Origin of the sequence: Arthrobacter sp. Soil761 (genome assembly GCF_001428325.1) — a bacterium.
In the GTDB taxonomy this organism is placed as follows: Bacteria; Actinomycetota; Actinomycetes; order Actinomycetales; family Micrococcaceae; genus Arthrobacter.
Genome location: NZ_LMSF01000012.1, coordinates 57,069 through 113,975 on the forward strand (window position 1 = coordinate 57,069; position 56,907 = coordinate 113,975).

Genomic DNA, 56,907 nt, shown 5'->3' on the forward strand with positions numbered 1-56,907 from the left:
GGTGCCGGTGGGAAGCGCGGGCGTGTTCGTTTCGGGAATGGCTTGGGTGGTCATGGCGTGCTCCGCATGATTTGGAGGGACGGGGCTGGAGTAAGGGAAACGGGTGGTCTTGCTTCAGCGATGGCGGCCAGCGGTCCCGATGAGCGAATGATGTCGATGAACTCGCCGGTGCGCAGGATGAACCCGTCGCGTCCGGCCAGTTCCTCGCCGAGGAGGTGGTGGTCCCCGATGACCTTGCGGGCGAGGTCGCGGCCCGAGCGGGACCCTGCTGCGAGTCCGGCCAGCATTCCGCGCGCCGGGTCCTCCATGGCGTGGGCCTGTGGTCCGGGATCGAAGCCGGGCAACGGGGCGATGCATGCAAGATACGCGGCGGTGGTGAGGGCCAGGAGGTGGGGCATCCCGCCGTCGTCGAGCATCTGCAGCGCCGGCAGCGGGATTCGTTGGCGGAGTTTGACGGATCCGTCGGATCCCACCTGGCTGGTGCGGTGGCCAAGGGCCGTGTTGCGCCAGCGGGTGAAGAGCTCTTCCTCGTAGGCGTCCACGTCGACGTCGCGTGGCACCGCGACGGTGGGCAGGTACTCGTTGCGCAGCACGGAGCGGGCAGCTTGTTCGATGGACGGGTGCGAGACGGATTCGGGGATGGTGACGGCGCCGGTCAGGGCACCGAGGTAGGCGATCAGTGAGTGCGTGCCGTTGAGCAGGCGGACTTTCAGCTGCTCATAGCCGCCTACCTCGTGGGAGAACACCGCCCCGCCGGCCTCCCAAGTGGGCCGCCCGGCAATGAAGTTGTCTTCCACGATCCACATGCTGAACGGCTCAGCCGGGACCGGGATCCTGTCGGTGTAGCCGCGCTGGGATGCGACCAGCCTCCGGTAGTGGTCCGTGGTGGCGGGCACGATGCGGTCAACCATGGAGGAAGGGAAGCTGGTGCGGCTGTCAATGAAGGCCAGGGTCTCGGAGGCTTCCTCCGGCGGGAGCAGGGCGGCGAATTCGCGGACCAGCCGCTGGGTGTGGTGGCCGTTGTCGGCCAGGTTGTCGCAGCTGAGGATGGTCACCGTCTCGCCATGCGTCCTGGCTCGGTGCTGCAAGCCGCGGACGATCTGCCCGACGGGAGTCTGGGGTGAGCCGGGAACGGCCAGATCGTGCTGGATTGCCGGATCCTGAAGGTTGAGGGCGCCGGTGGCAGGGGTGTAGTTGTAGCCGTTCTCCGTGACCGTGAGGGACACGATCCGGGTACCGGCGTCGCCGATCGCCTTTACTACCCGGTCCGGGTTGGCGGCTGCCGTGAAGGCATCCGTGTGCACCCGGGGCACCGAATAGGTGGCACCCGCCGGGGAGGTTTCCACCACGGTGTAGAGCATGTCCTGGGCGTGCATGGCATTCGGGATGGTGGAGGAACGGCTGGCAACCCCGATGATGCCCCAGTCACCGCCGTGGGCGGCGACGGCGGCGTCGGTGTAGACGGCCTGATGTGCGCGGTGGAAGTTGCCGAGGCCCAGGTGGACAATCCCGGGAGCCGGTGCTGCCGGCCGTCGCAGGATTCCCGGGGTGGCCGCGGACAGCGGGGGAACGGAGGTCATGGCTACCAGTCCTTCATGGAGCCGTCGAGTTCCCGGGCGATGGGCAGGTAGGCCAGTTTGTAGGGGAACCGGGCTGCCGCCGCCTCGTCCACCTGCACACCGAGGCCGGGTTCTTCTCCGGGATGGAGGTAACCGTCCTCGAATCTGAAGCTGGACTTGAAAACTTCCGACACCAGCGGGTCGTAGCCCATGTATTCCTGGATCGCGAAGTTGCTGGTGGCAAGGCCCAGGTGCAGCGAGGCGGACAGGTTGATGGGCGAGACGTCGGAGGGGCCGTGGGGGGCTCCCTTGATCTGGTACACCTCGGCCAGCGCCAGGATCTTGCGGACGTGGGAGATGCCTCCGGCATGGACGACGGCGGTGCGGATGAAGTCGATGAGCCGCTCCGTAATGAGGTGCTCACAGTCCCAGATGGTGTTGAAGACTTCACCGATGGCCAAGGGGATGGTGGTCTGCTGGCGCAGGGTGCGCAGGAGGCGCTGGTTTTCGGCCGGGGTGACGTCTTCGAGCCAGAACAGGTCCACGTCTTCCAGGGAACGGGCCAGCCGGGCGGCTTCGGTAGGGTTGAGCCGGTGGTGGACGTCGTGGAGCAGCTTCAGCTCGGGACCGACGTGCTCCCGGACGGCCGACAGCACTTTCGGGGCGTGACGGAGGTAGGCGGAGGTGTCCCAGTCCTCTTCGACCGGTCCGGCTCCGCGCCCGGCCGGTTCATAGCCGGCGGCACCCTTGGTGACGCCGTAAACCTTGTCCAGGCCGGGGACGCCGGACTGGGCGCGGACAGCCCGGAAGCCTTGTTCGCGGCGCTGGTCGATCGAGTCGAGGAGCTCCGGGAGGTCCCAGCCCGTGGCGTGGGTGTAGGTGAGGATCTTCTCGCGGGCGGCGCCACCGAGGAGTTGGTAGACGGGGACGCCGAGGGCTTTGCCTTTGATGTCCCAGAGGGCGAGGTCGATCGCGCCGATGGCTGCCATGGTGACCGGTCCCCGGCGCCAGTATGCGCCACGATAGAAGTACTGCCAGGTGTCCTCGATACGGTCGGCGTCGCGTCCGAGCAGTGCGGGGGCGAGGTGGTCCCGGAGGTAGCTGGCGACGGACAGTTCGCGGCCGTTGAGGGTGGCGTCCCCCCAGCCGATCAGCCCGTCGTCGGTGGTGATCTTGAGGGTGACGAAGTTGCGGCTGGGGCTGGTAACGAGGACGTCGACGTCGACGATTTTTCGGGTCATTTGGTGATCACGACATTCTTCAGTGGCTGGTTCGCGGACAGGCGGCTGATGTTTTCGGCTATCTCGAGGGCGCGGCCGCGGAAGGTTTCGGCGGTGACGCCGGATGAGTGCGGGGTCATGATGATGTTGTCTAGCCGGTCGAAGGGCAGGGCGGAGGCATGCCGCGGCCGTCCGGACCGGGGTACTGGTACCAGACGTCGACGGCAGCCCCGGATATTCTGCGGTCCATCAGGGCTTCGTAGAGCGCGGCTTGGTCAACGACAGGGCCGCGGGCAACGTTGACCACCTGCCCCTTGGGGCCCAGGGTGTTCAGTTCCTCGGCGCCGACAAGGGCTGTTGTTTCTGCGCTGAGTGGGATGCTGATGAGCAGAATGTCGGACTCGCTGAGTGCTTCAGCGAGGCGGCCGGTGATCCCGGCCCAGCGCAGGCCGTTTTCCTCCGGGTCGACGCTGCCGCTGCGGGTGATCGCGATGCCTTCCGCCCCGAAGGCCTGGAGCAATTTCCAGGCGGCGCTGCCGATATGGCCAAAGCCAAGGAACGTGACAACGGCTCCGCGGAGTGTTTCCGGCTGCGGGATGTCCTGTGAATATACGGAGGAGGCCCAGACGCCGCTGCGGAGGGCAGCGTCCTGGCCCAGCAGGTTGCGCCGGAGGGCGACCAATGCGGCGGCGATGTACTCGGCGATGGAGCCTTCGTGGTGGAAGGTGTTTGCGCACACCGCGCCGGCTGGCAGGGCGTCGGCTTCAATACCGTCGTAGCCCGCCCCGGCAACATGGACCAGTCGGAGGTTAGGGGCTTGGGCGCCCATGGCCGCGGTGAACTTGGGTCCGACATAGACGTCAGCGTCTTTAAGGTCTGTCAGGACCGAGTGCTCATTCCAGCTGTCGTGCCAGGACGTGAGTGCACCGGCCGGGAGTGCCGCCTCCAAAGTCGCCCTTTGGGGCATCAGATTGGGGTCTGCGATGACAATTCTCATGGTTACTTTCCTTGGAGGGCGTGATCTGCGTTGCGTGCGGCGAAGGTGGAGCCGCGGACGATGAGTTGTGAGCTGAGGTGGACAGCCTCAGTGGTGGAGGGCTTGCCGGCGATCTGTTCGAGGAGGAGCTCGAGGGCCAAGGAGCCGCTTCTGCCGATCGGAACGCGCACGGACGTGAGGCCGGGCTCCGCGGCTGCGGCGATGTCGAGGTCATCAATGCCCACGACACTGATGTCTTCGGGGCAGTGGTACCCGAGGGTCCGGGCTCCGGCGAGCATGCCGATCGCCACCAGGTCGTTGTATGCGATTACCGCGGTTGCACCGCTGGCGACGACTGACGCTGCGGCGGCGAGGCCGCCGTCGACTGTGGCATTCTGGTTGCCGACCGTCACCAGTTCGATTCCCCAGTCATTGCAGAAACGGCTGATGGCTGTGTGGCGTTGCCCGTTCGCCCATGACGAGGCGGGACCGGGAATGTAGGCGATTTTACGGTGGCCGAGCGCGTGAAGGTGTTCCACGGCCTGGCGGAGGCCTTCGCCCGCTTCCATCAACACACGGGCCGCATGGTCGGCTTCACCGTTGATCACCACAAGGGCCGTGTTGCCCGCGAGCTGGTGGATCTGGTCCGAAGGCAGGCGGGGGGAGCAGAGGATGATGCCGTCGACGCCGGCAGCGAATGACTCCAGGTGTTCCCGTTCCCGGGTGGACGACTCGGAAGTGTCTGCCAGCACCATCCTGTGCCGTCCGTGCCAAGCCTGATCCTGGATTGATTTGATCAAAGCCGCGAAAACGGCGTTGGAGATGTCGGGAACAACGACCCCGAAAGTCCGGCTGCCCGACAGGCCAGGCACGTCGTAGCCGAGCTGCAATGCAGCGTCTACCACTTTCTGACGGGTTTCGGCCGCCAGTCGACCCGGATCGCTGAAGGCCCTGGACGCTGTCGCCAGCGATACACCCGCAAGCTTTGCGACATCCGTGAGTTTGGCCGGCATTGGTCCTCCAGTTGCTTCGTTGAAACCCTTCCTCATTAGTATGGAAAGACTTGTACAAGTTTGTCAAGGATTTTCCATGACGTGCATCATTCGGCAGCGCCGTCGACAGCCGCGCCCGATCCTCTGGGTTCTCTACAGAACCAGGTGTAGCCGTTTCTGAACCAGGGCGCCGTTGCCGCGGTCGTGCAGATCCGTTGGCCCGAGGGGGAGTGGTCCAAGGCTTACGGCGTGCGTGACCTTGAGTCCAGGACAACGGCGCAGCCCGCGGACCGGGTGGAGGTGGCGAGCGTCACCAAAACTATGACCGCCGTGGCGGTGCTGAAGCTCGTCGACGATCACCTCATTGGTCTCGACGGTCCCGTCAACGACGTCACTCCCGAGTTCACGTCCTCACTCAAGCCCCCGGGGCCCATCACATTAAGGCAGCTGATGAACCACGCGTCCGGAATGCCCGAGGTAAACGATGCTCTGCCAAAGGACGTTGACTTCCGCCCTGTGCCTTCCAGCACGCTCAGCCTGGAGGAGGGACTCCAGTTAGCCGGGACCCTTCCCTGGACCTCGGCCAGTGTTGGGTCCTTCAAGTATTCGAATACGAACTACCTGGCACTCGGTCTCCTGATCCAAACACTGCGGCACAAGCCTTACATCCAGATCATGCAGGAGGAGGTATTCGACCCCCTCGGTTTGAAGAACACCAGCCTGGACCGCCTCGACCCGCACGAAACCGGACTTCTGCACGGCTACGTAACCCTCCGCGGCGAACGAATCGACACCACAGACAACACCTTCACGGTCGGCAACCCGGCAGCCGGCGCGGTCTCGAGGATGGAAGACCTGAACCTCCTCATGGCCGGCATTTTCCAAGGACGGGAGCTACCAGGCGGCGATGACAGTCACAACGCCATCACTGCCCACCGAACTCGAAGACCCGTCCACCGGGAACAGGCGTGACCTCCTGGACAGCCAGGTCGAGTCCTCCCTGAACGAGACCCTTGACCGGCTCTGCATGTCAGCCAGATGAGAAAGTGCCTGCTGTTCAAGGCTTGGTTTGAACACAGCACAGATGGACGATCCGGCGGAATGCGCCGTCGCGACGGGCGGGACGCCAGGGAATCCCGTGGCTTCGGGAAGGCCCGAAACCAGGTGACTAATGGCTCTGTTCGCCCGTCGGTGACCGCGCAAAGCTGGAATGAACGGCAGGGATTGAAGGGGCGGGTCCGGGGATGATGTACGGATGGTATGGCGACTGGGGTGTGGGCGGTTGGATTGTCATGGCCCTGATGATGCTGCTGTTCTGGGGTGGTGTGGTGACGGTCGTGATTCTTCTGGTCCGCGGCGGACGCCAGGGGCACGGGGGATACTACGGGTCTGCTCATGATGAGGCTGAGCGGATCCTGAATGAACGTTTCGCGCGGGGGGAAATCGACGCTACCGAGCTGAATGAACGCCGGGCTGCTCTCCGACGCAGGCCGTGAAGACACTCTCCCGCAGCACGCAGATCCTGATCGGGGCTATCGCGACAGTACTGCTGACCGCGTTGTCCATGACGGGGATCGCGCTGCTGGGCGGTGGCCCGAATCCGGGCGGAGCATGGAATCCCGGCACCACCCGCTGTGCGGCGCCGAGTTTCGCGGGCACCGTCGTGAACGTCACTACCATCGACAGGGGCGGGACCATGATGGCCGGTCCCAGGATGATGCGCGGCAGCATGCGCCTGACCGCGGACCGGGCCACCGTGGTCCACGGCAAAGTGTCCTTCCTGGTCGTCAACGCCGGCACCATTCCCCATGAAATGCTGGTCGTCCCCGTGGCGGGCACCCAGAGCGCAGGAACGCGCCCCGTGGGCCGGGACGGAAGAGCCGACGAGGCCGGCAGCCTGGGCGAGGCCTCCGCTGCCTGCGCCGAAGGTGAAGGAGAGGGGATCCTGCCGTCCACGAGCGGCTGGGTCACGCTTGACCTGCCGCCCGGGCGGTATGAACTGTTCTGTAATCTCCCGGGCCACTACTGGGCAGGGATGTACACGGAGCTCACCGTCACTTGAACCGGCCGGAGAACCGCAGGCGGCGGGGGAGCGATACCGGACAGGGGGAGCGGGTCCGCCGGTGACGAACCGGCGGACCTCACACGAGGTAGCCTGCCCAGGCAGCCCGCTTCCTGCCCGGATCTAGTTGCTGAGGTAGCCGTTCGGGTCCAGTACGTACTTTGTGGCCGCTCCGGCATCGAATTCCGCGTACCCCCGCGGTGCATCATCGAGCGCTATGGCTGTGGCGTTGACCGCCTTGGCGATCTGGATCTTGTCATGCAGAATCGCCATCATCAGTTGCCGGTTGTACTTCATCACCGGGCACTGGCCGGTCGCGAAGGAGAGGGACTTTGCCCAGCCAGTGCCCAGGGACAGGGACAGTGAACCCTTCTGGGCCGCCTCGTCCGCGGCGCCCGGGTCTCCGGTGACGTAAAGGCCGGGAATGCCCACGGACCCGCCGGCGGCGGTGAGGTCCATCAACGAATTGAGCACGGTGGCCGGCGCTTCCTTGGCGCCATGCCCGTGCCCGCGGGCCTCGAAACCGACTGCGTCAATACCGGCATCGACCTCCCGTACGCCGAGGATCTGCTCGACCTGGTCGGCCGGGTCGCCGTTGGCCACGTTGACGGTTTCGCAGCCAAAGGACCGGGCCTGGGCGAGGCGATCCTCATTGAGGTCCCCTACGATGACCACGGCGGCCCCCAGCAGCTGGGCGCTTGCCGCCGCGGCAAGTCCTACGGGTCCGGCCCCGGCAACATAGACGGTTGACCCGACGCCGACACCTGCCGTGACGGCGCCGTGAAATCCGGTGGGGAGGATGTCGGAGAGCATGGTCAGGTCCAGGATCTTCTCCAGGGCCTGGTCGCGGTCGGGGAACCGCAACAGGTTCCAGTCGGCATAAGGGACCAGGACGTACTCCGCCTGCCCTCCGACCCAGCCGCCCATGTCGACGTAGCCGTAAGCGGATCCTGGGCGGTCCGGGTTCACGTTCAGGCAGATCCCGGTCTTGCGCTCCTTACAGTTCCGGCAGCGCCCGCAGGAGATGTTGAACGGGACCGAGACGATGTCCCCGACCTTGATGAACTCGACGTCGGGCCCGGTCTCGATGACTTCCCCGGTGATCTCGTGACCCAGGACCAGGCCGGCCGGGGCGGTCGTGCGGCCGCGAACCATGTGCTGGTCCGACCCGCAGATGTTGGTGCTCACGGTGCGCAGGATGACGCCGTGCGGGACCTTCCGGCCGACGTTGACGGGATTGACTCCGGGGCCGGCCATCAGTTCAAAGGTGGGGTAGGGGGTATCGATGATTTCGACAATCCCGGGTGCCTTGTACGCAACGGCTTTGTTGGCTGACATGGGCATGGCTCCTATGGTTGGTGTTCGAATTGGCACGGAAGGCCTGACGCCGGCTGCATCAGACCTTCCGTGGGGCAAGAGTTGTCAGTTTTCGTGAAGCAAGGGGGTGGATTGAGGTGCCGGGCGGGCCGGACCGAGCGGCTAGGCGTCGATAACCATGTCGGTCAGCGCGGTTGAACAGCAGGGAAGGAACTTGCCTGCAGTGATCTCACGGGCCCGGATCCCGCCCTGGTGGTTCATCTCCACCTCGCCGGAAAGCTTGACGACTTTGCAGGAGCCGCACATACCCTCCTTGCAGTTCGCGCCGATCCGGACGCCTGCGCGCTGGGCCACTCCGAGGATGTGTTCGTCCGGGCCGATCCGTACATTGATGCCCGTCCGCATGAAGGACAACGTGAGGCTGCCCGTTCCCACAGTGTCAAAGCTCGAGGCGTCGGGGGACGCGGCCTCCGGTTCCGCATCTGATCCGCCTTCGGCGGCCGCCGGGCCCGGGTCGACCGTTTCCAGCGGCAGCCCCGTGGCCTTCAAGGTTCCCTCGTCGTCGTAGCCAGGCTCGTAGAGCCCGAACGCGCTGGGCTGGCTTTCGAAATAGTCCTCGGCGGAATCGGCGATTTCCTCGGCGATCTCCTCCGCGATGTCCGAAGCGAGCGCGATTTCTGCCTGGTATTCAAGGAGTGTCTGGCGATCCCCCGAGAAGAACTCCATGTAAATGGAGGTGTCGTCGACGCCGACCTGCTTAAGCAGCTCGGTGGCGGTGTTCAGGTAACCTTCCGGGCCGCAGGCGTACACCTGGCGGCCGTTGGCATCAGGAGCGACCTCGTCGATCATGGCCGAGGACAGCCTTCCGCTGAAGCCATCCCACTCCTCGGGCCGGCCGCGGTCGCCAAGGGCGTAGAAGACCTTGACGCGCGAGTCCACCGACGCGATGTAGGCCAGTTCCCGGTGGAAGGCAAAGCCGCCGGCTTCCGCTCCGTGGTAGAGCACTACCACATTGGCCGTACCGGGCAGCGAGTGGATGGTCCGCAGCATCGACATGATCGGAGTGATGCCGGCGCCGGCAGCCAGGAAGAGGTACCGTGCGCGCCGGTCGGCATCGGGCAGGTGGAATGCCCCCACGGGTCCCAGCATGTCCAGGACGGTGCCGGGTTTGACGTTGTCATGCACCCACGGTGAAACCAGTCCGCCGGGATCGCGCTTAACGGTGACGCTGAAGGTCCAGGGTTCCGTGGGTGAGCTGGAGATTGAGTAGCTGCGGTCCACGGGTTCCTGGTCCTCGCCGTTCACGGGAAAGGCGATATTCACGTACTGGCCGGCCCTGAATGCCAGGGGTGCGCCGTCGCAGCGGCGGAACACGAAGGTCATCATGCCCCCGGCCTCGGGTACGGTCTCCACACATTCCGCCATGAACTCCTGCGGATGCCAGGGACCCAATGCACGTGCAGCGCGGGCGGGTGCCTCGGCGCTGCCCATTACCCTGTTCCACGGCATCTCAAGGCCACGGATGCGTTGGGGTTCCTGGACTACCGTTTCAGTAAGGAGTTCCGTCATGCCAAGTGCTCCTGAACGCGCTGAACGTACCAGTTGATGAAGGCCTCCACCTGGTATTCGCTCTTCATGTAGGGGCCGGGCTGGTAGGCAGGGCTGCCGGCACCCTTCTGGCACAGCTCCACGAACGCCTTGTCCTGCAGGTTTGTCTGCTTCCAGGTGTAGGTGAGCTTGTCCAGGTCGTAGTCGACGCCTTCTTCCGCGTCGTCCGCCACGAGCCAGGTGGTTCGCACCAGCGACTGGTGTTCGTTGATGGGGAAGACACCGAAGGTGATGACGTGGTCCCCAAGGAAATGGAACCAGCTGTTGGGCTGCAGGTGCATCGAGCAGCGGCCAAGGCGGAAGTCCGGAAGGTCGCCAAGCAGTTTCTTGGAAAGCCTGCGTCCGTCGGGCGAGAACGATTCACCCTCGCCGTCGAGCGATTCCCGTGAGATGCGGATTCCCGCGATGCGCGTGTCGAGCTCCTCGACCACCTCGTAGGGAAGGCCGTAGCGGCGGCAGCGCTCCTCGAGCGATGACTGTGCGTTCTTGTTGCGGTCCCACACTTCCTCAAGGTGCGTCGGGATCAGCCCCTCCGTGAGGCCCCAGGTGGGGAAGAGGGAGCAGGCGAGTTCGGGGTGGCCGTCACAGTGGTAGCACTCCCGGTTGTTCTCCATGACCAGCTTCCAGTTGCCCTCTTCGATGATGTTCTGCTGGTAGGCAATCTTCGTCTTCGACAGATCGTGGGGCGCGAGGTAGGGCTCAAAGATCTTTGCGGTTTCATCGAAGTCCGTCGGCGGCACGTCCGCAATGCAGACGAAGATCAGTCCTGCCACCTCGCGGCCGTGGGCGCGCTTGAGGCCGAAGCAGCTCTTGTCGAACTTCGTTTCCCCCGGGGCCGAGGCGTGGATCAAATCGCCGCTGGGCGAGTAGGTCCAGGAGTGGTAGCCGCAGACCAGGTTTCCCGTTGATCCCGTGGATTCCGTCAGGACGCGGGCGCCGCGGTGCCGGCACACGTTGTGCAGTACGTTCACGCCGCCGTCGTCGTTGCGCAGCACGATCAGGGAATAGGGCCCGTAGTCGACAGTGACGTAGTCGCCCGGTTCCGGCAGTTCGGCAGTGCTGGCGGCAAAGATCCAGTGCTGCCCGAAAATGGCCTCCATGTCGATATTGAAGATCGTCGGGTCCGTGTAGAAGGGGGCATCGAGGGAATATCCCGTGCGCCGGAACTCGAACAGTTCGGTGATTTCCGCCAGTTGCTCGGCAGGCAGGGATGCAGCGAGTTTTCCGCGCTTGAGGGGGACGTTCACTGAAGCAGTCATGTTGGGTTTCCTCCCGGGAGGGCTGGCTGGTGTGCGATTCGTGGCGACCACAGAGTTGGAGGCGGCAACCGGCGTTGCCGCAACTTTGCAGTCATAAAGGTTGGGGAGGATCGACCTGCACCAATGCGTCCGTCGGGGACGTCCCTGTTCGCGCTGTACGCAACATCGATCACCATATGCAACAGTGTGACTCGTGCCACGCAGGGTGTCAATCTATTAATTGACGCCGCCAAAAACTACGAAAAAACGTGCTGACTGGACCCGGGCGCGCATCAGCTAAGGCGTGTGAAATCCGGTTGGACGCTGGCCCGGGGCCGGTTACTCACTGCTTTGGTTGCGCAACGCCGCCCACGCCTGGAAACCGCCGATCAGGTCGGTGGCACGGATCAGCCCCAGCCTCTGCAGGGTGTGCGCAGCGAGGCTGGAACTGTAGCCCTCGTTGCACACAACCACGATGCGGCGGGCGGGGTCGTCAGCGATCGGGAGCCGATGGGCGCTGGAAGGATCGAGCCGCCACTCAAGAACGTTGCGGTCGATCACGACGGCTCCCGGAATTTCGCCGTCCCGGTCCCGCTGATCCACGGGCCGAATGTCAACAACAAGGGCGCCCGCTGCCATTTCCCGCTCAAGATCCGAAGGGTGGACACGCACGAGCCCGCTGCGGCTCTCTTCCAGTAACTGGTCGACCGTAAGGGCCGCGGGGGTGCCGCCCGCATGCGAACCGCGTTCGCCGCCTTCAGCGCCGTCGTCGGAGTTATCAAACTGGTTCAAAATTTTCTCCCTTTACCTTCTGATGCGTCCATCGTTCCACCATGAAGCTGAACGCGGGGACGGTCGGACCGGGGCGAATGTCTTTTTGCGTCCGCCTGGGGGAGGGGGCACCGGCGGAAGGTGCACGACGGCGGTGCGTCCCGTCGTCGTGCTCCTTGACTTTTGTGGGGACTACTTGAATTTCGGCGCCGTAGTTTCTGCGGAAGACACGCGAACGCTGTCCTGTTGCTTTCGCGGCGCTTCGGGATATGCTCCACAAATGGCACCGCGAAGTTTCCTTCAATGGCCGGTCATCCGTCAATTGTCGACGGGGGATCTGCTGGGCCGTGGGCCCGCTGTCACCTCGGCCAAGACCCAGGCCATTGCCCCCCGCACAGCTACTGCTGACCGCGTTGTCCAGAGCGTCTGCCCCTACTGCGCCGTGGGTTGCGGACAGCGTGTCTACGTCAAGGACGAAAAGGTCATCCAGATCGAAGGCGATCCGGACTCACCCATCTCGCGCGGCCGCCTGTGCCCCAAGGGTTCTGCCAGCGAGCAACTGGTCAATTCACCAGGCCGGCAGACCAAGGTGCTTTACCGTGCGCCGCGCTCCAGGGAGTGGGAACACCTGGATTTGGCCACGGCCGTCGAGATGGTGGCGGACCGGTTCATCGAAACGCGCCGCAGGACGTGGCAGCAGGAGGACGACCAGGGCCGGCTGCTTCGCCGCACCATGGGCATTGCTTCGCTGGGCGGCGCAACCCTGGACAACGAAGAAAACTACCTGATCAAGAAGCTCTTCACGGCTGCAGGGGCGGTGCAGACCGAGAACCAGGCCCGCATATGACACTCCGCCACGGTTCCCAGTTTGGGAGCCTCGTTTGGACGCGGTGGTGCAACGCAGTCACTGCAGGACATGGCCAACGCCGATTGCATCGTTATCCAGGGTTCCAACATGGCCGAGTGCCATCCCGTGGGATACCAGTGGGTAGCGGAGGCTAAAGCCCGCGGAGCCAAGGTCATCCACGTTGACCCCAGGTTCACGCGGACGTCGGCAGTGTCGGATAAGCACATTCCCATTCGTGCAGGCTCCGACGTGGTTCTCCTTGGTGCGCTCATCAACTATGTCCTCACCAATGACCTGTGGTTCAAGGAGTACGTCAGCGCGTACACGAACGCCGCCACGCTGGTCCATGAGGATTACCGCGACGCCGAGGACCTGGGTGGGCTGTTCTCCGGCTTTGATCCGGAGAAGCGCGCCTACGACACGTCATCGTGGGCCTATGCGGAAAAAGGGGACGGTGCCATCGATGAGCCCGGGCCAGGTTCGGAACACGGAGCCGATGCCACGGCCCGCGCCGCCGGCCACGCCTTTGGCAGCGGCGGACCACCTTTGGAGCACGCCGAAGTGCAGCGCGACGACACCCTCCAGGACCCGCGGACTGTTTTCCAGATCGTCAAGCGGCACTACGCCCGCTACACCCCGGAGATGGTCCAGGACATGTGCGGGATCGACGCCGCGGACTTCGAGTACCTGGCGCGCTCCATCACGGAAAACTCCGGGCGCGACCGCACGACGTGTTTCGCCTACGCCGTCGGCTGGACCCAGCACTCCCTTGGGACTCAGTTCATCCGGGCCGCCGCCATCCTGCAGCTTCTGCTCGGGAACGTCGGACGCCCCGGTGGCGGGATCATGGCCCTGCGTGGCCATGCCAGCATCCAGGGCTCAACGGACATCCCCACCCTTTTCAACCTTCTGCCCGGGTACCTGCCCATGCCCAGCGCCGGACGCCATGACAGCCTTGAGGAGTACCTGTCAGTCATTGGCTCGAAGCAACAGAAGGGTTTTTGGGCTGATGCCGACGCCTACACCATCAGCCTCCTAAAGGCCTGGTGGGGTGAGGCTGCCAACGCGGACAACGACTGGGCTTACGACTATCTCCCGAGACTGACGGGGGCCCACGGAACGTACGAGACAGTAATGGGCATGCTCGAGGATGAAGTTGAGGGCTACTTCCTTCTCGGCCAGAATCCTGCAGTGGGTTCGGCCCACGGCCGGATGCAACGCCTGGCCATGTCGCACCTGAAGTGGCTGGTGGTGCGTGACTTGAACCTCATCGAGTCGGCCACGTGGTGGAAAGACGGTCCGGAAATTGAATCCGGGGAGCTGCGCACCGAGGACATCGAGACCGAAGTGTTCTTCCTGCCTGCCGCAACCCACGTTGAGAAAGCCGGCTCTTTCACCCAGACCCAGCGCCTGCTGCAGTGGCGGCACCAGGCGGTGTCGCCGCCGGGGGAGTGCCAGAGCGAGCTGCAGTTCTTCTTCGAACTGGGCCAGCGGATCCGGGAGAAACTGGCCGGATCGCAGGACGAACGGGACCGTCCGCTGCTGGACCTCACTTGGGACTACCCCACGGACGGGCATGGCGAACCTGATGGTGAAGCCGTGCTGGCGGAAATCAACGGCCGCCACCTGGACGGCCCGGATGCGGGCAAGCCGCTCTCGGCATACACCGAACTGCGCGCCGACGGATCCACGGCGGCCGGCTGCTGGATCTACACCGGCGTGTACGCTGACGGTGTCAACCATGCCGCCAACCGGAAGCCGGGCAAGGAACAGGGGCCTGCGGCCCCGGAATGGGGCTGGGCATGGCCGGCCAACCGCCGGATCCTCTACAACCGCGCGTCGGCTGATCCGGCCGGCAACCCGTGGAGCGAGCGGAAGAAATACATCTGGTGGGACCAGGAACAGGGTAAGTGGGTCGGAGACGACGTGCCGGACTTCCCGGTTGACCGGGCACCTGGCAGCAAACCCGATCCCTCTGTCGGTGGTCCAGCCGCACTCAGCGGTGATGATCCCTTTATCATGCAGGCAGACGGCAAAGGCTGGTTGTTCGCGCCGAAGGGCCTCATGGATGGACCCCTTCCCACCCATTACGAGGCGCAGGAATCACCGGTGGCGAACGCGCTTTATCCGCAGCAGCAAAGTCCTGCGCGGCTGGTGTTCCCCCGCGCGGACAACCTCAGCGCACCGAGCGCCGGCACCAGCGGGGCAGACGTCTACCCGTTCGTCTTCACCACATATCGGCTCACGGAGCACCATACGGCGGGTGGGATGAGCCGCTGGCTCCCATACCTGTCGGAGCTCCAGCCGGAGATGTTCTGCGAGGTCTCGCCTGAACTGGCCGCCGAGCGCGGACTTGAGCCGTACGGGTGGGCCACGATCATTTCGCCGCGCTCCGCCATCGAGGCGAAGGTTCTTGTCACGGACCGGATGAGGCCCCTGGCTGTTGGCGGCCACACCGTGCATCAAATTGGGCTGCCCTACCACTGGGGCGTCGGCAGCAATGCCGTGGTCAGTGGTGACGCGGCCAACGACCTGCTGGGTGTGACCCTGGACCCCAACGTCCAGATCCAGGAGTCCAAGGTGGCTTCGTGCGATATCCGTCCGGGCCGCCGTCCGCGGGGGAAGGAACTGCTTGCCCTGGTTGCGGAGTACCAGGCCCGGGCAGGAGTGACCATCGAGACGGGGAACAGCGCCGTCACCAATCCGACGGCGGAAGGCAACAAACCCGCCCCGCATACCGATCCCACAACGGAGGACTAGATGGGCCAGCTGTCCGGACCGACCGACCCCACCGCCGATGCCCACTGGGAACACAACCATCCGCGCAAGGGATTCTTCACCGATACCTCGATCTGCATCGGCTGCAAGGCCTGCGAAGTTGCCTGCAAGGAATGGAACCACAACCCGCAGGACGGAAACCTCGAGTTGCTGGGGTCTTCCTACGACAACACCGGATCCCTGGGCGCCAGCACCTGGCGGCATGTGGCGTTCATTGAGCAAGGCCAGGAACGCATTACCGAGGCCCGGGAATCCGGGCGGGCCCTGGTCAATTTGGGCATGCCCCGCATTGGTCCTCCCGCCACGGCAGGGTCCGCAGCGACCGACCTGGCAGAGGCCGACACGACGCCCCCGGACACGGCAGACTTCCGGTGGCTGATGTCCTCTGACGTCTGCAAGCACTGCACCCACGCCGGATGCCTTGACGTCTGTCCCACGGGGGCCCTTTTCCGTACCGAATTCGGCACCGTGGTGGTCCAGGACGACGTCTGCAACGGCTGCGGAACCTGCGTGGCCGGGTGCCCCTTCGGCGTGATCGAACGCCGCAGCAATGGCACGGTGAAGGTGGCCGGCCAGCGGGACGAGCAGCACGAAAAGCATCCCGCCGACCCCAACGTGGGCGTGGCCCAGAAGTGCACGTTGTGCTACGACAGGCTGGTGGCCGATGAGACGCCCGCGTGCGCCAAGGCATGCCCGACGACGTCCATCAAGTTCGGCGACCACGACGACATGGTGGAAACAGCCCGGGAGCGGGTGGCCCACCTGCACGCGCAAGGCCTCACCGAAGCGCGGCTCTACGGTGCGAACGAGAACGACGGCGTCGGTGGAACGGGATCGGTCTTCCTGCTGCTGGATGAGCCCGAGGTGTACGGGCTCCCGCCGGACCCGCGCGTCCCCACAGCCGACCTGCCGCAGATGTACCGGCGGGCAGGCATGGCTGTAGCGGGCATGGCCGCGGCTGCAGCATTGGCTTTCCTGGGAGGACGGGCGTGACCCTTTCGGAATTCGACAGCTTCCGGCCGGCGGAGCGTGCCCGGCGCCGCCGGCAGGACGGCAAACCCGGCCTGCGCCGCCGCAGGGACAACGGGGACGGTTCCCGCGAAGTGCCCATGGTCCCGGAGCCTGAATTCACCTCTTACTACGGCCGCCCCGTCGTAAAGCCCGCGCCGTGGGGCGATGACGTTGCCATCTACCTGTTCCTGGGCGGCGTGGCAGCAGGCTCGGCGCTGCTTGGCCTCGGCGGCCAGTTGACCGGACGGCCGATACTTCGCCGGAATGCCCGGCTGGGTGCCTTGGCCGCCGTGAGTGCCGGCGCCGTCGCGTTGGTGAAGGACCTGGGCAGGCCGGAGCGTTTCCTGCATATGCTGCGGACCTTCAAAGTGACCTCGCCGATGAGCGTGGGCTCCTGGATCCTCAGCGCCTTCAGCGCAGGTGCGGGCGTTGCCGCAGTGGCCGAAATCGACCGGATGAGCGGAAACCGGCTGCCGCTGGGACCCTTGCGCAGGGTGCTGCAGGCCGTGGAAGGACCGGCGGGCGTCGAGGCTGCGGTGTTCGCCGGACCATTGGCGGCATACACAGCTGTGCTGCTTGGCGACACCGCCACCCCCACCTGGAACGCTGCGCACGAGGAACTGCCGTTCGTCTTCGTCAGTTCGGCGTGCCTCGCTTCTGCCGGGCTCGCCATGGTCACCACGCCGGCCCGCGAGACCGGTCCCGCCCGCAAACTCGCGGTGCTTGGCGTCGTGGGCGACGTGCTTGCCATGAAGATCATGGAGCGCCGGATGGATCCGGTGGCAGCCGAGCCCCTTCATCAGGGCAAGGCAGGCACCATGCTGAAGTGGAGCGAGCGGTTGGCAGTCGCCGGCGGCCTGGGAACCGTGCTGGGTGGCCGCAACCGCGTCGCAGCTGCCGCTTCGGGGGTGGCGTTGCTGGCCGCTTCTGCACTGACCCGGTTTGGCATCTTCGAAGCGGGGCTGGCCTCTGCCAAGGACCCGCGGTACACCATCGAACCGCAGAAGGCCCGGCTCGCAGCCCGCCGCGCAGCCGGCGTAACCGGCGACGCGATCACGACCGCCAGCTGACCTGGCCGCCAGGCATCAGCGGATCCTGATGCCCCGGCCGGCAGTGGTGTGGCCGATGACGGGGTGCCCTGGCAGCTCGCCGACCACCAGCAGCCCGCCGGAAGTCTGGGCATCGGCAAGCAGCAGCAGGTCGTCTTCGGTGATGCCCGGTGCGGTCTGCAGGTGCGGCCGCACCCAGTCGAGGTTGCGCCGGGTCCCGCCGGAGACAAAGCCGTCGCGCAGTGCCTCGCGGGCTCCATCAATCAGCGGTACCGCCTTCAGGTCGATCACTGCGCCCACTTCCGATGCCCGGACCATCTTGTGAAGATGGCCAAGCAGGCCAAAACCCGTGACGTCCGTTGCTGCCCGGACGCCGGCGGCCACCGCTGCCTCGGACGCGTCGCGATTGAGGCCCACCATGGTCGCTATGGCCTCGGCAAACACTTCACCGGTCGCTTTGTGCCGGTTGTTGAGAAGCCCGACGCCGATCGGCTTTGTCAGCGTGATGGGCAGGCCCGGCCGGGCGGCGTCGTTGCGCAGCAGCCGGTCCGGGTGCGCGACGCCGGTGACGGCCATGCCGTACTTGGGTTCCGGATCGTCGATGGAGTGTCCGCCAAGCACCGGGCAACCGGCCTCCGACGCCACACTAAGCCCGCCGCGGAGGACCTCCGTCATCAGCTCCATTGGCAGGACGCCGCGGGGCCAGCCCACCAGGTTGATGGCCGTGACCGGCCTGCCGCCCATTGCATAGATATCCGAGAGCGCATTCGCGGCGGCGATCCGGCCCCAGTCAAAGGCATCGTTGACAACGGGAGTGAAGAAATCCGCCGTGGTAAGAACCGCGAGGTCGTCGCGCACCAGGACGGCCGCCGCGTCGTCACCACTGTCCAGGCCAACCAGCACCTCTGCGCCCGGCTGGCCGATGAGGCCACGGATGGCATCTTCGAGCTCACCCGGCGGGATCTTGCAGGCACAGCCTCCTCCGTGGGCGTAGTCGGTGAGCCGAAGGGCGCCCACGGCGCCCTCATCAAGTTGCTGGACTGACGTCTGGGCCTCATTCACCCGCCTAGCGTACCCCCGTGAATCGACCTGCTATATTGAGGCGCGGTGGCGTCCGGGTCCTGGTGGGCCCCCCGGTCTTCAAAACCGGTGCGGCTGAGCATCTCGGCCTGGCGGGTTCGATTCCCGTCCGCCACCGCCAACTTTCGGCAGTGAATGCCGCGATATGAGGAGGGCTGTGGACCACGTCGATCCCCGCCGCCTGATTCCCCGCACGGACGACCTGCTGGCACTGCCGCCCGTCCGCGAAGCCCGGTCACGGCTGAGTGAGCGTGTGATCCGCGAACTCGTCCGGGACATCCAGGACCAGGCCCGGCGCGGTGACCTTCCTCCCGGCCAGGTGGAGCCAGTCCTGCTGGCCGCCGTCGCTGACCGCAAGGCAACAACCCTCCGCCCGGTGCTGAACGCCACCGGGGTCATCGTCCACACCAACCTGGGGCGGGCACCCCTTTCCGCGGCCGCGGTCGAAGCTGTTATCGCAGCCAGCGGCTACGTTGACGTGGAACTCGACCTGGCTGACGGAAACCGCTCCCGCCGTGGCGCCGGGGCCCGGGCGGTACTGCTCGCCGCCTGTCCCGCCGCTGAGGACGCACTGGTGGTCAACAACGGAGCAGCGGCGCTGGTACTGGCCACTACAGCCCTGGCCGCCGGCCGGGACGTGGTGGTGAGCCGCGGCGAACTCGTTGAGATCGGTGCAGGCTTCAGGCTCACCGACCTGATGGAATCGACAGGGGCAAGGCTTCGCGAGGTGGGCACCACCAACCGGACCCACCTGCACGACTACGCCGCGGCCCTCGGCGCCGATACGGGCTGCGTGCTGAAGGTCCATCCGAGCAACTTCCGGGTAGACGGTTTCACTTCCGCTGTTCCGCTGCATGAACTGGCCCCGCTGACGCAGGCACACGGAGTACCGCTCGTGGCCGACCTTGGCAGTGGACTGCTGGCACCCGACCCGCACCTCCCTGATGAACCTGATGTTGCCTCCGCTTTGGCGGCCGGGGCCGACGTCGTCATCGCCAGCGGCGACAAACTTCTCGGCGGACCCCAGGCGGGCCTGCTGCTGGGCCGCAAGGAGGTCATCACCCGGTTGGCCCGCCACCCGCTTGCCCGGGCCGTCCGGGCCGACAAACTTGCCCTCGCTGCCTTGGAGGCGACCGTGGCCGGCGGAATGCCGCCCGTCGTACAGGCGCTGCACGCCGACGTCGGGCAATTGCGGCGCCGCACGGAACGGCTGGCCCAGGAACTCGGGGCAGCGGTGGTGCCGCATGACGGCAGGGTAGGCGGCGGGGGCGCCCCCGGTTTTGCCTTGCCCGGGTGGGCGCTCCGGCTCCCCGAAGGACTGGCGCGGCTCCTGCGTACCGGCGATCCCGCCGTGCTTCCGCGCGTCCACGACGGTTCCTGCCTGATCGATCTGCGGTGCGTGCCCGCCGCGGACGACGACCGGATTCTCGAGGCCATTCGGCAGGCGCTGGCAGCCCTCGAGGCTGCGGATGCAGGCAGGGCGGGCTGAACCGTGCACGTCGTTGCCACGGCCGGTCACGTCGATTCCGGCAAGAGCACCCTTGTCCGCGCCCTTACCGGCATGGAGCCGGACCGCTGGGAAGAAGAACGGCGCCGCGGGCTGACCATCGACCTGGGTTACGCCTGGACCACGTTGCCGTCCGGGCAGGACGTTGCGTTCGTCGACGTCCCCGGCCACGAGCGTTTCCTGGGCAACATGCTTGCCGGCATCGGACCCGCGCCGGTGGTGTGTTTCGTCGTCGCCGCCGACGAAGGCTGGCAGGCCCAGTCGAGTGACCACCGGGACGCCGTGGCGGCGCTGGGCATCGAGCACGGCGTGGTGGTCCTCAGCCGCGCGGACCGGGCGTCCAGCCAGCGGGTGGCGGACGTCCTGGCACGCACCCGGGTGGAGCTGGCCGGGACTGGTCTGAGGGATGCCCCGGCCGTTGCCGTGTCCGCCATCGACGGCACCGGCCTGGCTGAGCTGCGTTCAGCGCTCGACGGCGTCCTGGCCAGTGTGCCCCAACCCGCCACAGATGGGCGGGTCCGGCTGTGGGTGGACCGGTCGTTCACGATCACCGGTTCCGGCACCGTGGTGACCGGAACGCTGGCCGCAGGAACGATCGTCCAGGGGGACCGGCTGGGCCTCTTTGGTCACCTTGGTTCCCGGTCCGTCGTCGTCCGTGGCCTGCAAAGCCGCGACACCTCGTACACCTCGGTGGCGCCAGTCAGCCGTGTGGCCCTCAACCTGCGCGACGTTTCCGCCACGGACATCCGGCGCGGTGATGCGCTGCTCACCCCCGATGCCTGGCCCACCACCGGCGTCGTGGGCATCCAACGGACCACCGGTGTGGCGTATACGGATGTGCCGGAGCAGCTCATGGTCCATGTTGGCACCGCGTCCGTGCCGGCCAGGCTGCGTCCTTTCGGCGCCGACCACGCCAGGCTCGTCCTTGACAGGCACCTGCCTCTCGTCCTGGGCGACCGGCTGGTGCTTCGCGACCCCGGAAGCCGCTCTGTGCTGGGCGGGGCACGCATCCTCGACGCCGATCCACCGGCCTTGCGGCGGCGCGGAGACGGCGCCCACTGGGCCCAGCGGCTTGCGGTCATGGACCCGGCGGGCGACGTGCTGGGGGAGGTGGCAGCCCGCAAAGCCGTGCAGGTGGAGCATCTGCGCCGGCTCGGGCTGTTGTCCGGGCAGGACCCGGAAGGGCCGCCCGGCGTGCAGGTCATCGACGACTGGTGGGTGCACGCTCCTGTCCTTGAGGCCTGGCAGCACCAGCTTCGCAACGCAGTCCAGGCGCTGCAGGAATCCGATCCCTTGGCGCCGGGCCTTTCCATGGGGGCAGCCCGCAACCTGCTTCGCCTGCCCGACGAGAAGCTGCTTTCCCATGTCATCCGTGGGGCCGCCCTGGAACAGGACGCAGGCCACATCCGGCTGCCCGGCAGCCGGGGCCACCTTGGCCCCATCGAACCGGCAATTGCCGAGCTGGAGCGCAGGCTCACCACGCATACGTTCCAGGCCCCGGAATCCGAGGAGCTGGCCGCGCTGGGTTTGGGCACGCGGGAGCTGGCTGCTGCAGAACGCTCGGGCCGCCTGCTACGGCTGCGTGACGGCGTGGTGCTGCTGCCAACGGCGCCGGCCCTTGCGATGCGAACCCTAGCCGGCCTGGAGCAGCCCTTTACCACCAGCCAGGCGCGCCAAGCCCTCGGAACGACGCGCCGGATAGCGGTTCCACTGCTGGAACACCTCGATTCGCGGGGGTGGACCCAGCGGTTGGACGCAGGCCACCGCAAGGTGGTGCGCTAAGGGTTTGCGTCCCGAAGTCGACGGGCTTTGACGAGGAAGACAACCGCAACAATCGTCCAGAATGCAGCACCCCAAAGCAGTGCCGGCATCAGGACCGCCATTCCGGTCGCCGTACCTGATGCCATGAAAGAGTTGATGAACGCCCCTGCCGAAAGCGGCGCGTGCATGAGCATCGCCAGCGGGAGGCTCCCTGTCCGGTCGTAGACCCACACCATCAGCACCCGGAATGGGGGCAGCCAGGCAAACAGGAACACCGCCACGATAACCGCGTTTGGCATAGCTCCTGAAGGGTCAGTGCTGTCCGCGAACATCGGGTAGTGCCAGGTTCCCCACAGCAGGGCCATGATGAGGCCAGTCAAAAGAATGCCGTAACGCCTACGGAGCCTGGGCAGGGCAAAGCCCGTCCAGCCAAGCTCTTCCAGGATGCCGACCGCGAGCCCGACCAGGAGGCCGCCCAGGATAATGGCCGCTGTCCCCTCCAGTGTGGTCGTGCCCGCGTAGTAACCCGGAAACATCATCGAGACCAAGGCCGCCGTCGTAGCCATGACGATCGGGCCAGTAAGAAGGGCGAAAAGGTACCACCGGGGGCCCACCCGCCATTGGCGCAGCCGGGTCCCGAGTTCCCGAAGCCCTGTTCGGCCGTATAGAAGGGCGGTAAGGGAAACGCCGGCTGCGGCGGGCCCTGCCGGGAGCGCCGCCGCGGCCCAGGTTACGGTTAGGTGCCCTGCACTGAGAATGGCAGCCATTCCGCCCCAGGAGATGAAAAATGCGAGGAGGTAGAAAACAGGCAAGGGATGGCGCCTCGTGAACGAGGAGAACCCCTTGCCGGCGGCGCCCGAAACGAGCGGCACTCCGGGCTGTGGTTGCGTTGTCATGGGGACCCTCCTGCCTGACCAAACGCGCGCCCGCCGGTGACCCGGGAGCTGCTACCCCCAACTCCCAGCGTGATAGCGCAGGCAATGGCGGAGTAGGGGCTTTGGTCATGGCACCCTGTACCTCTGGAGCGCCGGGACGCCCCGGATACCTGTCTTGGTTCCAAAGACCCTGTTTGGGCACTTCTTCGCGCCCTAGTCTGTCGTCATCCATTACATCAAGGAGGCATCCATGCGCAGAGCAGCAATGACTGAAACCGAGCGGGTCCATCATCTCTCCGAGAACCTCATGGGCCAGCTGGCCAGAGGCAGGGAATGGGCCACGCCTGGTGTGCAGGCTGCGCTTCAGCGGGCGGTGGCCGGGCTGGATGCAGGCATCGAGACCGCTTCTCCCCGCCTCCAGGCGCTGTTGCGCCGGTTGGCCGATGAGCTTGCCGGGGGTGTGGAGACACTGACGCCACGGGTCCAGGGACAGCTTAAGCGCGTTGGCCCGAAACCGGCCGCACGAGCCAAGAGACGCGGCCCGGTGAGGTCCCGGCAGCCGGCCTTCCGGGTGTGGTGGTGGATCGCAGGGCTCGCAGCGTTGGCAGCCGGGGCAGCAGTCTGGCGCTCAATGCAGGCGTCCAAGGAAGAGACGGTGCGTTCGGACAGTTCGCAGGACATGAGCGGTGCGGATGCGAATGTCGACGCAGATCTTGCCTCAGGACGGATGTAGGAGGGCGTTCAGCGGCGGCAAGAAAGCATCGTTCTACAAAGGCGCCGGCCACCGATGGATTATCCCCCGGAAGGCCAGCGTCTCAGAGGAAGCGTCTGAGCAGTTCCGGGACCCGGGGCAGGACCAGTTCAGGGGGACCGGAAAGCCGGGACTCGAGGGCCACTGTTCCCTGGTACCCCATGGCCTTGAGGGCGGCGCCGATCCGAGCCCAGTCGATGTGGCCGGCGCCCGGTTCCAGTCGATTGGAGTCGCTGGCCTGGACGTGGCCGACGAAAGCGCCCGCTGCCTCCAGGGCCGCAGCGGGATCTGCTTCTTCAATGTTCATGTGATAGGTGTCTGCGGCAAGCTTGACCGAACCGAGTCCGACTTTCCGCAGCAGTTCCACGCCCTGGGCGAGTGTGTTGACCATGTGGTCTTCGTACCGGTTCAAGGGTTCCAGGTACAGTTCTACGCCTTCGCGCGCGGCGTGCCCGCCAAGTTGACCGAGAACATCAACAAGCACGGCCGTGTCCTCCTCCTGGGTTCGCGGCGGACTGAACGGGGGAAGGCGTTTTGAAAACATGCCGTAGGAGGCCGGGGTTACGGCGCCCCGGCCCCCCAGCTCGGCCATGACACTTAGCTGGGATCGAAGTTGAACCACGGCGTCCCGACGGAGGGCCTCGTCAAAGTCTCCGATGAAGTGAAGCATGTCCACGCATACGGTGGGCATGACCACTCCGTTCTTCCGTGCGCGCCGAAGCTCGGACAGACGGTTCTGGAAACCCAGGTCGCCTTGGGCGCGGAGCTCAATTCCGTCGAAGCCCCAGGCAACGGCTCTCTCAAATTTCTCCTCCAGGCAGCTACCGGGCAGGTGCTGCTCTTGTACGGTGAGCGGGATCATCGGAACTCCAAAACTGTCTGAAGGGCAGACTCGGGATTGTTATCCAACAGCTCGTAGGCCTTGGCAGCATCTGCGATGTCGAACCGGTGGGTCACCAGCGAGGCTGCATCCAGGGCGCCGGACGCGATCGAAGCGATCACTGTCTGTTCCAGGCGGGGAACGCTCCACCGGGTGCGCAGCCGGTTTGGGACCGAACCGATTTGCGAGGCGAGTATCTGGACCCGGTTGTGGTGGAACTCTTCTCCCAGGCGGAGAGGTGCCGCGCCGCCCTGGTAAAAGCCGGCAGCAACCACTGTGCCATCGGCACCCACGGCCCGCGTGGCCTCGTGGAGGGCGCGGTAGTTCCCGCTGAGTTCAATGGCGCAATCGCACCCCATGCCGCCGGTAAGTTCGCGAATCCGGGCTGCGGGATCCGGGTCCGGCGCCAAGGCTTCCTCCGCACCCCAAGCGAGTGCCTTGTTTTGGCGCACCCTGATTCCGTCAACTGCGATCACCGTCGCGCCGTTCAAAACGGCGAAGCGGGTGGCCAGCAGGCCGATGACGCCCTGGCCAAAAATGGCAACCGTCGAACCCACCCCCAGGTCAGCTGCCAGGACGGCGTTCAGGGCTATCGCTCCCACCCGCACAAATACGGCAGCGAGCGGGTCCATGCCCTCGGGCAGTTGGTGACCGGCCACGGTTTTTGCCAGCAGGATAGCCTCGGACTGGTGCCCCCAAATGCCCCAGACGGTGTCTCCGACTTTAACAGGCCGGCCGGCGTCCTTCCCCTCATCGACCGGGTCGGGCACGGCAGCAACCTCCACGACCTCTCCGACCTCCGAGTATCCCCACCCGTCCAGGGGGTAGCCAAGCCGCGGTTCACGTAGATCCTGCTGGAACAGGCGGATCCCGGGATTCCATACGGAGGTCAGGTAGGGATTAGTGCCCCGGTACGCGGTCATCTCGGTCCCGGCCGAGATACCCGAAAACAGGGTGCGGACCCGAACCTCTCCGGGCTGGAGGGCAACGCTCTGGCTCTCGATGATCTCTACTTTGCCGGGGCCTGCAAAGCGAAGAAGGCGGTACACGGCTTATCTTCCTTGAGGCGATTTGGTGCCTGGGACCATGGCGGTGCTTTCAGTATGCAAGGGTCCAGCGCGGCGCTGCTTTCGAGACAGTGATCAGATGTGGGGGGTATTGCCTCGGCCCCGTGCCCGCCGCAGGCTTACCCTCCGGGGGTGTGGAGCGGCACGGTTTCGGCGCATGCGGCTGTGCCATGGCCTTGCATGAAGGTGGACCGTGGTAGACGGCGCTGATGCCACCAGGGTGGATCCGTTCCTTCGGCGGCGAAGATGGACGATCACGAGGACGGTCAGGCCGATCCAGGCGAACGCAACGCCGATGACAAGGAGCACTGTCGGAATCGTGTCCACTGCGGCACTTCCTCAGGAAGCAGGGGTTTGCTGGTTCACGTAAAGAACGGGGTCATTGGCGTGGTGCCTCTGTACCCGGACGCACCACGGGCGGTCCCATGCCATGGTGGGGTCCGGGGTGGCTGCTGACGCGCAGGATCCTGCAGCGGGTGGGGGATAGGGGTGATGTCACAGCGGCCTCCGGCTGAGCTGAAGCGGGGCCTGCTGCTGGACTTAGTTGAGGTATAGCGCGGTGCCACACCATAGTCAATAGACGTGGGCGAAGCCCCCGGCTCAGGCCACCACCACGCCGTGCCGGGAACACTCCGCTGTCCAGCCAAGCGGCGTCACCTGTACTTTCATCCGGCGCCCGCAGGCGGCGCAGTACCGCGGCGGTTCCATTGCCATGCGTTCGCCGCAGCGTTGGTGGGCGTTCGACGGCGGGTGGTTGCCGCCGTCGAACGCCTCGCCGCAGTGCCCGCAAAAGTTCCCGGCGGCTGAATGCATGGAGGGAAAAGCTCTCTTCACAGCGTTTTCTGAAGTTCCTTGATGGGCATGTTGAGGTCCACGAGCAGGTTCAGGTCTGCGGTGGCAGGGCGGCCGAGGGTGGTGAGGTAGTTGCCCACGATGACGGCGTTGATGCCCCCGAGCAGGCCATCGCGGGTGCCGAGGTCGCCGAGGGTGAGTTCGCGGCCGCCGGCGTACCGAAGAACGGTGCGGGGCATGGCCAGGCGGAAGGCGGCGATGGCGCGGAGGGCGTCCTTGCCGTCCATGATGCCTTGGTTCTCCAGCGGGGTTCCAGGCCGGGGATTGAGGAAGTTGAGCGGCACTTCATGGGGTTCCAGGGCTGCGAGCTGGGCGGCCAGTTCAGCCCTCTGCTCCAGGCTTTCACCCATTCCGATAAGGGCGCCGCAGCACAGTTCCATGCCGGCGTCCTTGACCATGGCGCAGGTCTGCAGCCGTTCCTCATAGGTGTGGGTGGTGACGACTTCGGGGAAGTAGCTGCGTGCCGTTTCCAGGTTGTGGTTGTAGCGGTGCACCCCCCACTCCTTGAGCTGGTCCACTTGGCGCTGCGTCAGCATGCCCAGCGAGCAGGCGATGTTGATGTCCACTTCCTGGGTGATGCGGTCGATGGCGAACTTGATCTGGTTCATCAACTTGATGTCGGGCCCCCGGACGGCAGCGACGATGCAGAACTCCGTGGCCCCGGTGGCGGCTGTCTCCTTGGCGGCCTTGACCAGTTCCGGGATATCCAGCCACACGCCACGGACGGGGGAGTCAAAGAGACCGGACTGGCTGCAGAAATGGCAGTCCTCCGGGCAGCCGCCGGTCTTGATGGAGATAATGCCCTCTACCTCCACTTCCTCCCCGCAGTGGCGGAGCCGTACCTGGTGGGCCAATTCAAGGGCGCTTGGAAGTGCCTCATCCGGGAGCCGGAGGACCTCTTCGAGCTGGGCCTGGTTCAGGCCGATGCCGTCCCCGAGAACCTGCCGGCGGGCGGTTTCCAGGATTGCGTAGCCTCCGCCCGCGGTGGTCCCGGTGCTGCCGGCGCTGGGAAGGTTTGCCTGGATGGTCATTAACTGGTCCTTTGCGTCTACATGGAATATGCCTCACAGCAGACGCTAGTTCTCCCTGGGCGACTCGATTTTGGAGGAGTCCAACAAAGAATCCGGTGACGGGCCCAACGATGACGCGCCGGGACCGGTGACACGTACTCCGCCCACCGCCCCTGTCCACGGCGTATCGCCCGGAACGGGCAGCACCAGATGCGCAAAAACGTACCCCTGCTCAAGTGGGAGGACCCTGGACGTGGCCCCTGCGCACTTCAGGCACAGCTCCACCGGCTGAAAGGGGGCGCCGGGATGCTCCTGCCCCACGGAGACCACAGCGCCGGAACCACCCACGCAGGCTACGGTGACGGTGTACAGCCCAGCCGCCGGCACCTTCGCCATCGTGCCAAACCCCCTGACGGGGCCATCCAGGGGTCCTTCCTCGAAAAGGAGCGCAGGCCCGGGTACTGCCTTAAGAAGCCGGTCCAGCTCAGCATAGTTTCCGACCTCGCGCTCCAGGACGAGCGGGTCAACGTAGGGGGCAGGGGAATCAGCGACTGGGGACGGGCTCGCCATGGGACTCTGCACAGTCTCTTTGTACTCATACGCGCAGCCGGCGGTTCCCCAGGCCACAATCGGCAAGCAAAGGGTGAAAGCAAGACCACGCTGCCTGTCCTTCATTCCCACCTTTCCATGGTCGCCATGGCCGCGGTTCAAGGCAATGGTCCGGTCACTGGCAGCACCTTCGCGGCGGGAGGCCGTGGGGGTTCTTGGTCGACAGCCGACAATGAAGCCAAGCTCAAGATTGAAACAATAAATCCCTGTAGTGGACAAAATATCTTCCCCGTGGCCGCAGGGCTTCCTAAAGTGGCCGTACAGCTACGACTTGGGGGACAGTCCCCCAATTGACCAGGCCAAGGGGGGCCGCATGAGCACAAGCAATCCGCCGGCCGCCAAGGACGAACATACGGTGACGCGGCCGGTGCCCGCTCCACCTGTGGGGCCCTTGGCAAGACCCGGCACGGTTCAACAGACCTCGCGTTCCAGCAGGCGGGAACATGAGGTACAGCGCCTGATCCGCGACCTTGCCGTCCTTGCAGACAACCATCGCGCGCAGGTTTCGTAAACCGCCTGCTTAGCTCCCGGAACCTGTTCCGGTCCTGTGGAGGATGTCATCCACCACGCTCTGGAGTGGTGCAGTAGCGTCGATCGCAATGGCACCGGACGGGATTTCTTCCCGTGTTCCGTGAAGGCGTTCTATGAGCTTCCGTTCAGCCTGGCGCCCTCCCCACTCGTCCTTTGGGCGCGCATCAAGCCGCCGGCGAAGCGTTTCGAGGTCCACCTCAAGAACGAACACCGCGTCAAAAAGCTCAATGAACTTTGAGAGATTCCTGGATCCGCCGCAGAAGAACGTCACCGCCTCCCGCCGGTCTTCGGTGAGGGCCTTCACGTCGTCCACCCTCCAGAGATGGTGATGGTGCACGGAGACGCCGGTGATGCCGGCGAGTGGTTCACCGGTCTCAGGATCGCCTTGATAGGCCAGTTCGCGGTCACCGTTGATTGCGTGATAACCGCGCCGGCGCAACTCGTCGCAGACAGCGGTCTTGCCGGTTCCTGAGCCGCCTTCGATGAGGTAGTTCTTCCTGCCCATGCCTGATGGTACCGATACTGCGTGCTGGAGAAGATGGATCCGACGATGTTCCCGGGCGCTGCATGGTGGGTTGGGAACCGGCTCGTCCTTCAGCCCTCGCGGTTGATGGTTTGATTAGTCAGTGCTCCGTGTAAAACGCTTTGTTGTTTTCAGCCTGTTTGTCGTTTGCATCAGCACTGCTGTCTCCTTCTGGCTCATCCGGCAGCCAGGCGCGGACGCCCGGGTGGCCTTTTCCGCACCGCCGCGGGCAGGGGCAACTTTCGCACTCGGCCCCGCCGGCATCGACACCGCCGTCAACGTAACACGCAGCCCGGACGCCCAGTGGCTGCTGGAGGCTTCCACCCAGACCGGTATCCCTGCCCGGGCCCTGCGGGCCTACGTTGGTGCCGCCGCCACGGCCAATGACGCCACCCCGATGTGTCGAATCGGCTGGAATACTCTGGCTGCTGTCGGCTTCGTCGAATCAGCCCATGGAACCTATGGCGGCGGCCGCCTGGACAGCAACGGCCATGCGAGCGGGCCCATCGTGGGACCAAGCCTTAACGGCGATGGATTCGCCGCCATCGCGGATACGGATGGCGGCGCCCTTGACGACGACGCCCGGTGGGACCACGCGGTGGGGCCGATGCAGTTCATTCCCTCCACGTGGCGGCTTGCAGGAAGGGACGGGAACGGGGACGGAACAGCGGACCCGTCCAACATCGACGACGCCGCCCTCAGCGCGGCCACATATTTGTGCGCCCACGGCCGGGACCTCACAACCCCGCAGGGGTGGGCAGACGCCATCCACTCCTACAACCAGTCCGATGCCTACATCCGTCAGGTGCGGGCCCAGGCGACCGCTTACGCCGCAGAAACGGGCACCCCCGAATGATGCCGGGCGGCTGGCGGTCGCAGTGCCGGCTTCAGGTGCATACGGGGTCTCCCCGTGGACTCTGCCGTCCGTGCGTCAGGCAGGCTGCCACCTGACGGGAAGTGCCTTCAGTCCGTAAACGATGGTGCTTTCCATCCGCTCCAGTTGCGCTTCATGAGCCAAGGAGAGCCCAGGCAAGCGGGCCAGCAGTGCCTCCAGCGCAATCCTGGCCTCCAGCCGGGCAAGGGGTGCGCCGAGGCAAAAGTGGATGCCGTGGCCGAACGCCAGATGACGGTTGGGGTTGCGGTCAACGTCGAACTCGGCCGGCCGCTCGAATTGCTGCCCGTCGCGGTTGGCGGACCCGATCCAGGCAACAACCGGTGCCCCGGCCGGGATTCGCTGATCGCCCAAAATCGTCTCCGCCACCGTCACCCGGTACATGGACTGGACCGGCGACCGGAACCGCAGTACCTCTTCGAGGGTTTGGGGAAGCAGGGCCGGCTCCTTAAGGACACGCTCGAGAGAGCCCGGCGACTCAGACAAACATAGAACGGCGTTGCCGATCAGGTTGGTGGTGGTCTCATTGCCGGCGACGAGCAGCAGGCTGCAGAAGCCGAGCAGTTCAGGGACCGTGAGCTTTTGGCCGTCAATCTCGGCAGACAGCAGGCTGCTGATCAGGTCCCTGCCGGGGCGGCTCCTGCGTTGGTCGATGAGGGCCAGGAAGTATTCGATCATCTCTGAGGCGGTTGCGTCCTGCCCGTCGCTGGCCGGGCCAGTGCGGGTTTGGCTGACAATCACGTCGGACCATTGCTTGAAACGCTCGCGGTCCTCCGCCGGGATGCCCATGAGCTCGGAAATCACGATGACCGGCAGCGGGTACGCCAATTCCTTGATCAGGTCGCCGCTCCCGCGGGCCGCGATCCCCTCCAGGAGTTCGTCCGTGAGGCCGGCGATACGTGGAGCCAGCGCGTCAACGGCCTTTGGCGTGAAAGCCTGTGTCACCAGGGAGCGCAGCTGCCGGTGCCTCGGGGGATCGGCGGTGATGAGGCTTGAGGCGAAGAGCTGGCCGGAGCCGGACGGATTTTCACCGCCCATGCGGGATGAGAACGTAGCGTGCTCGGACAGCACCCGCTGAACATCGTCATACCGGAACACGTGCCAGCTCCCCGATTGGCCGTCCTGGAAGACAGGAGCGGCTGCACGCATTTGTTCGTAGTGGGGAAAGGGATCGAGCGGATATTCAGCAGCCTGTGTGACGTCCATGGTGGCCTCTCTGCCTCCTTGGCGCTCCCGGGGGCACGGCGGGCGCCAAGGCCTCAAACGACTGAGCGTGGAACCTTGATCCTAACCAAAGCCTGCGCCTGGGTCATCAGTCCCGCCGTCGAAATCCCTGGCCGCTATTGAAGTCTGGCTGTCAGCGGGCCCCGCCGCCGTCTGTGGGATTGCCGGAACCGCAACAGACACCTACCCCAGGCGTAAGGCGACGGCGAGGTCCGGTCCCAGTGACTTCGCGAAGGTATTGGTCATGTGGTTGTCCCGATAGACCAAGACGTTCCCGATGACAGCCGGGCAAAGGCCGTCCCGGCAAAAGAGCCTGGAGAGGTCAACAATTTCAATGCCTCCAACCCGGCGGGCCGCCCCAACAAGCGCGTCATCCCCGCCCGCAAGGGCCTCCGAGGCAGGCGTGGCGCAAGCGCCGTGGTCGGCATACTTTTGAATGCATTCCACCGGGTTGCCCTGTGGATACGGCAGGTCCGCGACGACCGCGACCCGCAGTCCCGCAGCACGCAGCCGGGAAAGGGTCTGAACATAACCCTCGACAAGCGGGGCATCCGGCGCCCAGGACCACCCAAGAGCCTTTTTATAACCGGACTCGCGCATCCCGGCAACCAGGACGAGGTCCGGTTTTCCTGCCGCGATTCTTTCGGCTGTTATGGAATTTTGGTTCGAACAGTTGGCGTAGAGGGTGGTCTCGGACCGCGGCGGAGTCAAGGCAAACGGGCAGCCGTTCCGCACCAGGGCGTGGATTCTCAGCGGGATCTTCCGGGATACGGCAATGAGGGGGTCAACAAACTGGCCGGCGTGTGAATCCCCGACAACCACAACAACAGGCGCATCCTGCTGTGCCACCGAACCGAACCAGCAATCAGTGTCAGGCACCACGGCGGGGTCGTAAACGCCGCAGGCCCCGGCGCTGGTGGCAGGTACATCCTGCATGGCGACCGAGGGATCAGGGCGGATGGGGAGGCCGGCAGGTACCGGCGCGGGGCGGGTGGACCAAGCCTGGGCGCCGGGGTAATCGTGGTCCGACAGTTCGGTCGACAGTTGTGCGCGCTTAATCTCAATTACCTGCCACGGCGCCCACGCTGCAACGGACACCACCATCGCGCCGCACAGCGCCATCGCGTAAGTCCGGCGGTAAACGCTCCAGCCAGCATGCCCTGAGCGGTGCCGGAAGCGCTGTTCCACCAGGTGGTAGGAGGCTACGGCGAGGACAAGACTGAGCAGGGCGAGGAGCAGCGCTTCCCTGATGCGTGGCGTGCGGCCCAACAGCGCGACAGCGAAAACGATGACGGGCCAGTGCCACAGATACAGGGAATACGACACGTCTCCGACGAGCGTCATGGGCCGGATGGCAAGGAACCTGGAAGCGGACCACGGAACGGCTGCTGCTGGAGGGCCAGTGCGCAAGAGGATGGCGGTCCCGAGTACTGGGATGGCGGCGATGCTGCCGGGGAAGGCAATGTCAGTACTGAAGAGAAAAGCGGGGACGACGATGGCAGAGACGCCCAGCCACCCGCTGACCGCTGCAAGCCGGCCGGACGGTTTCGGCAGTGCCGGCAGGAGAGCGGCGAGCCCGCCGACGGCGAGTTCCCAGATCCTCGTCGTCGTGGCAAAGTACGCGAGGGTGTGTTCATGGTCGCTCAGGTAGATGCTGTAGACGAACGACGCCAGGGCAGTCACGGACACCGCCGGAACGATGAAGCGGCCGGGCGGCTTGCCTGTGGCGAGCGCCGCGGAGATCAGGCCAAGGAAGAAGAACGGGATGACGAGGTAGAACTGCTCCTCGACGGCAAGGGACCAGAAGTGCTGAAGGGGAGACACTTCCTGCGTTGCGCCGGCGTATGAGACTGCGGACAGGGCCTGATGCCAGTTTTGTACCTGGAGCAGCGAGAACAGGACATCGGAGGAGATGTTCTGCCAGCGGCTTTGGGCAAGCAGCAGCATTGCCCCGGCCAGGACTGCAACCAAAACAACGGCCGACGCCGGAAAGAGGCGGCGGATGCGCCGTGCGTAGAACTCGGGAACGGAGATTGACGCGTTCTTTGACGCTTCCCTGGCAAGGGAGCCGATGATGAGGAAGCCCGAGACGACGAAGAACACGTCGACTCCTACGAACCCGCCCGGGAGGGCTTCAGGCCGAAGATGGTAGATGACGACGATCCCAACGGCCAGTGCGCGGAGGCCCTGGATGTCCCGTCTGGCCCCGGAGCCGTTGGTGCCGTGCGCCCGGACCTTAGCCGCGGCATGCCTCATTGCTTCCCCTTGTATTCTGCTGTCAACCTCCGCCCTTTAGCGGGTATCGAGGCGAGTGGGACTCGCCGAGAGGGGATTCTATCCGACACCAATGCCATGGTTGTGGCACTCGAACGCCGTTTTCGTTTTGACCGGCCAAAGTGGTGCCCGCCTTTGCCGGCGCCTGGGTGGAATGGTGACGGCCCGCCCCTGGATTTCCACCCCGCCGTTGGCCAGGGGCCGGGGGCCCGGGTTTTGTGGTAGCCAATCCGGGTCCCCTAAGGTTGATGCTCGATGAAAGCCCCTGAGAAGACTTCTGATCAGCTGCCCGCAGGTTCCCCGCGCGGACCCGTTTTTGTTGATGCCTCAGGACGGCGCCTCCGGCGGGTCCAGCTGATTGGCCTGGGGGTTCTCGGGCTGGTGGCCGGATACGTCGTCCTGGTGCTTGCCGCGTTCATTGGCGGCTCCGGGGTCTCCGCGCCCTTCCTGCCCCTGCCCGCCGCGGCAGGCCCCCACGACCAGCCGTCAATTCCGCCGTCTTCACCAGCGGCTGATTCCCACACTGCCGCAGCCTTGTCCGGCCCCGCCGCTCCGCCCGTTGAGCAGTCCCCGGCGGCAGTGCCGGTGGCCCTGGCCGCCGCACCGGCCGCACCGGCCGCACCCCCGGTGGGCGGTACCGCCGTCGCGACTTCCGCCCCTGTTGCTGCTCCGGTTCCTGCTGCGCCCACTCAACCCGGACTGAGCGGGACGGCTCCCGGTGCCGCTGGAACCGCCCCGGGCTCCAGCGGGACGGCCCCGGGTACCAGCGGTGTTGCGCCGGGGTCCAGCGGTGTTGCGCCGGGCCAGGCAACGCGGCCGTCGGCCCCTTCCCGCCAGTAACATGACCCTCCGGAACAAGGGCACCAGAAACGCAAAGAGCAATGTGCCCGCGAATGTCAGGGCCCATTGGTTCGTCCTCCTGGCCACCTTGATGGCGCTGGGGCTGGCTTTGGCGGTGCAGGGATACCTGCACCACTCGGGCGGTGCCGGCGTGGACCAGGTGCCCGTGAACCAGGCCGCCGGGAATGTCCCGGATGCCGTTTCCCACGGTGGCCCGGTGCTGGATTCCCGTGGCGGGACCGTAACGTCCGTCAGGCCGCCGGACCGGACGGTCGCCCTGACGTTCGACGACGGCCCTGACGCCCTGTGGACGCCCCGCATCCTCGACGTCCTCCGGGAACACCATGTCCATGCGACCTTCTTCGTCGTGGGCTCCGCAGCGGTGGACAACCCGGATCTTTTGCGCCGCATCGTGGCCGAAGGCCATGAAGTGGGGGTCCACACGCTGACGCACACGGACCTCGGCCCAGCTCCCGACTGGCGCCGGGAACTTGAGGTGCAGGGCGGACAGGACGCGATTGTGGGCGTCACCGGCCGGGCCGCGTCTCTGCTGCGGCCGCCCTACACCGCCGGCAACGGGGCCATTACGGACAGCATGTGGTCCGCGCTGCGGGGGCTGGCGGATGAGGGATACCTCACCGTGCTGAGCAGCATGGACAGCAAGGACTGGCAAACGCCGGGCGCCGGAGCGATCGAGGACAATCTCACGCCGTCCGGGCCGCAGGGGCAGGTGGTTCTCATGCATGACGGCGGCGGCGACAGGGAACAGACCGTCGCCGCGCTGGACTCCGCCCTCTCCCGATTCTCGGAGCAGGGGTACCGCGTCACCACGGTCGGGGATGCGGTGGGCATTGACAGCATGCGCCCCGCATCCAGCGTGGAACAGGTTCGCGGCTCTGCGTTCGTGTGGGGCATCCGCCTCAGCGACTTCGTCGTCACGGCCATCTCGTGGGGACTCGTTGCCGCCGGCGCCGTGACTTTCGTGCGCGCCGTCCTGGTGATGTTCTTCGCTGCCCGCCACAGCCGCGCAGCGCGGCGCCTCCCCACGCCTGGTCGGGGCAGGCGCCGCGTCGACGTGATGGTGGGGCCGGCGGTCATCGAACCGGTGACGGTGATTGTCCCCGCCTACAACGAGTCCGCCGGAATTGAAGCCGCGGTCCGGTCCATCCTTGCCTCCACGCATCCGGTGGAAGTCATCGTGGTGGACGACGGCTCCACCGACGGGACCGCCGACATCGTGGAGGCTCTCGGCCTGCCCGGCGTGACCGTCATCCGCAAGGAGAACGGCGGCAAACCGTCCGCCCTGAACGCCGGAATCCAGGCCGCGGGCCACGACCTTGTTGTCATGGTGGACGGTGACACCGTTTTCGAACCGGATACAGTCCGCGCCCTCATCCAGCCCTTCGCGGACCCCCGCGTGGGGGCGATCTCCGGCAACACCAAGGTGGCCAACCGGGGAGGCATCCTGGGTGCGTGGCAGCACATCGAGTATGTTGTCGGGTTCAACCTCGACCGCAGGCTGTTCGACGTCGCCGAATGCATGCCCACCGTTCCCGGGGCAATTGGGGCCTTCCGGATCGAAGCCCTCCGCAACGTCGGCGGTGTCAGCGATGACACGCTCGCTGAGGACACCGACCTGACCATGGCACTGTGCCGGGACGGCTGGCGCGTGGTGTACCAGGAGGATGCCAGGGCCTGGACGGAGGCGCCCGCAACCCTCGGCGCCCTGTGGCGCCAGCGGTACCGCTGGTGCTACGGCACCCTGCAGGCTATGTGGAAGCACCGGGGGGCTGTGCTGCAAAAAGGCGCGGCCGGGAAGCTCGGCCGGCGCGGGCTCGGCTACCTGTTTGTCCTCCAGGTACTGCTTCCCCTCTTCGCGCCCGTCGTTGATGTCTTTGCCCTGTACGGCCTGATCTTCCTTGACCCCCTGCGGATCGGGGTGCTGTGGCTCCTGTTCCTGGCGGTTCAATTCCTTATGGCTGCTTACGCGTTCCGGCTCGACAGGGAACGGCTCGGCCCGCTCTGGACGCTTCCCCTGCAGCAGTTCGTCTACCGGCAGCTCATGTACCTGGTGGTCATCCAGGCCGTCGTCACAGCAGTGGCCGGAGTGCACCTTCGGTGGCACCGGATGGAAAGGTACGGCAGCCTGCGCGTCCCGCAGACCCAACGCCAGGGCTAGGGTAAGTTCGGGCCTGTGGGATCCGTGGCCCCGGGCCGGGACGCCGTCCCCTTGCCGGCAAGCCGGCGGCAGGTACCTGGAACGCAAAGGAGCTCCATTGGCTGACGAACTAACCACGGGCCGGCTCGAGTGCCTTTTCACGGGTTCGGTCTGGGCAGAGGGCCCCGTGTGGGTGCCGTCCTCGAAAACCGTGCGGTGGAGCGACATCCCGAACAACCGCATCCTCGAGTTCAATCCCGCCACCGGGGCCACCCGGGACTACGCGGTGGGCGTCGAGTTCACCAACGGCCGCACCCTCGACGCCGACGGCAGCGTGGTCCAGTGCAGCCACGGGCAGCGCCGGGTGGAGCGCGACCGCGAAGGCATAGTGACCGGCCTGGTGGATTCCTTCGAGGGTCACCGGCTGAACTCACCCAATGACGTGGTCATCGCCCGCGATGGAAGCATCTGGTTCACGGACCCGCCCTATGGAATTCTGCCGGGGACAAGGGAAGGCCACGAGGGTGAGCAGGAATATGGTGGCTGCAATGTCTTCCGCTTCGAGCCGGGTTCCGAATCGATGACGGCCGAAATCACCGACCTGGTGCACCCCAACGGGCTTGCCTTCTCGCCCGACGAGTCCGTTCTCTATGTCGCGGATACAGCCGGTTCCCGCTATGGCGTTCCGCTGCGGATCGCAACGTACAACGTCCATGAGGGACGCTGCAGCGCCAGGACGGGGACGCTCGAGCTTGAGGACGGCCACCCGGCCGACGGCCTCAGGGTGGACGTCGAAGGCAGGATCTGGACCTCCGCCGGCCCGTCCATAAGGGTCTACTCACCGTCCTTCGAACTCCTGGACACCCTCCCAGTGCCCGAGACGGTCTCGAACCTGTGCTTTGGCGGTTCCGACGGCCAGGACCTCTACATCACGGCAACCACAAGCCTGTACCGGATCCGTACCACCACCAGGGACGCGGCTGCCCGCCACTTTCCGCCCCATAACCACTGAATACGAGGAGAAGCCATGCAGCATCGAACCCTTGGCCACAGCGGCGCCGTGGTCACCAGTTACGCGCTGGGAACCATGACCTTCGGCGCGGAGGCGACGGAGGAGACATCCCATGCCATCCTTGACAGCTATTTCGACGCGGGCGGCAACTTCATCGACACCGCGGACGTCTACAGTGCGGGAGTGTCGGAAGAAGTCATCGGCCGCTGGCTGGCCAAGCGCCCCGACGTGAGGGACAGGGCGGTGATCGCCACGAAGGGGCGCTTTCCCATGGGGACGGCACCAAACGACGTCGGAACCTCACGGCGGCGCCTGACCCGCGCCCTTGATGATTCCCTCCGCCGGTTGGGCGTGGAGCAGATCGACCTGTACCAGATGCATGCTTGGGACCCGATCACCCCGCTGGAGGAAACCCTCCGCTTCCTGGACGACGCTGTGAGCCGCGGCAAAATCGCCTACTACGGTTTCTCGAACTTCCTTGGCTGGCAACTGACCAAGGCTGTGCACGTTGCACGCAACCAGGGATGGAACCCGCCCGTCAGCCTGCAACCCCAGTACAGCCTGCTGGTCCGCGACATCGAATTCGAGATCGTTCCGGCAGCCCTCGACGCAGGAATCGGCCTGCTGCCGTGGTCGCCCCTGGGCGGAGGCTGGCTCTCGGGCAAGTACAAGCGCGACCAGCAGCCTACCGGTGCAACCCGCCTGGGGGAAAACCCCAAACGCGGCATGGAGGCGTGGCAGGCGCGCAACGAGAACCCGCGCACGTGGGCTGTCATCGACACCGTCCAGGACATCGCCGACGCCAACGGCGTGAGCCCGTCCCAGGTGGCCCTGGCCTGGCTGGCGGACCGTCCGGCTGTTACCTCGGTGATTCTGGGGGCGCGGACCACGGAACAGCTCGCTGACAACCTCGCCGCCGCCGAACTGCAGCTCAGTGCCGATGAAGTGGACCGGCTTACCCAGGCCAGCCAGCCAGAGGCCGGCGTTTATCCCTACGGACCCATGGCTGAGGAACAGCGCAGCCGGAAAATGGAGGGCGGGCGGTAGCTACACCGCGAACGAGGGCACGGTGAAAGGACCTACTCCGCGTGCTTCAGCACGTCCGGCAGCTCGTCCACATACACCGTTTGCGGCGGCTCGTAGTAGATCACCAGCACCTCGCTGCCCACCGGGAAGTCGCTGGTTTTGTCGAACGGGTGGGCGTGGAACGCCATGATGCCGCCGAGGTAGGGCAGCATGACTTCCCCGATGGTGCCCGGGCCGATGCGCCCGGTCACCCGGCCGATCTTCCCCGTCAGGCTCCGGTCAACGTCCTTGCGCATGGGCGGGCCTATGCACCGGGAGCCTTCGGCGGACGCTTGGTGTCTTCGCCCTTCCGGAGCGCTGATGCGAGGGCAGGCAGGTAGTCGCCCGCCTGTGCCAGGATGCCGCCCAGCATCTTGTTGACGCCTTCGCCGCCGTTGAGGACGGTCATGTTGCCCACGTGGGAGAAAGGCTCGGCTGCAGCGGCGATGATGGCGGGCATGTTTTCGGCAAGCTGTTGGGAGATGACCGCGTCCTGGTTGGTGCCCAGCGCTTCGGCCCGGGCCTTGATGCCGTCCGCTTCGGCCAGTGCCTTGGCCTTGATGGCGGACGCCGCGGCGTCGCCTTTGGCCCTGGTGGCGGCGGCTTCAGCCTCGCCGGTGACCTTGGTTGCTCCTGCTGCGGCGGCGGCTGCGGTGGCATTCGCCTGGGCCTGGAGTTCAGTGCGCCGCGCGTTCGCCTGCGCCTCGAGCTCGGTGCGGCGTGCCAGCGCCTCCGCAGCGCTGATATCCGCCGCCTTCTGGCCTTCAGCATCGGTGCGTTTGGCGTAGGCCTTCGCATCAGCGGGTTTGCGGATACTCGTCTGCAGCTTCTGCTCCTCACGGTCCGCCTCAAGCTTGGCGACTTCGGTTTCCTGGACCACCACCTGCTGCCGGGCCGTGGCCTCGGCGAGCGGGCCGGCCTGGGCTGCGTTGGCCCTGGCGCGTTCCGCGTTGGCCTGCGCCACGGACTGCCGGATCGCCGAAACGCTCTGCGCGTCCGCGATCAGGGCCGCAGCTTCCGCTTCCTTCTCTGCCGCCTCCCGGTTGCGGGTGGCCTCGGCAATCCGGGCCTCCATCTTCACCTGGGCAATATGCGGCTTGGCGATGTTCTGGATGTAGCCGGTAGGGTCCTGCAGGTCCTTGATCTGCAGGGAATCCACCACCAGGCCCAGCTTCTCCATCTCCACTCCGCTGGCGCTGCGGACCTGGGACCCAAGCTTGTCCCGTTCGCGGATAATCTCCTCCACGGTCATGCTGCCGATAATGGAGCGGAGGTGGCCCTCAAAGACGTTGTAGACCTGGCTTTCCATTTTGGGTTGCTGGCCCAGGAAGCGGCGGGCCGCATTTGCAATGAATGGCGGTGCGTCACCTATTTTGTAAATGACCACGCCCTCCACAATGACCTGGATGCCCTGCGACGTCACGCAGGAAACCTTGAGTTCGGTTTCATTCAATGTCAGCGAGAGCGTCCGTACCGTCTGGAGGCCGGGAAGGACCAGGGCGCCTTTGCCGGTGACAATCTTGAAGTCCATTCCTGCCCTGGTCTCCAGGGTTCCCCGGGTGAGTCCGGAGATGATCAGGGCCTCGTTGGGTTCAGCCACCTTCCACATCAGCTTTGTCGCCACCCAAATGAAGACAATGGCAACAAGTACGCCCAAAACAGTGGCAATTAGCGGGAAGAACGGTGCAAAGTCCGGCATGGCCAGGTCCTTTCAATGCCGCGAAAAACGCTTCACGGTAAAACCCCAATGAATGCAGCCGTCCATTTACCCGAACCATTGGAATCTGCGCCTGGCCAGCTGTTGTAGCCAGTCTGATTGGGCCCCGGTCAAGAGTCCAGAGCCGGGCGGATATTTGCCTGCAGCAACGAAGATGGGCGTACGACGGCGGCACCTGGCAGATGCCGGAGGGGTCCGGTCAGGCGTCCGGCAGGAAAGGGCCGGCCGTGGGTGCCGCAGTGACGGGTCAGCGGCCGTTCGGGTGTCCGGAACCCGTTCCCAGCAGTGCTCCGACTTCCGCCGAACGGTGGGCCTCAAAGACGAGGTCTGCGTTGGCGCGTGTGCTGGAAAGGTAAGGAATTGCGAGGCTGGCTCCGCACCCCCGGCACCGGATTTCGTCGGTCCATACCCAGTTGTAGGCTGCGTGACGTTCCAGGACGCCCTGCATGGCGGCGGCTATGGCTGTGGTGATGGCATTCGCTGCCGCGGTGACCAGCGCTGCATCCCCGGTGTTGTGGATGGACCCAACCTCAGTGTCGATGCTCATGGTGCCTCTTCCCGCGATCCCGATGGTGCTGTCGAGCATAGTGTGTTCCGCGTCACAAGCCGGCATTGGTAAGGTCTCGGTTCCCTAACGGCGCGCCGGGGGGGAGCAGTCCGGTCACGGCTCCAGGTCTGAGTCCACCACGGTGACCTCCAGGGGCATCCTGTTTGTCCGGCGCAGGCGGCCGGCGAGGACGTTGTGCAGCCCGTGGGTCACCAGCCGCCTCGTGGTCAGGAACCGGTATTCCGCTTTGTCGGACGTCACCAGCTTCACGATTGGCTGAGCGGCCTGGTCGGCACTCTGCCCCCACAGGCCCACCACCACCTGCAGTGCACCGAGACGCTGTTCGTACCCGGCCTGGGACGCGACCTTTCCCAGGAGGGCCGTCTCCACCAGGCCGGGATTCATGCCGTGCACCCGGACCCCCGTACCTTTGGTTTCCAGCCGAAGCGTCTCCGTAAACTGGCGGACCCACCGCTTGCTTGATGCATAGGCGTTCTGCAGCGCCACGGGACCGCGGTCACCTTGGCCGTAGAGGTTCACAAGGTCACCATGGCCCTGCTCCAGGAACACCGGCAGGGCAGCCCTGGCACCGTGGAAAGTGCCCAGGATGTTGGTCCGCACCACCCGTGTGAAGTCAGCCACGGGCGTCGATGCCGTCGGTCCGTAGACCCCTGGCGTGCCGGCGTTGTTGACCCAGATGTCCAGCGTCCCACGGCTGAGGGCCATGTCGCGGAGTGCGTCAACGTCCGCCGGGTCGCCGGTGTCGCAGCGTCTTCCGTCCGCCGCGATGCCTTCCAGGCGCAGACGCCCGACGGCGGCAGCAACGCCGTCGTCCGTTCTGGATGCCAGCACCACCGCCGCGCCATGCAGGCCCAGCACCCGGGCCATGGCAAACCCCAGCCCGCGGCTGGAGCCGGTCACCACCGCCACCCTGCCTTGGAGCACAGTGTGAGGGGGCATGGCCGGCCGGGAACGCATTCCTCCGTCCTACGCCTCTGCGCGGTCCGGGGCAAGGGCGTTGCCCGCTACCGTTCCGTCCCCGGCCTTCCGGTCCCGGAGGGCGGCTGCCAGGTAGGGCGCTGTGCGGCTGTTGGCTGAACGTGCGACGGCGGCGGGGTGGCCGGCGGCGACGAGCTTCCCGCCGGCGTCGCCTCCGGACGGTCCCAGGTCCATCACCCAGTCCGCGGCCGCGACCACATCCATGGCGTGTTCCACCACGATCACGGTGTTGCCGGCGTCCACCAGGCGGTTGAGCTGCGCCATCAGGAGTTCGACATCGGCCGGATGCAGTCCCGTGGTGGGCTCGTCCAGCAGGTACAGCGTGTGGCCGCGGCGGGCGCGCTGCAGCTCGGTGGCCAGCTTGATGCGCTGCGCCTCACCCCCGGACAGCTCGGTGGCGGGCTGGCCCAGGCGAAGGTAGCCCAGGCCTACTTCCTGGAGTGTCTGCAGGGACCGCGCGGCGGCGGGAACCCCGACCAGGAAACCGGCGGCGGCATTGACCGTCATTCCCAGCACGTCCGCAATGGTCCTGCCCTGGTAGGTGACCTCCAGGGTTTCGGGGTTGTAGCGCGAGCCGCTGCATTCGGGGCACGGACCGTAGCTGCCGGGCAGGAAGAGCAGTTCCACGGCCACGAAGCCCTCGCCCTGGCACGTTTCGCACCGTCCGCCGGCCACGTTGAAGGAAAACCGCCCGGGACCGAAGCCCCTGCTCCTGGCCGCGCCCGTTGCGGCGAACTCCTTGCGGACGGCATCGAAGAGCCCTGTATAGGTGGCCAGGTTGGAACGGGGGGTGCGGCCGATCGGCTTCTGGTCCACCTTCACCGTGCGGTCGATCCGCTCCAGCCCGGACGCGTGCCCCACACTGCCGGCACCGTCTTCGTCACGGTCCATACCTGGCTCCTCAGTCGGCTCGAGGCTGTCGTCGCTGGCCTGCCGGGACGTGCCGGCAACGTCCGCCAGGACCTTGCTGACCAGGGTGGACTTTCCCGAGCCGGAGACGCCGGTGACGGCTGTCAGGACACCAAGCGGAAAGGCCACGTCCAGGTTCCGCAGGTTGTGCCGGTTGATGCCGCGCAGATCGAGCCACCCGGAGGGTTCCCGCGGCGCACCCATGCCGGCGCCGCCGCCGTCGTCCGTCAACCCTGCTGAACCGTTTGGGAACAGGAACGGCCGGGTCACGGACCCTGCCACGGCGTTAAGGCCCTCAACGGGCCCGCTGTAGAGCACCTGCCCGCCGTCTTCGCCCGCCCGGGGACCCACATCCACCAGCCAGTCGGCTCGCCGGACCACATCCATGTTGTGCTCCACCACGAACACGGAGTTTCCGGATGATTTCAACCGGTCCAGCACCGCCAGGAGTGGTTCGGCGTCGGCGGGGTGCAGGCCGGCCGACGGCTCGTCCAGCACATAGATCACACCGAACAGCCCGGACCGGAGCTGGGTGGCAATCCGGAGCCGCTGCATCTCGCCCGGCGAGAGCGTTGGCGTGGCCCGGCCCAGCGCCAGGTAGCCCAGGCCAAGATCCAGCAGCACGCTGACGCGCTGCAGCAGGTCCCGGGTGATGGCCACAGCGACTTCGTTGGATTCGGATGACTGCTTCCGCGAGGCCGTGCCTGCCGCGGCCAGCAGGGTGGTGGGGCGGATGATCTCCGCCAGCTCGGTCATGGGCACGGCATTGAGCCCGGCGATGGTGTGCCCGGCGAAGGTCACTGCAAGGGCCTCGGACCGAAGCCCCGTTCCGCCGCACCGCGGGCACGGTCCGGTTTCCATGAAGCGCAGCACCTTTTCACGCATGGCCGGGCTCTTGGAATCGAGCAGCGTGTGCATTACGTAGCTCCGGGCGCTCCAGAACCGGCCTTTGTACGGCTTGGCCACGCGGTCCCGCTGCGGTGTCACTTCCACCACGGGCTGTTCCTCGGTGAACAGGATCCAGTCGCGGTCCTTTTTCGGCAGCTTCCGCCAAGGTGTATCGACGTCGTAGCCCAGGTGGACCAGGACGTCCCGCAGGTTCTTGCCCTGCCATGCACCGGGCCAGGCGGCGATGGCCCCGTCGCGGATGCTCAGGGACGCATCCGGAACCAGCGATGCCTCAGTGACGGTGTGGGCGGTGCCAAGGCCATGGCATTCCGGGCACGCGCCTGCCGCGGTGTTGGGGGAGAAGGCGTCCGAGTCCAGCGGGGGAGCGCCCGCCGGATAGCTGCCCGCCCGGGAGAAGAGCATGCGGAGGGAATTGGAGAGCGTGGTGACGGTCCCTACTGTGGAGCGGGACGTGGCGGTGCCCCGGCGCTGTTGGAGGGCGACGGCGGGCGGCAGCCCCGTGATTTGCTCCACCTTGGGGTTGTGGCCCTGCTGGATGAGCCGGCGGGCATAGGGCGCGACGGATTCGAAAAACCGGCGCTGCGCCTCGGCATAGATCGTGCCAAAGGCCAGTGACGATTTGCCGGAGCCCGATACACCCGTGAACGCCACAATGGCATCCCGGGGCACATCCACGTTGACGTTGCGCAGGTTGTTCTCACGTGCACCCCGCACCCGGACGAAGCCGTCTTCGGCCTGGTCAGCCGCAAAATCCGGGAGGTCCAACTCGGTCAGTTGCTCAGCGTTCTGTTTGGCATGCACCGCTTCGACTGTAGTGGCCAACCGTGCCTGGCCGGAACTTGAGGGGACCTGTCGGGACAGCGCGGACGGATTTACACTAAAGCATTCCGTGACGCAGGCAGGCGGGGGACGCCGACCGGGGACAGAAGACCAACTACATATTGAGGAAGGGCCCGCCATGGGCAACGCGTCGCAGGGAGCGAACAAGGCAGTATCCGAGGCCGCGTCGGCGAGCCGCAGCCCCGCGGTCCGTATTCTGGCCCGTGCCGGATTTGTCTTCATCGGTTTGGTCCACATCCTGATCGGAGCCATCGCCTTGCAGGTGGACCGGGGCCAGGGTGGTGAAGCCGACCAGTCCGGGGCGATCGGATCCCTGGCTTCCAAGCCCGGCGGCGGCATCCTGCTGTGGGTCGGGGCGGTGGCCTGCGCTGCGCTTGCCCTGTGGATGCTCAGTGAGGCGTTTATTGGGGCGCGCTCCGAGACAGACTCCAAGAAGAAGCTGAAGGCTGCCGCCAGCGCCGGGGGAAAGGCCGTGGTCTTCGGTTTCCTGGCCTTCACCTTCGCCGTCTTCGCCTCCGGGGGCAGCAAGAACTCCAGCCAGTCGGCCAGTGACTTCACGGCAAAGCTCATGGGAGCGCCCGCAGGCGTGGTTCTTGTGATCGCGGTGGGGCTGGCAATCATCGGCGCCGGCGTCTATTACGCCTACCGGGGCATTACCCGGAAGTTCATGAAGGACCTGCGGGACCCGGGCAACGCCCGGACTGCCGTCAAGTGGCTCGGAACAGTCGGTTACGCAGCCAAAGGCGTGGTGCTCGCCGTCGTTGGCGTGCTGATCATCGTGGCGGCCGCAACTGCCGACCCTTCCAAGTCCTCCGGCCTGGACGGCGGGCTGAAGACTCTGGGCTCGCAGCCTTATGGGGTGTTCCTGCTGGGCGCCATCGCCGCAGGGCTCATCTGTTATGGGGTGTACTCCATGGCCCGGGCACGGTACGGAAAGTTCTAGCTTGTGCCCCTGGGCCCCTTCCGGGACCGGGATGCCTGGATGCGGCCTTACTTACGGCGCCTGCCCGGACTTGCCGAGCCGGCCTGGCTGACCAGGCCGGCTACCGCTTCGTCCAGCTGGATGCGCAGGGCCGGCCCGTGGCCGGGCAGGACAACCGGGGCGTCAACGCCGGCCAGGGTCCGCACGGAGGCCAGCGCCGCGGCCCGGTCTGAGTGATACATCGAGTGCAGCATCTGCGGACCGGACGTCCGGCTGATCGGGTGGCCGCTGACAAACGAATCTCCAACGGCGATGGCACCCGCAGCCGGAAGAAGGATTGCTGCATTGCCGGGCGTATGCCCGGGCACGGAGATGGCAACAGGGCTGCCCGGCAGGGCTTTGAGTGTGGCGTCGTCCCAGGCCTCCGCCTGCGTCGCGGGCCCGGCCGCCAGCGCGCCGGCCCTGATGGCGTGCACCATCCAGCGGAACACACGCGGCCGCCACGCTCGCCTGAGGACCTGGCCCAGGGTGACTTGGTGCTTCTCCTTCCCCTGCACATGCGCCAACTCCGCGGGAGCGCACAGGACAGGGGTCCCGAAGGACTCGGAAAAGAATGCCGCGGAGCCGGTATGGTCCACGTGGCCGTGCGTGACCAGCAGGGCAAGGGCGTCCGCAGGTTCCAGGCCCAGGTGGCGCAGCGACGCGATGACGTGGCGGCGGTCATCGGGATATCCGCTGTCAATGAGGATGAATCCCGTGCCGTCCCGCACCACTATCCAGTTGGACGCCGGCCCTTCAGCGAAATACACGCCGGGTGCCTGCTCGGAAAGGCTGGTTGCGGGGTCCCACCCCGCGGTTTGCTGCTGCACGGGTAAAAGAGTAGCCGCAGGCAGCCGCATATGGCGGATGCGGCCCAAGCCCACGGATACCTAATGCCCCTAAAGTTCCTGTGCAGTCGCTGTGCATCCTTTGATCCTGGTCACCTTGGCCCTACAGTATTCCCACCATTGCCTACGATGGGATACGGACAGGGGACGGATTGGCGGCGCGCAGCCGCCTCCGGCCCGCGACGATTTGCTGGCAGGAGGTGGACCGATGCACCACAGCGTGCTGCTTCAGGGACATCCTGTGTACCGGCATCCCGGCCGCGTGATAGCGGCGGGAGCAGTTGGCCTGGTCCTGGCCATAACCTCAGGGAGTACGGCCCCCACCCAGCCCCCGGCCGCCGCGGCGCCGGTCCGCGTAGTGGTAGTGGGGGACTCGCTGAGCACCGGTCACGGCACTTCGCCGCAGCAGGCGTGGCCGGCATTGATGCGCAAGGACCCGCTGGGCGCCGGCCTGGAGGTTGTCAACGCCGCCGAGAATGGCAGCGGCTACCTCAGCACAGGTGATCTTGACGGAACTTTCGGCACCGAGGTCGAAGACTTCGTGACACCGGACACCGGCATCGTGGTCTTTTTCGGTTCAGAGAATGACCTTGGCTTTGCGCCCGCAGACGTTGGCGGCGCCGCCTTGGCCGCGATGGACCGTGCGGAAGCCCTTGCCCCGGAAGCGAAGATCATCGTGGTGGGGCCGCCGTCGTACTCTGCAACCCCGGACCCCGCCCTCGTGGACATCAGCGACCAGCTAAGGGCCGCTGCCCGGCAGGCAGGCGGGGAGTTCGTGGACCCCATCGCCGAGGGCTGGATCAGCGACGATTTTGACGACCTCATCGGCCCGGACGGCGACCACCCCACGGTGCTGGGACAGCATTACCTGCTGGAGCACATCGGCGCCTACCTGGAGCAGGCGGCCCCGGCGGCGGCCGCAGCGCAAGGCCGTCCGGAGGCCCAGTGAGCGCCGGCCGGACCGGAATTTCCCGGCGCAGCTGACTCAGATCAAGGGCCACGGGTAGCGCATGCCCGTATGGTCAACGGGAAGTACCTTGTCCTGAAGCACGCGCTGGACGCGCCGCCGGAGGGCTGCCACTTCGGCGTGGTCGAGGAGCCCGGCCACATCGGCAGGCACCGTGGTGGCCAGGGGACTGATGTCCTCAAGCAGGTCGTCCGGAATGGGGTCGCCGGCGAAGTCCCAGATCACGGTGCGCAGCTTGAACGCGGCAGAGAAACACAGGCCGTGGTCGATTCCCCAGATGTGGCCGTCAGTGCTGCGCAGTACGTGCCCACTCTTCCGGTCCGTATTGTTTGCCACGTAGTCGAACAGGGCGATCCGGGCCAACGCGGCGTGGGTCCCGGGCGAGTCGGCGTAGAGGGTGAAGTAGTGCTCCTCAAGGTCCGCTTCGACGAACCACTGCAGGGAGCCCACCCCAAGCGGCGCGTCCGATCGGACAACTGTTGGCGGAACGATGCCCCACCCCAGTGCTTCGCTGAGCAGATAGGCTGCGCGTTCCCGGCGGTACAGGCCGGCGTCGAAATCCGCGAGCGGCCGTTCCCCGGCTTCGGGCTTGTAGACCGCCCAGGCGGACTCATCCGCGCAGGAAACCTCCACCAGGAAGGTGGCGTTGCTGCCGCTCATGATGCGGCCCAGCAGTTCCACGCGGCCCTCGTTAAGGAGGGTCAGTTCCCGGCCGGACACCGCATGCCCCGTGCGGCCGGACACCGCATGCCCCGTGCGGCCGCGTCCCGCGGCCATCCATCCGATGACACTCCGCACGGCATCACGACGACCTCAGCCCGCTCAGGGGTTCCGACGTCGAATTCACCGTGAGCACGGCCGGCGCCCGGCCGTCCACGTAGGAAATCGCGGAGACCGACGCCGGGCTGATCATGATCCGCTGGAAAAGGTCCAGATGGGTGCCCAAGGCGTGGGCCACGGCCGCCTTGATGGGGTCCGCGTGGGAGAAGCACACCACCACGCCGCCCCGGTGGGCTGCGCGAAGGTTCTCCAGGGTGCCGACCATCCGGGCCTGCATCCCGGAAAAGCCCTCTCCGTTGGGGAACCGGAAGGCCGACGGATTGTGCTGGACGGTCTGCCACTCCGGCAGGCCCGCAAGGCCGGCGAGCGCGGCGCCGGTCCAGTCACCGAAGTCGCACTCCAGAAGTCCGGGTTCTTCCGTCACCGCCATGCTTGTCCGTGCCGCCGCAGGTTCCGCGGTTTCCTTTGCACGCTCCAGGGGCGAGGAGTAGATGGCCTGGACGGGCAGGCCGGAAAGGCGTTCGGCAACAGCGTCCGCCTGGGCACGGCCGCGCTCGGAAAGGTGCAGTCCCGGGGCCCTGCCGGGCAGGACAGTACCCGTGGTGGGTGTTTCGCCGTGCCGCACCAGGAGGATCAACGTACTCTCAGCAGTCATCAGCAACCAGCCTAACGCCCCGCTGCCTGCCTGCGCCCCGCCGGCACGGGCCGGGACGCCGGCTGGCTCCCTTGGCCGGCCACGCGGCATCGTCACGCTGCTTCGAGGAATCTGGAGGAAACTCTCGATTAGCCGCAGGGCGGGGACTACCGTAGAGGGGTGACTGATCGCCCCGATATCTTTACCGTTGGTGAACTGCGTGCGGCAGGCCATGTCCACAAGGACCTGCGCCACGAGATCCGCGACAATCTCCTCGCATCCCTGGCTGCGGGGCGCGACCCCTGGCCGGGTTTGTACGGCTTCGGCCGGACCGTGATTCCGCAGCTGGAGCGGGCCCTGATTGCGGGGCATGACATTGTCCTGCTGGGTGAACGGGGGCAGGGCAAGACCCGCCTGCTCCGTACCCTGGCCGGGTTGCTGGACGAGTGGTCGCCGGTGATCGAGGATTCGGAGCTGAACGAACACCCCTTTGAACCGATTACCGAACAGTCCCGCGCCCGGGCCCTGACCGAAGGGGACCGGCTCCGGATCGCCTGGCGTCACCGGTCCGAGCGCTACGTGGAAAAGCTCGCGACGCCGGATACCTCGGTGGCCGACCTGGTTGGCGACGTGGACCCGATGCGCGTCGCCGAAGGCCGCCGCCTGGGAGACCCCGAGACCATCCACTACGGGCTCATTCCCCGCTCGAACCGCGGCATCATCGCCATTAACGAACTGCCGGACCTGGCCGAGCGCATCCAGGTGGCGATGCTCAACGTCATGGAGGAACGCGACATCCAGATCCGCGGCTACGTCCTGCGGCTGCCGCTGGACGTGCTGGTGGTCGCGTCCGCCAACCCGGAGGATTACACCAACCGGGGCCGGATCATCACCCCTTTGAAGGACCGCTTCGGCGCCGAGATCCGGACCCATTACCCAATTGAACTGGAGGACGAGGTCTCGGTCATCCGGCAGGAGGGCCGGCTGGTGGCGGACGTTCCTCCGTTCATCCTGGAGATCCTGGCCCGCTATACCCGGGCGCTGCGGCAGTCTCCGGCCATCAACCAAACATCCGGCGTCTCCGCCCGGTTCGCCATCGCGGGGGCAGAGACGGTGGCCGCGGCCGCGCTGCGGAGGTCAAGCCTGCGGGGCGAGGACCAGGCCGTGGCCCGGATCATTGACCTGGAGCCCGCCGTGGAAGTCCTGACCGGCAAGCTTGAGTTCGAATCGGGCGAGGAAGGACGCGAACAGGGCGTCCTGGACCACCTCCTGCGCACGGCCACCGCCGAAGCTGTCAGGGCGCACTTCCAGGGCCTGGACATGGGTCCGCTCGTGGCTGCCCTGGACGGCCACCGGACCGTCACCACCGGGGAGCAGGTCACGGCGAAGGAGTTCCTCGGCAACCTCCCGGCCCTGAACGGATCAGGCCTGTATGACGAAATCGGCCGGCGCCTGGGTGCGACGAATGACGGGCAGCGGGCAGCCGCCGTCGAACTGGCGCTCGAAGGCCTGTACCTCGGACGGCGGATCTCCAAGGAATCCGACGACGAGGAAACCATTTACGGCTAGGCACGGGAGGCACCATGGCCATCCACAAGCGGTCCGCAAGGTACGGCCGGTACACCGGCGGTCCGGACCCGCTCGCCCCGCCGGTTGACCTGGCGGAGGCGCTGGAAGCCGTCGCCCAGGACGTGATGGAAGGCTACTCGCCCCGCCATGCCCTGCAGGAGTTCCTGCGGCGCGGCGGCCGGAACCGCGACGGACTGGACGATCTCGCCCGGCGCGTCCAGCAGCGGCGCCGTGATCTGCTCAGCCGCCACCGGCTGGACGGCACCCTGGATGAAGTGAAGAAACTCCTGGACACCGCCACCCTGGAGGAGCGCAAGCAGCTGGCACGGGACGCCATGATGGACAACACCGAACGCGCCTTCCGCGAGATGCAGCTGCAGAACCTGCCGCCCTCCACAGCGGCGGCCGTCAACGAGCTTGCGTCCTACGACTGGCAGTCAAGCGCGGCCAGGGAAGCGTACGACCGGATCAAGGACCTGCTGGGCCGGGAGGTCCTGGAACAGCGGTTCGCCGGCATGAAGCAGGCGCTGGAAAGCGCCACCGATGAGGACCGCGAGGCAGTCAACGAAATGCTCCGGGACCTCAATGAGCTGCTGGGCAAACACCGGCGGGGCGAGGACACGGAAGCCGATTTCCAGGAGTTCATGGCCAGGCACGGCCAGTTCTTTCCGGACAATCCGCAATCGGTCGAGGAACTGGTGGATGCCCTGGCGCAGCGGGCCGCCGCAGCCCAGCGGCTCCTGCAGTCCATGTCCCCGGAACAGCGTGAGGAGCTGATGCGGTTGTCGGCGCAGGCCTTCGGCTCTCCTGAGCTGATGGCCCAGCTCAGCGAGCTCGACGCCACCCTGCAGGCGCTGCGTCCCGGGGAGGACTGGACGGGATCGGAACGCTTCGAAGGACAGGAAGGCCTGGGGCTGGGGGACGGGACAGGTGTCCTGCAGGACATCGCCGAGCTTGACGAACTGTCTGAGCAACTGTCCCAGTCCTACAACGGCTCCCGGCTTGATGACCTGGACCTTGATGCCCTTGCCCGCCAGCTGGGCGAGAACGCAGCCGTGAGTGCGCGCACGCTTGCCGAGATCGAGCGCGCCATGCAGGACGGCGGCTACCTGCGGCGCGGTGCCGACGGCGACCTGCGGCTGTCACCGCAGGCAATGCGCAGGCTGGGGAAATCACTGCTGCGGGACACCGCCAGGCAGCTCTCCGGGCGCCAGGGGAACCGTGACACCAGGGTGGCCGGGGCCGCCGGGGAACAAACGGGTTCCAGCCGCCAATGGGAGTTCGGGGACGCCGAGCCCTGGGACGTTACCCGCACCATGACCAACGCCATCCGGCGCACCATGGCCGACGGCGGCGATCCGGCCCGCGGACTGCGGCTCGCCGTCGGCGACATCGAAGTGAGCGAGACCGAGGCCCGTACCCAGGCCGCCGTTGTCCTGCTGGTGGACGTTTCCTTCTCCATGGCTGCCGAGGGGCGGTGGGTTCCCATGAAGCGGACCGCGCTGGCACTGCACCACCTGGTCTCCACCCGGTTCCGCGGCGACAGGCTGCAGCTGATCACGTTCGGCCGCTACGCGCAGTCAATGGACATCGGGGAACTCACGGCCCTGCCGGCCCTCCGCGAACAGGGCACCAACCTGCACCACGGCCTGCTGCTGGCGGGGCGCTTTTTCCGCCGGCACCCCTCCATGCAGCCCGTGCTGCTGGTGGTCACCGACGGCGAACCGACGGCGCACCTGCTGCCGGACGGGGACTCCTGGTTCAACTGGCCGCCGGACGCCGGGACCATCCGCGCCACCGTTGCCGAACTGGACCGGCTTGGCCGTTCGGGCGTCCAGACCACGTTCTTCCGCCTGGGCAACGACCCCGGCCTGGAGCGCTTCATCCGGCGGATGGCGCAGCGCGTTGACGGCAGGGTCGTGGCGCCGGAGGTGGGGGACCTGGGTGCCGCGGTGGTGGGGGAGTACCTCCGGGCGCACGTCCGCAGCGCCTACGCCGACGGCGACTGGTTCTGACCGGTTCTGCGGTCCGGGCTGGTCCGTGAGTCCGGGTCACTGGTCCCTTGCCGGGCTTCGCGGGCGGGAATACCATGGCCGCCATGAGCCAGTTGATGGTGGACATGATCATCACCTTGGACGGCTTCGCCTCGGGCGAGGGATGGCCTGGCTGGTGGGGCCTGGAAGGTCCTGAATATCTGGCCTGGCTGCAGCAGGAGGCCGGAGGGGACCGTACCTACCTGATGGGGGCCAACACCTACCGCCTCATGTCGGGGATGTCGGAAGATGCTGCCGCCGGGGGCACGGGATATTCGCAGGACGAAAGCACCTCCCTGACGGGTCTTGCCGCCGTTCCCAAAGTGGTGTTCTCCTCCAGCCTGGCCGCACCCCTCCGCTGGCCGAACTCCGAACTGGTGGCCGGGGACGCGGTCGAGGCCGTCCGGCAGATGAAGCGGACCCACGACGAACTCTTGAGCACCCTCGGCAGCCTCAGCCTCTGCCGTTCCCTGGTGGCAGCGGGTCTAGTGGACCGGTTCCGGCTGGTCGTCTTCCCCCTGATCACCGGGCGTACCGGACGTGAACGCATCTATGACGGCTATCCGGACGTCGCCCTGGAGATGGTGGACAGCAGGATTTTCGACGGACGCCTGCAGCTGCTCGAGTACATCCCCCGCGTCATCGACCGCCCGCCGCTCACCGGCGAACCGTAACACCCTCGGCAACAGCCAGCGGCTGCTGCCCAGGCGGCCGATTCCGTGTCAGGATCAAGGTATGCCCCGGCGACTCATGCTGCTCGATACTGCCTCCCTGTACTTCCGCGCCTTTTACGGCCTGCCGGACAGCATCCGCCGCCCGGACGGAACGCCGGTCAACGCGGTCCGCGGGTTGCTGGACATGATCGCCAGGCTCAGCACCGAGTATCACGCCACCCACCTCGTGGCCTGCTGGGACGACGACTGGCGGCCGCAGTGGCGGGTGGACCTGATCCCCACCTACAAGGCCCACCGGGTGGCCGAGGCAGTTTCCGGCGGCGCCGACATCGAGGTGGTTCCGGAGGGCCTCCAGGCGCAGCTGCCGATGATCCGCCGCGTGCTGGAGCTGGCCGGCATCGCCATTGTGGGCGCGGCACACCACGAGGCCGACGACGTCGTTGGCACCTATGCGAGCCATGCCGGCTTCCCGGTGGACGTGGTCACGGGTGACCGCGACCTCTTCCAGGTGTGCGACGACGAACGGGCTGTCCGGGTGATTTACACCGCCCGCGGCATGAAGAACCTCGAAGTCATCACGGAAGAAACCGTGGTGGCCAAATACAAGGTGCTGCCCCAGCAGTATGCCGACTACGCCACACTCCGCGGAGACGCCTCCGACGGCCTGCCCGGAGTGGCGGGCATCGGCGAGAAGACGGCAGCGTCGCTGCTGCTGAAGTACGGAACCCTCGAAGGGTTGCTGGCGGCTGCTGACGAGCCGGGCACGGGCGTGTCGGCACCTGTCCGGGCCAAGCTCTCCGCTGCCTCCGCGTACCTGGAAGTAGCCCCTGCCGTCGTACGCCTGGTGGGGCGCCCGCCTGCAGCCCGTCACGGGCGACCGGCGCGCGGAACTGGAGCAGCTGGGCGTCGAGTGGAACCTGGGCGGCTCGGTCCGCCGGCTGCTGGCCGCGCTGGACCTGCGGCCTTAACCGGGGCCGTCCCGACCGGCCAGTGCTGGTTACGTCCTTCTGTTGCGTCAAACAACGACACGTCAGCGTCCCTGAAGCCACGCGCCGATGACGCCGGAAGTACGGGCATGACAATTCGTTTCGCCGCGGGTCGGTGCGTTTCAGGCGGCTTGAATGAGCCGATTTGCTGATGGTTTGGTGAGGTAACGATCCAGATGAGAGGCCATTTCCATGACAGTCACTTCAGATCTTGCTCCGCGCCGGCTCCGGGACATTTTCGGCACGTTTGCCAGCGGCCTGACCATCATTACGGGTTCCACCCCCGATGGGCCCACCGGGTTCACCTGCCAGTCCTTCGCATCCCTTTCGTTGGAGCCGGCGCTGGTCACCTTCAGCCCGGCGCGGACATCGACCACCTGGCCTGCACTGAGAAGGGCCGGGTCCTTCACCATCAACATCCTTCCGGCCGAACACCAGCACCTCGCGGGCCAGTTCGCGCGCTCGGGGACGGACAAGTTCGCCGGCGTCAGCCACGCATCCTCGCCCCTGGGGAACCCGGTGCTGGATGACGCGCTCGCCTGGCTGGACTGCGAACTCCATGCAGAATACGACGGCGGCGACCACACCATTGCGGTGGCTGCCGTGCGGCACCTCAGTGCCCGGAACGACGCCGAACCCCTGCTGTTCTTCAAGGGCCGGTATGCAGGACTCGCCCCTGCGGAGCGCCTGCTCGAAGCGGCCGGCTGACTGGCGCGCCCAATCCACCGGGCATTGCCGATGCCCCGGGACCCCGCCTCCCTGCCCTTGCTTTAGCTCCATCCAGTAGTAAGCTTGCTGAGCATTACTAGTAAGCTTGCTGATTAAATGGGATGGGAGCAGGAGCTATGGGCGCAATTTTCGGTACGGCCCTGTCACTGGTGCTGACCGTTGGCGGTGCGGCGGTGGCGGCAGAACGCGGCCCGGGAGCCGCGCAGCACTATCTGGCCGGGCACGTGCTCCTCGGAGTGGGGATCGGCCTGTTGTTCGCCACCGGACTGCGCATCGGCATCCGGCATCTCCTGGCCCGGCCAGGATCCCAGCGGCGGAGCGCTCCCGTGGCACCCCCGGCAGCGGAGCTCGCCTCCGTGACTGTACTCCCCGTCCGGACCGCCTCCGCAGTCCCGCTGCGGGGCAGGCATGCCGCTTGAGGCGCAGGCACCGGCGGACCCGGTGCTGACTCCTGAGCAACGCGCCCCGCATCCCGCACCCCGGCGTCGCCGCGGAGTCCGTGCCCTGATGCTCCTGTGCTGCGCCGTCGTTGCGGCGGCGCTGGTTGCCGGCGCCTCCGGCATCCGTTCCGGGGATGCAGACGAAAACGTCCTGCGCGGTTTCCAGATCCGGGTGCTGAGTATCAGCCAGGCCGCCGCCGAGAACAGGATGGATGGGGCGCTGGCTGCCCTGCAGGCCCTCGAGAAGGACCTGGGCGATGCGGCAGCAAATGGCCGGCTTTCGGCATCGCGGTACCGGAGCATCGAGAATGCACTGTCGGTGGTCCGGACAGATCTCGCCACGCAGGTGGCAGCAGCGTCCGCGGCAGCATCCCCTGACACAGCGCCCGGCGCCGTTTCGGCAGACCCTGCCCTTGCCGGCACCGGGCAGAACCAAGCCGCTCCCGTGGAACCCGCCGTTCCGGCCGTCGCTCCGGCGCCGGTCCCGGCAGACTCCGCTCCGCAGGCCCCCGGGCCGGAGCATCAGGACACCGCGAAGGAAGCCAAAGGCAAGGGCAAAGGCCAGGGCAAGCCCTGACCGCAGCGGCAAACAGCTCCCCGGCCAAGGGAGAATGGATGGATGAATCCTTCTGAGGGCCGCCCCGCCGCCGACGCCTTCGACCTCCGCGCGATCGGTGCCGGACTCGCCTTCGAAGGATCCCTTTCCGCTTTGCGGGAGGCACTGGGAAGTGATGGTATCCCGGGTGCCGCCGTTGTGCAGGCACCCCCGGGAACGGGAAAAACCACCCTCGTACCGCCCCTGCTGGCGAACCTCCACGGCCGGCGGGGCCGCGTTGTCGTCACCCAGCCGCGGCGGGTTGCCGCCCGTGCCGCCGCCCGGCGCCTTTCTGCGCTCGACCGCAGCCGGATGGCCGGCCGCGTGGGCTACACCGTCCGCGGGGAACGCCAGGCGGGCCCGGACACCCTGATTGAGTTCGTCACCCCGGGCATCCTGTTGCGACGCCTGCTGGCAGATCCCGGGCTGGAGGGCACTGCCGCCGTCGTCCTGGATGAAGTGCACGAGCGGGGACTGGAAACAGACCTCCTGGTCGGCATGCTCGCTGAGGTCCGTGCGCTGCGCGGCGACCTCGCCGTCGTCGCCATGTCCGCAACCCTGGACGCGCCCCGGTTCGCAGCCCTGCTGGGGGATGACGAGGGCGCCGGGCCCGCACCCGTCGTCGACTGCCCCTCCGTCAACCATCCACTGGACGTGCAGTGGCTCCCGGCGCCCGCCGCCCGGCTGGACGCGAGGGGAGTGGCGCGCACCTTCCTGGATTATGTGGCTACGGCAGCCGCGGACGCCCATGAACGTGCCGTTGCGGCCGACGGGTCCGTGGACGCGCTCGTGTTCCTGCCCGGGGCCAGGGAGGTCTCGCACGTTGCAGCGGTCCTGCGCAGCCGGCTGGGCAGCAGTGTTGACGTGCTGGAACTTCACGGCCAGGTGGGGACAGCCGAGCAGGACAGGGCAGTGGCGGGGCGTGCTCCCGGGGACCTCCCGCGGATCATCGTCTCGACCGATCTTGCCGAGTCCTCCCTGACAGTGCCCGGCGTCCGGCTGGTCATAGACTCCGGACTGGCCCGGGAACCGCGGCGGGACGCAGGCCGCGGCATGAGCGGGCTGGTTACCGTGTCCTGTTCCAGGGCGTCAGCCGACCAGCGGGCCGGGCGTGCCGCACGGCAAGGCCCGGGGACAGTGGTCCGCTGCTACTCGCAGCACGCATATGGTGCCGCTCCCGCCCACGTGACGCCGGAAATCAAGGTGGCGGACCTGACCGGCGCCGCCCTGACCCTTGCCTGCTGGGGCGCGCCCCGGGGGAAGGGGATTGCCTTGCCGGACGCACCGCCCGGCCAGGCAATGGATGACGCCGTTGAGGTGCTCCGGGAGTTGGGCGCAGTGTCCGGTGACGGCCACGTGACTGCAACGGGCCGCGCCCTTGCCGGCATCCCCGCCGATCCACGGCTTGCCCGGGCATTGCTCGACGGCGGC

General features: G+C 66.4%; 52 protein-coding genes, 1 tRNA gene and 1 pseudogene (2 of these 54 running past the window's edge). 26 read left to right on the forward strand and 28 right to left on the reverse strand.

Going from position 1 to position 56,907, the window contains the following annotated elements; genetic code table 11:
- The 6 genes in view from ASG79_RS08395 to ASG79_RS08415 are tightly spaced (at most 11 nt apart) and all read right to left on the reverse strand, a layout consistent with a single transcriptional unit that may run on beyond the window.
- Positions 1-54, reverse strand: the 5' portion of a protein-coding gene (locus ASG79_RS08395) for an alcohol dehydrogenase catalytic domain-containing protein (RefSeq protein WP_056390106.1). It extends 999 nt beyond the left edge of the window; the window shows 54 of its 1,053 coding nt (coding positions 1-54); its start codon is at positions 52-54; the stop codon falls past the left edge of the window.
- Positions 51-1,580, reverse strand: coding sequence for a mannitol dehydrogenase family protein (locus tag ASG79_RS08400; protein ID WP_056390109.1), 1,530 nt, complete (start codon positions 1,578-1,580; stop codon positions 51-53). Before ASG79_RS08400 ends, ASG79_RS08395 begins: the two co-directional genes overlap by 4 nt.
- A gap of 2 nt (positions 1,581-1,582) precedes the next feature.
- Positions 1,583-2,800 carry a D-mannonate dehydratase ManD gene (gene manD / locus ASG79_RS08405; protein ID WP_056390110.1) on the reverse strand — a complete coding sequence of 406 codons (1,218 nt, stop codon included), beginning with the start codon at positions 2,798-2,800 and terminating at the stop codon, positions 1,583-1,585.
- Positions 2,797-2,919 (reverse strand): hypothetical protein, encoded by a 123-nt coding sequence (locus ASG79_RS24305; protein ID WP_268760736.1) that lies wholly within the window; start codon positions 2,917-2,919, stop codon positions 2,797-2,799. The genes manD and ASG79_RS24305 overlap by 4 nt, the downstream gene beginning before the upstream one ends.
- A gap of 11 nt (positions 2,920-2,930) precedes the next feature.
- Positions 2,931-3,776: an NAD(P)-dependent oxidoreductase gene (locus tag ASG79_RS08410; RefSeq protein ID WP_235509768.1), complete on the reverse strand. Its 846-nt coding sequence runs from the start codon at positions 3,774-3,776 to the stop codon at positions 2,931-2,933.
- A gap of 2 nt (positions 3,777-3,778) precedes the next feature.
- Positions 3,779-4,768, reverse strand: coding sequence for a LacI family DNA-binding transcriptional regulator (locus ASG79_RS08415; RefSeq protein ID WP_056390111.1), 990 nt, complete (start codon positions 4,766-4,768; stop codon positions 3,779-3,781).
- A gap of 228 nt (positions 4,769-4,996) precedes the next feature.
- Here ASG79_RS08415 and ASG79_RS08420 point away from each other — a divergent pair, with 228 nt between their 5' ends.
- The 3 genes from ASG79_RS08420 (at position 4,997) to ASG79_RS08430 (ending at position 6,809) form a co-directional block, all read left to right on the forward strand.
- Positions 4,997-5,719 carry a serine hydrolase domain-containing protein gene (locus tag ASG79_RS08420; RefSeq protein ID WP_235509769.1) on the forward strand — a complete coding sequence of 241 codons (723 nt, stop codon included), beginning with the start codon at positions 4,997-4,999 and terminating at the stop codon, positions 5,717-5,719.
- Between the two features lie 272 nt (positions 5,720-5,991).
- On the forward strand, positions 5,992-6,243 hold the full coding sequence (locus tag ASG79_RS08425; protein WP_018771032.1) for an SHOCT domain-containing protein: 252 nt from the start codon (positions 5,992-5,994) through the stop codon (positions 6,241-6,243).
- A complete protein-coding gene (locus ASG79_RS08430) occupies positions 6,240-6,809 on the forward strand; it encodes a sulfocyanin-like copper-binding protein (RefSeq protein ID WP_082581708.1) in 570 nt (189 codons plus the stop codon). Before ASG79_RS08425 ends, ASG79_RS08430 begins: the two co-directional genes overlap by 4 nt.
- A 123-nt stretch (positions 6,810-6,932) precedes the next feature.
- Here ASG79_RS08430 and fdhA read toward each other — a convergent pair whose 3' ends face one another.
- From fdhA to ASG79_RS08450, 4 genes are all read right to left on the reverse strand, one after another.
- Complete coding sequence (gene fdhA, locus ASG79_RS08435; RefSeq protein WP_056390113.1) at positions 6,933-8,147, reverse strand: formaldehyde dehydrogenase, glutathione-independent; 1,215 nt, start codon at positions 8,145-8,147, stop codon at positions 6,933-6,935.
- A gap of 141 nt (positions 8,148-8,288) precedes the next feature.
- The gene (locus ASG79_RS08440; RefSeq protein WP_056390115.1) at positions 8,289-9,695 is read right to left on the reverse strand and encodes a ferredoxin reductase; all 1,407 of its coding nucleotides are present in this window, start codon (positions 9,693-9,695) and stop codon (positions 8,289-8,291) included.
- Positions 9,692-10,993, reverse strand: a complete 1,302-nt coding sequence (locus ASG79_RS08445; RefSeq protein WP_018771028.1) for an aromatic ring-hydroxylating oxygenase subunit alpha — start codon at positions 10,991-10,993, stop codon at positions 9,692-9,694. Before ASG79_RS08445 ends, ASG79_RS08440 begins: the two co-directional genes overlap by 4 nt.
- 318 nt (positions 10,994-11,311) lie before the next feature.
- Positions 11,312-11,764 carry a rhodanese-like domain-containing protein gene (locus ASG79_RS08450; protein ID WP_056390116.1) on the reverse strand — a complete coding sequence of 151 codons (453 nt, stop codon included), beginning with the start codon at positions 11,762-11,764 and terminating at the stop codon, positions 11,312-11,314.
- A gap of 259 nt (positions 11,765-12,023) precedes the next feature.
- Here ASG79_RS08450 and fdh point away from each other — a divergent pair, with 259 nt between their 5' ends.
- The 3 genes from fdh to nrfD are packed head-to-tail and all read left to right on the forward strand — an operon-like array spanning position 12,024 to position 17,449.
- Complete coding sequence (fdh, locus tag ASG79_RS08460; protein WP_235509770.1) at positions 12,024-15,350, forward strand: formate dehydrogenase; 3,327 nt, start codon at positions 12,024-12,026, stop codon at positions 15,348-15,350.
- Positions 15,351-16,361: a 4Fe-4S dicluster domain-containing protein gene (locus ASG79_RS08465; RefSeq protein WP_018771024.1), complete on the forward strand. Its 1,011-nt coding sequence runs from the start codon at positions 15,351-15,353 to the stop codon at positions 16,359-16,361.
- A complete protein-coding gene (nrfD, locus tag ASG79_RS08470) occupies positions 16,358-17,449 on the forward strand; it encodes an NrfD/PsrC family molybdoenzyme membrane anchor subunit (protein WP_056390125.1) in 1,092 nt (363 codons plus the stop codon). The genes ASG79_RS08465 and nrfD overlap by 4 nt, the downstream gene beginning before the upstream one ends.
- A 15-nt stretch (positions 17,450-17,464) precedes the next feature.
- Here nrfD and selD read toward each other — a convergent pair whose 3' ends face one another.
- A complete protein-coding gene (gene selD, locus ASG79_RS08475) occupies positions 17,465-18,445 on the reverse strand; it encodes a selenide, water dikinase SelD (protein WP_056390790.1) in 981 nt (326 codons plus the stop codon).
- Between the two features lie 89 nt (positions 18,446-18,534).
- Between selD and ASG79_RS08480 the strand changes: the two genes are divergently transcribed.
- The 3 genes from ASG79_RS08480 (at position 18,535) to selB (ending at position 21,797) form a co-directional block, all read left to right on the forward strand.
- Positions 18,535-18,629 (forward strand) — tRNA-Sec (locus tag ASG79_RS08480).
- Between the two features lie 36 nt (positions 18,630-18,665).
- Positions 18,666-19,997, forward strand: a complete 1,332-nt coding sequence (gene selA / locus ASG79_RS08485; protein ID WP_144599680.1) for an L-seryl-tRNA(Sec) selenium transferase — start codon at positions 18,666-18,668, stop codon at positions 19,995-19,997.
- Between the two features lie 3 nt (positions 19,998-20,000).
- A complete protein-coding gene (selB, locus tag ASG79_RS08490; protein WP_056390129.1) occupies positions 20,001-21,797 on the forward strand; it encodes a selenocysteine-specific translation elongation factor in 1,797 nt (598 codons plus the stop codon).
- Here the strand turns inward: selB and ASG79_RS08495 are convergent.
- Positions 21,794-22,672 (reverse strand): CPBP family intramembrane glutamic endopeptidase, encoded by an 879-nt coding sequence (locus ASG79_RS08495; RefSeq protein ID WP_018771019.1) that lies wholly within the window; start codon positions 22,670-22,672, stop codon positions 21,794-21,796. The genes selB and ASG79_RS08495 overlap by 4 nt on opposite strands.
- A 229-nt stretch (positions 22,673-22,901) precedes the next feature.
- Here ASG79_RS08495 and ASG79_RS08500 point away from each other — a divergent pair, with 229 nt between their 5' ends.
- The gene (locus ASG79_RS08500; protein ID WP_056390133.1) at positions 22,902-23,384 is read left to right on the forward strand and encodes a hypothetical protein; all 483 of its coding nucleotides are present in this window, start codon (positions 22,902-22,904) and stop codon (positions 23,382-23,384) included.
- 82 nt (positions 23,385-23,466) lie between these two features.
- On the opposite strand, the gene ASG79_RS08505 is transcribed toward ASG79_RS08500, so the two are convergent.
- From ASG79_RS08505 to ASG79_RS08525, 5 genes are all read right to left on the reverse strand, one after another.
- Entirely contained in the window at positions 23,467-24,264 is a 798-nt protein-coding gene (locus ASG79_RS08505) for a sugar phosphate isomerase/epimerase family protein (RefSeq protein ID WP_056390136.1), read from the reverse strand.
- Positions 24,261-25,331: a zinc-dependent alcohol dehydrogenase gene (locus ASG79_RS08510; RefSeq protein ID WP_056390138.1), complete on the reverse strand. Its 1,071-nt coding sequence runs from the start codon at positions 25,329-25,331 to the stop codon at positions 24,261-24,263. Before ASG79_RS08510 ends, ASG79_RS08505 begins: the two co-directional genes overlap by 4 nt.
- Before the next feature lie 618 nt (positions 25,332-25,949).
- Positions 25,950-26,183, reverse strand: coding sequence for a hypothetical protein (locus ASG79_RS08515; protein ID WP_223995005.1), 234 nt, complete (start codon positions 26,181-26,183; stop codon positions 25,950-25,952).
- On the reverse strand, positions 26,180-27,232 hold the full coding sequence (gene bioB, locus ASG79_RS08520; protein ID WP_056390141.1) for a biotin synthase BioB: 1,053 nt from the start codon (positions 27,230-27,232) through the stop codon (positions 26,180-26,182). The genes ASG79_RS08515 and bioB overlap by 4 nt, the downstream gene beginning before the upstream one ends.
- Positions 27,233-27,277: 45 nt before the next feature.
- Positions 27,278-27,781, reverse strand: coding sequence for a hypothetical protein (locus ASG79_RS08525; RefSeq protein ID WP_223995009.1), 504 nt, complete (start codon positions 27,779-27,781; stop codon positions 27,278-27,280).
- Between the two features lie 352 nt (positions 27,782-28,133).
- On the opposite strand from ASG79_RS08525, the gene ASG79_RS23495 reads away from it, so the two are divergent.
- Positions 28,134-28,331 carry a hypothetical protein gene (locus ASG79_RS23495; RefSeq protein WP_156400190.1) on the forward strand — a complete coding sequence of 66 codons (198 nt, stop codon included), beginning with the start codon at positions 28,134-28,136 and terminating at the stop codon, positions 28,329-28,331.
- Positions 28,332-28,340: 9 nt separating this feature from the next.
- On the opposite strand, the gene ASG79_RS08530 is transcribed toward ASG79_RS23495, so the two are convergent.
- A complete protein-coding gene (locus tag ASG79_RS08530) occupies positions 28,341-28,856 on the reverse strand; it encodes a hypothetical protein (RefSeq protein ID WP_018771013.1) in 516 nt (171 codons plus the stop codon).
- A 121-nt stretch (positions 28,857-28,977) separates the two neighbouring features.
- On the opposite strand from ASG79_RS08530, the gene ASG79_RS08535 reads away from it, so the two are divergent.
- Complete coding sequence (locus ASG79_RS08535) at positions 28,978-29,730, forward strand: lytic transglycosylase domain-containing protein (RefSeq protein WP_018771012.1); 753 nt, start codon at positions 28,978-28,980, stop codon at positions 29,728-29,730.
- Between the two features lie 75 nt (positions 29,731-29,805).
- On the opposite strand, the gene ASG79_RS08540 is transcribed toward ASG79_RS08535, so the two are convergent.
- Positions 29,806-30,972 (reverse strand): cytochrome P450, encoded by a 1,167-nt coding sequence (locus ASG79_RS08540; RefSeq protein WP_056390148.1) that lies wholly within the window; start codon positions 30,970-30,972, stop codon positions 29,806-29,808.
- A gap of 201 nt (positions 30,973-31,173) precedes the next feature.
- A complete protein-coding gene (locus ASG79_RS08545; protein ID WP_056390150.1) occupies positions 31,174-33,246 on the reverse strand; it encodes an acyltransferase family protein in 2,073 nt (690 codons plus the stop codon).
- Between the two features lie 273 nt (positions 33,247-33,519).
- Between ASG79_RS08545 and ASG79_RS08550 the strand changes: the two genes are divergently transcribed.
- From ASG79_RS08550 to ASG79_RS08565, 4 genes are all read left to right on the forward strand, one after another.
- On the forward strand, positions 33,520-34,104 hold the full coding sequence (locus tag ASG79_RS08550) for a hypothetical protein (RefSeq protein WP_056390152.1): 585 nt from the start codon (positions 33,520-33,522) through the stop codon (positions 34,102-34,104).
- Positions 34,105-34,147: 43 nt separating this feature from the next.
- Entirely contained in the window at positions 34,148-36,283 is a 2,136-nt protein-coding gene (locus ASG79_RS08555; RefSeq protein ID WP_235509771.1) for a bifunctional polysaccharide deacetylase/glycosyltransferase family 2 protein, read from the forward strand.
- Positions 36,284-36,380: 97 nt separating this feature from the next.
- Positions 36,381-37,274 carry an SMP-30/gluconolactonase/LRE family protein gene (locus ASG79_RS08560; protein ID WP_056390159.1) on the forward strand — a complete coding sequence of 298 codons (894 nt, stop codon included), beginning with the start codon at positions 36,381-36,383 and terminating at the stop codon, positions 37,272-37,274.
- A 15-nt stretch (positions 37,275-37,289) separates the two neighbouring features.
- The gene (locus ASG79_RS08565) at positions 37,290-38,321 is read left to right on the forward strand and encodes an aldo/keto reductase (RefSeq protein ID WP_056390162.1); all 1,032 of its coding nucleotides are present in this window, start codon (positions 37,290-37,292) and stop codon (positions 38,319-38,321) included.
- 32 nt (positions 38,322-38,353) lie between these two features.
- Here ASG79_RS08565 and ASG79_RS08570 read toward each other — a convergent pair whose 3' ends face one another.
- The 5 genes from ASG79_RS08570 to ASG79_RS08590 all read right to left on the reverse strand — a co-directional run bounded on the left by ASG79_RS08570 (position 38,354) and on the right by ASG79_RS08590 (position 44,194).
- A complete protein-coding gene (locus tag ASG79_RS08570) occupies positions 38,354-38,596 on the reverse strand; it encodes a hypothetical protein (RefSeq protein WP_056390165.1) in 243 nt (80 codons plus the stop codon).
- An 8-nt stretch (positions 38,597-38,604) separates the two neighbouring features.
- Positions 38,605-40,038 carry a flotillin family protein gene (locus ASG79_RS08575; RefSeq protein WP_056390168.1) on the reverse strand — a complete coding sequence of 478 codons (1,434 nt, stop codon included), beginning with the start codon at positions 40,036-40,038 and terminating at the stop codon, positions 38,605-38,607.
- A gap of 265 nt (positions 40,039-40,303) precedes the next feature.
- Positions 40,304-40,603 carry a hypothetical protein gene (locus tag ASG79_RS08580; RefSeq protein WP_235509772.1) on the reverse strand — a complete coding sequence of 100 codons (300 nt, stop codon included), beginning with the start codon at positions 40,601-40,603 and terminating at the stop codon, positions 40,304-40,306.
- A 114-nt stretch (positions 40,604-40,717) separates the two neighbouring features.
- Positions 40,718-41,563, reverse strand: coding sequence for an SDR family NAD(P)-dependent oxidoreductase (locus ASG79_RS08585; RefSeq protein ID WP_235509773.1), 846 nt, complete (start codon positions 41,561-41,563; stop codon positions 40,718-40,720).
- A gap of 27 nt (positions 41,564-41,590) precedes the next feature.
- Positions 41,591-44,194, reverse strand: a complete 2,604-nt coding sequence (locus tag ASG79_RS08590) for an excinuclease ABC subunit UvrA (RefSeq protein WP_056390797.1) — start codon at positions 44,192-44,194, stop codon at positions 41,591-41,593.
- Positions 44,195-44,378: 184 nt separating this feature from the next.
- On the opposite strand from ASG79_RS08590, the gene ASG79_RS08595 reads away from it, so the two are divergent.
- Complete coding sequence (locus ASG79_RS08595; RefSeq protein WP_056390178.1) at positions 44,379-45,203, forward strand: DUF1206 domain-containing protein; 825 nt, start codon at positions 44,379-44,381, stop codon at positions 45,201-45,203.
- Between the two features lie 47 nt (positions 45,204-45,250).
- Here the strand turns inward: ASG79_RS08595 and ASG79_RS08600 are convergent, their stop codons facing one another.
- Positions 45,251-46,051 (reverse strand): MBL fold metallo-hydrolase, encoded by an 801-nt coding sequence (locus tag ASG79_RS08600; protein ID WP_056390799.1) that lies wholly within the window; start codon positions 46,049-46,051, stop codon positions 45,251-45,253.
- A gap of 226 nt (positions 46,052-46,277) precedes the next feature.
- Here ASG79_RS08600 and ASG79_RS08605 point away from each other — a divergent pair, with 226 nt between their 5' ends.
- Positions 46,278-47,018 (forward strand): SGNH/GDSL hydrolase family protein, encoded by a 741-nt coding sequence (locus ASG79_RS08605; RefSeq protein WP_056390181.1) that lies wholly within the window; start codon positions 46,278-46,280, stop codon positions 47,016-47,018.
- 36 nt (positions 47,019-47,054) lie between these two features.
- On the opposite strand, the gene ASG79_RS08610 is transcribed toward ASG79_RS08605, so the two are convergent.
- On the reverse strand, positions 47,055-47,756 hold the full coding sequence (locus ASG79_RS08610; protein ID WP_056390800.1) for an SCO1664 family protein: 702 nt from the start codon (positions 47,754-47,756) through the stop codon (positions 47,055-47,057).
- A gap of 82 nt (positions 47,757-47,838) precedes the next feature.
- Positions 47,839-48,471: an MSMEG_4193 family putative phosphomutase gene (locus tag ASG79_RS08615; protein WP_056390184.1), complete on the reverse strand. Its 633-nt coding sequence runs from the start codon at positions 48,469-48,471 to the stop codon at positions 47,839-47,841.
- Positions 48,472-48,630: 159 nt separating this feature from the next.
- On the opposite strand from ASG79_RS08615, the gene ASG79_RS08620 reads away from it, so the two are divergent.
- From ASG79_RS08620 to hrpB, 8 genes and pseudogenes are all read left to right on the forward strand, one after another.
- Positions 48,631-50,019, forward strand: a complete 1,389-nt coding sequence (locus ASG79_RS08620; RefSeq protein ID WP_018770995.1) for a sigma 54-interacting transcriptional regulator — start codon at positions 48,631-48,633, stop codon at positions 50,017-50,019.
- Between the two features lie 14 nt (positions 50,020-50,033).
- Positions 50,034-52,034: a vWA domain-containing protein gene (locus ASG79_RS08625; protein WP_056390187.1), complete on the forward strand. Its 2,001-nt coding sequence runs from the start codon at positions 50,034-50,036 to the stop codon at positions 52,032-52,034.
- Positions 52,035-52,108: 74 nt separating this feature from the next.
- Positions 52,109-52,726, forward strand: coding sequence for a dihydrofolate reductase family protein (locus ASG79_RS08630; protein ID WP_377204693.1), 618 nt, complete (start codon positions 52,109-52,111; stop codon positions 52,724-52,726).
- Positions 52,727-52,787: 61 nt separating this feature from the next.
- A pseudogene (locus ASG79_RS08635) lies at positions 52,788-53,694 on the forward strand (5'-3' exonuclease).
- A 210-nt stretch (positions 53,695-53,904) separates the two neighbouring features.
- Positions 53,905-54,420: a flavin reductase family protein gene (locus ASG79_RS08640; protein WP_018770991.1), complete on the forward strand. Its 516-nt coding sequence runs from the start codon at positions 53,905-53,907 to the stop codon at positions 54,418-54,420.
- A 137-nt stretch (positions 54,421-54,557) separates the two neighbouring features.
- Positions 54,558-54,860: a hypothetical protein gene (locus ASG79_RS08645; RefSeq protein WP_056390189.1), complete on the forward strand. Its 303-nt coding sequence runs from the start codon at positions 54,558-54,560 to the stop codon at positions 54,858-54,860.
- Positions 54,850-55,458, forward strand: coding sequence for a hypothetical protein (locus tag ASG79_RS08650; RefSeq protein ID WP_056390191.1), 609 nt, complete (start codon positions 54,850-54,852; stop codon positions 55,456-55,458). The genes ASG79_RS08645 and ASG79_RS08650 overlap by 11 nt, the downstream gene beginning before the upstream one ends.
- A 42-nt stretch (positions 55,459-55,500) precedes the next feature.
- Positions 55,501-56,907, forward strand: partial view of an ATP-dependent helicase HrpB gene (hrpB, locus tag ASG79_RS08655; RefSeq protein ID WP_056390194.1) — the 5' portion only. It continues 1,215 nt past the right edge of the window; the window shows 1,407 of its 2,622 coding nt (coding positions 1-1,407); its start codon is at positions 55,501-55,503; its stop codon lies beyond the right edge, outside the window.

What these genes read in the sequence shown, in the direction of transcription:
- ASG79_RS08400 (WP_056390109.1), bottom strand. Translation starts at nt 1,580, where the DNA reads ATGACCTCCGTTCCCCCGCTGTCCGCGGCCACCCCGGGAATCCTGCGA.
- manD (WP_056390110.1), bottom strand. Translation starts at nt 2,800, where the DNA reads ATGACCCGAAAAATCGTCGACGTCGACGTCCTCGTTACCAGCCCCAGC.
- ASG79_RS24305 (WP_268760736.1), bottom strand. Translation starts at nt 2,919, where the DNA reads ATGACCCCGCACTCATCCGGCGTCACCGCCGAAACCTTCCGCGGCCGC.
- ASG79_RS08410 (WP_235509768.1), bottom strand. Translation starts at nt 3,776, where the DNA reads ATGAGAATTGTCATCGCAGACCCCAATCTGATGCCCCAAAGGGCGACT.
- ASG79_RS08415 (WP_056390111.1), bottom strand. Translation starts at nt 4,768, where the DNA reads ATGCCGGCCAAACTCACGGATGTCGCAAAGCTTGCGGGTGTATCGCTG.
- ASG79_RS08425 (WP_018771032.1), top strand. Translation starts at nt 5,992, where the DNA reads ATGATGTACGGATGGTATGGCGACTGGGGTGTGGGCGGTTGGATTGTC.
- fdhA (WP_056390113.1), bottom strand. Translation starts at nt 8,147, where the DNA reads ATGTCAGCCAACAAAGCCGTTGCGTACAAGGCACCCGGGATTGTCGAA.
- ASG79_RS08440 (WP_056390115.1), bottom strand. Translation starts at nt 9,695, where the DNA reads ATGACGGAACTCCTTACTGAAACGGTAGTCCAGGAACCCCAACGCATC.
- ASG79_RS08445 (WP_018771028.1), bottom strand. Translation starts at nt 10,993, where the DNA reads ATGACTGCTTCAGTGAACGTCCCCCTCAAGCGCGGAAAACTCGCTGCA.
- ASG79_RS08465 (WP_018771024.1), top strand. Translation starts at nt 15,351, where the DNA reads ATGGGCCAGCTGTCCGGACCGACCGACCCCACCGCCGATGCCCACTGG.
- ASG79_RS08495 (WP_018771019.1), bottom strand. Translation starts at nt 22,672, where the DNA reads ATGACAACGCAACCACAGCCCGGAGTGCCGCTCGTTTCGGGCGCCGCC.
- ASG79_RS08500 (WP_056390133.1), top strand. Translation starts at nt 22,902, where the DNA reads ATGCGCAGAGCAGCAATGACTGAAACCGAGCGGGTCCATCATCTCTCC.
- ASG79_RS08505 (WP_056390136.1), bottom strand. Translation starts at nt 24,264, where the DNA reads ATGATCCCGCTCACCGTACAAGAGCAGCACCTGCCCGGTAGCTGCCTG.
- bioB (WP_056390141.1), bottom strand. Translation starts at nt 27,232, where the DNA reads ATGACCATCCAGGCAAACCTTCCCAGCGCCGGCAGCACCGGGACCACC.
- ASG79_RS08525 (WP_223995009.1), bottom strand. Translation starts at nt 27,781, where the DNA reads ATGGCGAGCCCGTCCCCAGTCGCTGATTCCCCTGCCCCCTACGTTGAC.
- ASG79_RS23495 (WP_156400190.1), top strand. Translation starts at nt 28,134, where the DNA reads ATGAGCACAAGCAATCCGCCGGCCGCCAAGGACGAACATACGGTGACG.
- ASG79_RS08530 (WP_018771013.1), bottom strand. Translation starts at nt 28,856, where the DNA reads ATGGGCAGGAAGAACTACCTCATCGAAGGCGGCTCAGGAACCGGCAAG.
- ASG79_RS08540 (WP_056390148.1), bottom strand. Translation starts at nt 30,972, where the DNA reads ATGGACGTCACACAGGCTGCTGAATATCCGCTCGATCCCTTTCCCCAC.
- ASG79_RS08545 (WP_056390150.1), bottom strand. Translation starts at nt 33,246, where the DNA reads ATGAGGCATGCCGCGGCTAAGGTCCGGGCGCACGGCACCAACGGCTCC.
- ASG79_RS08550 (WP_056390152.1), top strand. Translation starts at nt 33,520, where the DNA reads ATGAAAGCCCCTGAGAAGACTTCTGATCAGCTGCCCGCAGGTTCCCCG.
- ASG79_RS08565 (WP_056390162.1), top strand. Translation starts at nt 37,290, where the DNA reads ATGCAGCATCGAACCCTTGGCCACAGCGGCGCCGTGGTCACCAGTTAC.
- ASG79_RS08570 (WP_056390165.1), bottom strand. Translation starts at nt 38,596, where the DNA reads ATGCGCAAGGACGTTGACCGGAGCCTGACGGGGAAGATCGGCCGGGTG.
- ASG79_RS08575 (WP_056390168.1), bottom strand. Translation starts at nt 40,038, where the DNA reads ATGCCGGACTTTGCACCGTTCTTCCCGCTAATTGCCACTGTTTTGGGC.
- ASG79_RS08580 (WP_235509772.1), bottom strand. Translation starts at nt 40,603, where the DNA reads ATGAGCATCGACACTGAGGTTGGGTCCATCCACAACACCGGGGATGCA.
- ASG79_RS08585 (WP_235509773.1), bottom strand. Translation starts at nt 41,563, where the DNA reads ATGCCCCCTCACACTGTGCTCCAAGGCAGGGTGGCGGTGGTGACCGGC.
- ASG79_RS08595 (WP_056390178.1), top strand. Translation starts at nt 44,379, where the DNA reads ATGGGCAACGCGTCGCAGGGAGCGAACAAGGCAGTATCCGAGGCCGCG.
- ASG79_RS08605 (WP_056390181.1), top strand. Translation starts at nt 46,278, where the DNA reads ATGCACCACAGCGTGCTGCTTCAGGGACATCCTGTGTACCGGCATCCC.
- ASG79_RS08615 (WP_056390184.1), bottom strand. Translation starts at nt 48,471, where the DNA reads ATGACTGCTGAGAGTACGTTGATCCTCCTGGTGCGGCACGGCGAAACA.
- ASG79_RS08625 (WP_056390187.1), top strand. Translation starts at nt 50,034, where the DNA reads ATGGCCATCCACAAGCGGTCCGCAAGGTACGGCCGGTACACCGGCGGT.
- ASG79_RS08630 (WP_377204693.1), top strand. Translation starts at nt 52,109, where the DNA reads ATGGCCGCCATGAGCCAGTTGATGGTGGACATGATCATCACCTTGGAC.
- ASG79_RS08640 (WP_018770991.1), top strand. Translation starts at nt 53,905, where the DNA reads ATGACAGTCACTTCAGATCTTGCTCCGCGCCGGCTCCGGGACATTTTC.
- ASG79_RS08645 (WP_056390189.1), top strand. Translation starts at nt 54,558, where the DNA reads ATGGGCGCAATTTTCGGTACGGCCCTGTCACTGGTGCTGACCGTTGGC.
- ASG79_RS08650 (WP_056390191.1), top strand. Translation starts at nt 54,850, where the DNA reads ATGCCGCTTGAGGCGCAGGCACCGGCGGACCCGGTGCTGACTCCTGAG.